The sequence below is a fragment of the Mucilaginibacter sp. SG538B genome (genome assembly GCF_013376065.1).
Classification (GTDB): Bacteria; Bacteroidota; Bacteroidia; order Sphingobacteriales; family Sphingobacteriaceae; genus Mucilaginibacter; species Mucilaginibacter rubeus.
Genome location: NZ_JABMJI010000001.1, coordinates 294,687 through 352,357, shown reverse-complemented (window position 1 = coordinate 352,357; position 57,671 = coordinate 294,687). Strand labels below are relative to the sequence as shown.

The 57,671-nt window shown below is 42.8% G+C and carries 47 protein-coding genes (1 of these 47 only partly in view); 21 read left to right on the top strand and 26 right to left on the bottom strand.

All coding sequences use genetic code 11. The features are described 5' to 3' along the window. Nucleotides 1-8: 8 nt before the first annotated feature. From FHW88_RS01375 to FHW88_RS01335, 9 genes are all read right to left on the bottom strand, one after another. Nucleotides 9-515, bottom strand: a complete 507-nt coding sequence (locus FHW88_RS01375) for a hypothetical protein (protein ID WP_091172619.1) — start codon at nucleotides 513-515, stop codon at nucleotides 9-11. A 17-nt stretch (nucleotides 516-532) separates the two neighbouring features. Further along, nucleotides 533-1,579, bottom strand: coding sequence for a hypothetical protein (locus tag FHW88_RS01370; protein WP_176622543.1), 1,047 nt, complete (start codon nucleotides 1,577-1,579; stop codon nucleotides 533-535). 51 nt (nucleotides 1,580-1,630) lie between these two features. After that, the gene (locus FHW88_RS01365) at nucleotides 1,631-2,185 is read right to left on the bottom strand and encodes an RNA polymerase sigma factor (protein ID WP_090531966.1); all 555 of its coding nucleotides are present in this window, start codon (nucleotides 2,183-2,185) and stop codon (nucleotides 1,631-1,633) included. A 31-nt stretch (nucleotides 2,186-2,216) separates the two neighbouring features. After that, a complete protein-coding gene (locus FHW88_RS01360; RefSeq protein ID WP_090531969.1) occupies nucleotides 2,217-3,182 on the bottom strand; it encodes a transketolase family protein in 966 nt (321 codons plus the stop codon). Between the two features lie 92 nt (nucleotides 3,183-3,274). After that, entirely contained in the window at nucleotides 3,275-4,120 is an 846-nt protein-coding gene (locus tag FHW88_RS01355) for a transketolase (RefSeq protein WP_090531971.1), read from the bottom strand. A gap of 52 nt (nucleotides 4,121-4,172) precedes the next feature. After that, nucleotides 4,173-4,634, bottom strand: a complete 462-nt coding sequence (gene bcp / locus FHW88_RS01350; protein WP_090531973.1) for a thioredoxin-dependent thiol peroxidase — start codon at nucleotides 4,632-4,634, stop codon at nucleotides 4,173-4,175. Between the two features lie 15 nt (nucleotides 4,635-4,649). Continuing rightward, nucleotides 4,650-6,371: a M23 family metallopeptidase gene (locus FHW88_RS01345; protein ID WP_176622541.1), complete on the bottom strand. Its 1,722-nt coding sequence runs from the start codon at nucleotides 6,369-6,371 to the stop codon at nucleotides 4,650-4,652. Between the two features lie 2 nt (nucleotides 6,372-6,373). Then, nucleotides 6,374-6,985, bottom strand: a complete 612-nt coding sequence (locus tag FHW88_RS01340; protein WP_176622539.1) for a fumarylacetoacetate hydrolase family protein — start codon at nucleotides 6,983-6,985, stop codon at nucleotides 6,374-6,376. A gap of 212 nt (nucleotides 6,986-7,197) precedes the next feature. Next, nucleotides 7,198-7,713, bottom strand: a complete 516-nt coding sequence (locus FHW88_RS01335; RefSeq protein WP_090531979.1) for a T9SS type A sorting domain-containing protein — start codon at nucleotides 7,711-7,713, stop codon at nucleotides 7,198-7,200. Nucleotides 7,714-7,910: 197 nt separating this feature from the next. Between FHW88_RS01335 and FHW88_RS01330 the strand changes: the two genes are divergently transcribed. Next, nucleotides 7,911-9,860 carry a KUP/HAK/KT family potassium transporter gene (locus tag FHW88_RS01330; protein WP_090531981.1) on the top strand — a complete coding sequence of 650 codons (1,950 nt, stop codon included), beginning with the start codon at nucleotides 7,911-7,913 and terminating at the stop codon, nucleotides 9,858-9,860. 113 nt (nucleotides 9,861-9,973) lie between these two features. Here FHW88_RS01330 and FHW88_RS01325 read toward each other — a convergent pair whose 3' ends face one another. From FHW88_RS01325 to FHW88_RS01305, 5 genes are all read right to left on the bottom strand, one after another. After that, nucleotides 9,974-10,441: a hypothetical protein gene (locus tag FHW88_RS01325; RefSeq protein ID WP_176622537.1), complete on the bottom strand. Its 468-nt coding sequence runs from the start codon at nucleotides 10,439-10,441 to the stop codon at nucleotides 9,974-9,976. Next, entirely contained in the window at nucleotides 10,413-10,832 is a 420-nt protein-coding gene (locus tag FHW88_RS01320; protein ID WP_176622535.1) for a helix-turn-helix domain-containing protein, read from the bottom strand. The genes FHW88_RS01325 and FHW88_RS01320 overlap by 29 nt, the downstream gene beginning before the upstream one ends. 2 nt (nucleotides 10,833-10,834) lie before the next feature. Next, a complete protein-coding gene (locus FHW88_RS01315) occupies nucleotides 10,835-11,221 on the bottom strand; it encodes a hypothetical protein (RefSeq protein WP_176622533.1) in 387 nt (128 codons plus the stop codon). A gap of 338 nt (nucleotides 11,222-11,559) precedes the next feature. Continuing rightward, a complete protein-coding gene (locus FHW88_RS01310; RefSeq protein WP_255485192.1) occupies nucleotides 11,560-11,973 on the bottom strand; it encodes a DUF5655 domain-containing protein in 414 nt (137 codons plus the stop codon). A gap of 5 nt (nucleotides 11,974-11,978) precedes the next feature. Then, entirely contained in the window at nucleotides 11,979-13,913 is a 1,935-nt protein-coding gene (locus tag FHW88_RS01305) for an amino acid permease (RefSeq protein WP_176622531.1), read from the bottom strand. 80 nt (nucleotides 13,914-13,993) lie between these two features. On the opposite strand from FHW88_RS01305, the gene FHW88_RS01300 reads away from it, so the two are divergent. Further along, nucleotides 13,994-14,677, top strand: coding sequence for a phosphatase PAP2 family protein (locus tag FHW88_RS01300; RefSeq protein ID WP_176622529.1), 684 nt, complete (start codon nucleotides 13,994-13,996; stop codon nucleotides 14,675-14,677). Here FHW88_RS01300 and FHW88_RS01295 read toward each other — a convergent pair. Continuing rightward, a complete protein-coding gene (locus tag FHW88_RS01295; RefSeq protein ID WP_176622527.1) occupies nucleotides 14,674-15,342 on the bottom strand; it encodes a hypothetical protein in 669 nt (222 codons plus the stop codon). The two genes, FHW88_RS01300 and FHW88_RS01295, sit on opposite strands and share 4 nt — an antisense overlap. A gap of 171 nt (nucleotides 15,343-15,513) precedes the next feature. Then, on the bottom strand, nucleotides 15,514-16,971 hold the full coding sequence (locus FHW88_RS01290) for a glycoside hydrolase family 130 protein (protein ID WP_176622525.1): 1,458 nt from the start codon (nucleotides 16,969-16,971) through the stop codon (nucleotides 15,514-15,516). 212 nt (nucleotides 16,972-17,183) lie between these two features. Here FHW88_RS01290 and FHW88_RS01285 point away from each other — a divergent pair, with 212 nt between their 5' ends. Next, nucleotides 17,184-17,861 (top strand): response regulator transcription factor, encoded by a 678-nt coding sequence (locus FHW88_RS01285; protein ID WP_091172639.1) that lies wholly within the window; start codon nucleotides 17,184-17,186, stop codon nucleotides 17,859-17,861. Between the two features lie 13 nt (nucleotides 17,862-17,874). Continuing rightward, entirely contained in the window at nucleotides 17,875-19,194 is a 1,320-nt protein-coding gene (locus FHW88_RS01280; RefSeq protein ID WP_090531994.1) for a sensor histidine kinase, read from the top strand. Between the two features lie 202 nt (nucleotides 19,195-19,396). Here the strand turns inward: FHW88_RS01280 and FHW88_RS01275 are convergent, their stop codons facing one another. Together FHW88_RS01275 and trxA are read right to left on the bottom strand one after the other, a co-directional pair. Further along, nucleotides 19,397-20,317 carry a DUF58 domain-containing protein gene (locus FHW88_RS01275; RefSeq protein WP_176622523.1) on the bottom strand — a complete coding sequence of 307 codons (921 nt, stop codon included), beginning with the start codon at nucleotides 20,315-20,317 and terminating at the stop codon, nucleotides 19,397-19,399. A gap of 104 nt (nucleotides 20,318-20,421) precedes the next feature. Next, entirely contained in the window at nucleotides 20,422-20,742 is a 321-nt protein-coding gene (gene trxA, locus FHW88_RS01270; protein WP_090531998.1) for a thioredoxin, read from the bottom strand. 265 nt (nucleotides 20,743-21,007) lie between these two features. Between trxA and FHW88_RS01265 the strand changes: the two genes are divergently transcribed. Beyond that, the gene (locus FHW88_RS01265; RefSeq protein WP_176622521.1) at nucleotides 21,008-21,337 is read left to right on the top strand and encodes a hypothetical protein; all 330 of its coding nucleotides are present in this window, start codon (nucleotides 21,008-21,010) and stop codon (nucleotides 21,335-21,337) included. Nucleotides 21,338-21,387: 50 nt separating this feature from the next. On the opposite strand, the gene FHW88_RS01260 is transcribed toward FHW88_RS01265, so the two are convergent. Together FHW88_RS01260 and FHW88_RS01255 are read right to left on the bottom strand one after the other, a co-directional pair. Continuing rightward, complete coding sequence (locus FHW88_RS01260; RefSeq protein ID WP_176622519.1) at nucleotides 21,388-21,531, bottom strand: hypothetical protein; 144 nt, start codon at nucleotides 21,529-21,531, stop codon at nucleotides 21,388-21,390. A gap of 326 nt (nucleotides 21,532-21,857) precedes the next feature. Next, nucleotides 21,858-22,622 carry an SDR family oxidoreductase gene (locus FHW88_RS01255; RefSeq protein WP_176622517.1) on the bottom strand — a complete coding sequence of 255 codons (765 nt, stop codon included), beginning with the start codon at nucleotides 22,620-22,622 and terminating at the stop codon, nucleotides 21,858-21,860. Between the two features lie 131 nt (nucleotides 22,623-22,753). Here FHW88_RS01255 and FHW88_RS01250 point away from each other — a divergent pair, with 131 nt between their 5' ends. Beyond that, entirely contained in the window at nucleotides 22,754-23,164 is a 411-nt protein-coding gene (locus FHW88_RS01250; protein ID WP_176622515.1) for a winged helix-turn-helix transcriptional regulator, read from the top strand. Nucleotides 23,165-23,375: 211 nt separating this feature from the next. Beyond that, nucleotides 23,376-23,693, top strand: a complete 318-nt coding sequence (locus FHW88_RS01245; protein WP_176622513.1) for a hypothetical protein — start codon at nucleotides 23,376-23,378, stop codon at nucleotides 23,691-23,693. Nucleotides 23,694-23,862: 169 nt separating this feature from the next. On the opposite strand, the gene FHW88_RS01240 is transcribed toward FHW88_RS01245, so the two are convergent. Next, nucleotides 23,863-24,036, bottom strand: coding sequence for a hypothetical protein (locus tag FHW88_RS01240; protein WP_176622511.1), 174 nt, complete (start codon nucleotides 24,034-24,036; stop codon nucleotides 23,863-23,865). A 13-nt stretch (nucleotides 24,037-24,049) separates the two neighbouring features. Beyond that, a complete protein-coding gene (dnaE, locus tag FHW88_RS01235) occupies nucleotides 24,050-27,634 on the bottom strand; it encodes a DNA polymerase III subunit alpha (protein ID WP_176622509.1) in 3,585 nt (1,194 codons plus the stop codon). A gap of 206 nt (nucleotides 27,635-27,840) precedes the next feature. Between dnaE and FHW88_RS01230 the strand changes: the two genes are divergently transcribed. The 7 genes from FHW88_RS01230 to FHW88_RS01200 all read left to right on the top strand — a co-directional run bounded on the left by FHW88_RS01230 (nucleotide 27,841) and on the right by FHW88_RS01200 (nucleotide 43,863). Then, entirely contained in the window at nucleotides 27,841-33,012 is a 5,172-nt protein-coding gene (locus FHW88_RS01230) for a translocation/assembly module TamB (RefSeq protein WP_176622507.1), read from the top strand. A gap of 4 nt (nucleotides 33,013-33,016) precedes the next feature. After that, complete coding sequence (locus FHW88_RS01225) at nucleotides 33,017-35,299, top strand: BamA/TamA family outer membrane protein (protein ID WP_176622505.1); 2,283 nt, start codon at nucleotides 33,017-33,019, stop codon at nucleotides 35,297-35,299. Between the two features lie 279 nt (nucleotides 35,300-35,578). Beyond that, complete coding sequence (locus tag FHW88_RS01220) at nucleotides 35,579-38,440, top strand: two-component regulator propeller domain-containing protein (protein WP_176622504.1); 2,862 nt, start codon at nucleotides 35,579-35,581, stop codon at nucleotides 38,438-38,440. A 73-nt stretch (nucleotides 38,441-38,513) separates the two neighbouring features. Beyond that, nucleotides 38,514-39,143 (top strand): response regulator, encoded by a 630-nt coding sequence (locus tag FHW88_RS01215; RefSeq protein WP_176622502.1) that lies wholly within the window; start codon nucleotides 38,514-38,516, stop codon nucleotides 39,141-39,143. Nucleotides 39,144-39,392: 249 nt separating this feature from the next. Further along, complete coding sequence (locus FHW88_RS01210) at nucleotides 39,393-39,866, top strand: aspartyl protease family protein (RefSeq protein WP_218117110.1); 474 nt, start codon at nucleotides 39,393-39,395, stop codon at nucleotides 39,864-39,866. A gap of 258 nt (nucleotides 39,867-40,124) precedes the next feature. Further along, the gene (locus FHW88_RS01205) at nucleotides 40,125-40,955 is read left to right on the top strand and encodes a M57 family metalloprotease (RefSeq protein WP_090533853.1); all 831 of its coding nucleotides are present in this window, start codon (nucleotides 40,125-40,127) and stop codon (nucleotides 40,953-40,955) included. A gap of 97 nt (nucleotides 40,956-41,052) precedes the next feature. Continuing rightward, a complete protein-coding gene (locus FHW88_RS01200; RefSeq protein ID WP_176622500.1) occupies nucleotides 41,053-43,863 on the top strand; it encodes a S8 family peptidase in 2,811 nt (936 codons plus the stop codon). Between the two features lie 32 nt (nucleotides 43,864-43,895). On the opposite strand, the gene typA is transcribed toward FHW88_RS01200, so the two are convergent. Together typA and FHW88_RS01190 are read right to left on the bottom strand one after the other, a co-directional pair. After that, nucleotides 43,896-45,707 carry a translational GTPase TypA gene (gene typA, locus FHW88_RS01195; protein WP_176622498.1) on the bottom strand — a complete coding sequence of 604 codons (1,812 nt, stop codon included), beginning with the start codon at nucleotides 45,705-45,707 and terminating at the stop codon, nucleotides 43,896-43,898. A gap of 115 nt (nucleotides 45,708-45,822) precedes the next feature. Next, nucleotides 45,823-46,611: an alpha/beta hydrolase gene (locus FHW88_RS01190; protein ID WP_255485191.1), complete on the bottom strand. Its 789-nt coding sequence runs from the start codon at nucleotides 46,609-46,611 to the stop codon at nucleotides 45,823-45,825. Between the two features lie 164 nt (nucleotides 46,612-46,775). On the opposite strand from FHW88_RS01190, the gene FHW88_RS01185 reads away from it, so the two are divergent. The 7 genes from FHW88_RS01185 to FHW88_RS01155 all read left to right on the top strand — a co-directional run bounded on the left by FHW88_RS01185 (nucleotide 46,776) and on the right by FHW88_RS01155 (nucleotide 56,136). After that, the gene (locus FHW88_RS01185) at nucleotides 46,776-47,483 is read left to right on the top strand and encodes an esterase family protein (RefSeq protein WP_176622494.1); all 708 of its coding nucleotides are present in this window, start codon (nucleotides 46,776-46,778) and stop codon (nucleotides 47,481-47,483) included. A 138-nt stretch (nucleotides 47,484-47,621) separates the two neighbouring features. Next, on the top strand, nucleotides 47,622-48,800 hold the full coding sequence (locus tag FHW88_RS01180) for a RimK family alpha-L-glutamate ligase (protein ID WP_176622492.1): 1,179 nt from the start codon (nucleotides 47,622-47,624) through the stop codon (nucleotides 48,798-48,800). A gap of 257 nt (nucleotides 48,801-49,057) precedes the next feature. Further along, nucleotides 49,058-50,155, top strand: coding sequence for a carboxylate-amine ligase (locus FHW88_RS01175; RefSeq protein WP_176622490.1), 1,098 nt, complete (start codon nucleotides 49,058-49,060; stop codon nucleotides 50,153-50,155). Between the two features lie 120 nt (nucleotides 50,156-50,275). Continuing rightward, nucleotides 50,276-51,136 carry a type 1 glutamine amidotransferase gene (locus tag FHW88_RS01170; RefSeq protein WP_176622488.1) on the top strand — a complete coding sequence of 287 codons (861 nt, stop codon included), beginning with the start codon at nucleotides 50,276-50,278 and terminating at the stop codon, nucleotides 51,134-51,136. Nucleotides 51,137-51,199: 63 nt separating this feature from the next. Continuing rightward, nucleotides 51,200-52,393 carry a hypothetical protein gene (locus tag FHW88_RS01165; protein WP_176622486.1) on the top strand — a complete coding sequence of 398 codons (1,194 nt, stop codon included), beginning with the start codon at nucleotides 51,200-51,202 and terminating at the stop codon, nucleotides 52,391-52,393. Nucleotides 52,394-52,434: 41 nt separating this feature from the next. Further along, the gene (locus FHW88_RS01160) at nucleotides 52,435-52,614 is read left to right on the top strand and encodes a FeoB-associated Cys-rich membrane protein (protein WP_243770706.1); all 180 of its coding nucleotides are present in this window, start codon (nucleotides 52,435-52,437) and stop codon (nucleotides 52,612-52,614) included. Between the two features lie 66 nt (nucleotides 52,615-52,680). Continuing rightward, on the top strand, nucleotides 52,681-56,136 hold the full coding sequence (locus FHW88_RS01155) for a glycosyltransferase (protein WP_176622484.1): 3,456 nt from the start codon (nucleotides 52,681-52,683) through the stop codon (nucleotides 56,134-56,136). A gap of 139 nt (nucleotides 56,137-56,275) precedes the next feature. On the opposite strand, the gene ispF is transcribed toward FHW88_RS01155, so the two are convergent. Then, nucleotides 56,276-56,758: a 2-C-methyl-D-erythritol 2,4-cyclodiphosphate synthase gene (gene ispF, locus FHW88_RS01150; protein ID WP_090533876.1), complete on the bottom strand. Its 483-nt coding sequence runs from the start codon at nucleotides 56,756-56,758 to the stop codon at nucleotides 56,276-56,278. Next, a protein-coding gene (gene porV, locus FHW88_RS01145; RefSeq protein ID WP_090533878.1) for a type IX secretion system outer membrane channel protein PorV crosses the window boundary here: on the bottom strand, nucleotides 56,758-57,671 show its 3' portion. 256 nt of this gene lie beyond the right edge of the window; 914 of the gene's 1,170 nt are visible here — the last part of the coding sequence; its start codon lies beyond the right edge, outside the window — the gene reads right to left on this strand; its stop codon occupies nucleotides 56,758-56,760. The genes ispF and porV overlap by 1 nt, the downstream gene beginning before the upstream one ends.

Here is a 57,671-nt window from a genome sequence, read left to right as displayed (position 1 = left end):
CACTACCCCTAATTCCCTGCTCTCTCGCTGCGTTCGCTGAGTTGTTTGATGAGCTCATCGTTAAATTCCTGTTCGCTTTTGTACAGGACACTCACCTTTTCGGGCGGAAGGATCTTGGCAAAGGAATCGCGGTAGCGTTTACGGATCCCAACCAGCTGGCTTTCGTAATAGATTTCCTTATCTATTTGCTCGGTGCCGTTGGTTGATGAAGTGGAGTTATTTAAACGCTTCAGAATGCGTACAGCAGTAAGCTCCTGCTGGTACTGATTATAAAGCGGCCAAAATTTATTAGCCTCTTCATCAGTAAGATCAAGCTGGCGGCTGATATACCTGTTACGGGCAGCCTCAAGTCTTTTACCCATAGCGCCCTTTTTGTTGCCATTAGGGCGTACCGGATTAAGTTGGGGCCTTGAAGGTGTTTGAGCCGGAACAAAGCGGTTAACCTGTCCCACAGCTTCATAGCCTATTGCCATAACAAATAACACAATACAAATATGCCTGATCAATTTACTCATTAAATTTTTTCCTCTGTTTAATTATCTATATAATCCGACAGATCTTCGTCTGCATTACTTGTGTTGCTTTTTTGGTTTGCATCTATCAGTGTACGGGTATCGCTTGCGTCCATGTGTAACTGAAGATAGCTTTTTATTTCATCAACCGGCACCGATGATACCTGCTCATGCAAGTAAGAATGGTTATGATCCGGCGCCTGGATATCCCCCCTGAAAATAACACCCACACCTAATATTAAAGCAAAGCAGGCCGCTGTAGCATACCTGATGGTTGGCGACAACCAAAGCCTCCTCACTATTCCTTTTTTCTGTACAGGTTTTGCTTTGTTAATGCTTATAACATTATCAATTTCCTGCTCCTCTTCAACGTCTGCATTAACTGTTTTATCCAGGATACGCTGGTTAAGTTGATCAAAGTAATCTATCGGTACAACAAAACCTTCGTGCCCGGCATTTATTGCTTCCTCAACTGCTATGCGGCTTTGAATATTGGCACTTAGCTCCTCAAAATAATTTTCAGGAACAGTAAACCCTTCTTCATTGCCCATGGCTTCTTCAACCGCTATACGGCTTTGGATGTTGCTGCTCAGTTCATCAAAGTAATTTTCAGGTACAGTAAAGCCTTCATCAGCCAGGTTCATGGCCTCCTCCACCGCTATACGGCCTTGGATATTGCTGCTTAACTCGTCAAAATAGTTTTCGGGCACCGTGAAGCCCTCTCCCGCATTCATGGCTTCATCAACCACAATCCGGCTTTGAATATTGCTGCTCAGCTCATCAAAATAATTTTCGGGAACGGTAAACCCCGAATCACCGGCGCTTAAAGCACGCTCAATATTTATACGGCTCCGGATGTTGCTGCTTAGCTCGTCAAAGTAGTTTTCGGGTATGGTATACCCTGCAGATGGATAATTTTTTAATCCCTCAAGCCTTATACGTGTTGTAATGTGCTGCGCTAACTCATGGAAATAGCCTTCAGGCACTGTGAACGGGTTAGTTTTGCTAACCTGTTTCAGCGCGATGAAATCATCCAGCCATTCCCTATTGTCCATATCGCTTTTCATACACAACTATAGATTGGTATAGTGCTAAAAGGTTTAACGTAAATTAAAAAATTAATCCCTGCCAAGCAAATGAGCTTCTATCTTCTTGACCGCCAGGTGAAACGAAGCCTTTAAAGCCCCCACGCTGGTACCCAAAACCTGCGACATTTCTTCATACTTCATGTCTTCATAATATTTCATATTGAAAACAAGCCGTTGTTTTTCGGGCAGGGTAAGCAGTGCTTCCTGTAGCTTACGCTGCGCAGCATCGCCGTTAAAGTAGGTTGAGTCGGCCAGCGTATCGGCCAGCTCATAAGCAACATCATCCAACGAAACATTATTTTTTTGTTTTTTCTTATTCAAAAAAGTAATGCATTCGTTGGATGCTATCCTGTACATCCAGGTGTACAGTTGCGCGTCGTTTCTGAAACCGGCCAGGTTTTTCCAAACCTTTACAAAAACATCCTGAACCAGATCATCAGCATCGTCATGATCAACAACCATGCGCCTGATGTGCCAGTATATTTTTTGCTGGTATTTTTTTAACAACAGGTTAAATGCTTCATTCCGGGTCTTTTCGTCCTGAAACTTGCTTAATATCTCTGAATCTTCAACCTGTACCGACATTTTTAGAATTTTATTAATGTTAAAGGTTTAATTAACCTTTTTTGTTTTTTCTTTCTATCACCTTTTTCACCGCTGCCACAATATGATCTGCATCCAGACCGTATTTGGTCATCAGCTGTTCAGGTGTACCGCTTTCACCAAAGCTGTCATTTACAGCTACGTACTCCTGTGGTGATGGATTGTGCACTGCAAGCACCTGTGCAACGCTATCGCCTAAGCCACCCAAACGGTTGTGTTCTTCGGCAGTAACTACGCAGCCTGTTTTAGCAACCGATTTCAAAATAGCCTCTTCATCCAACGGTTTAATGGTGTGGATGTTGATGATCTCGGCATCAATGCCCTGCTCAGCCAAAATTTCGCCGGCAAGGATAGCCTGCCATACCAGGTGACCTGTAGCAAAGATACTTACATCAGCGCCTTCGTTCACCATCCATGCTTTACCAATTTCAAATTTTTGATCGGGATCGGTAAAGATCGGAACAACCGGGCGGCCGAAACGTAAGTAAACCGGGCCATCATACTCAGCAATAGCAACAGTAGCGGCTTTAGTTTGGTTATAATCGCAGGTGTTGATAACAGTCATACCTGGTAACATTTTCATCAGGCCTATATCTTCCAAAATCTGGTGAGTGGCACCGTCTTCGCCCAAAGTTAAACCGGCATGTGAAGCGCAAATTTTAACGTTTTTGTTTGAGTAAGCTACTGATTGACGGATCTGGTCATAAACCCTGCCGGTTGAAAAGTTGGCGAAAGTACCGGTGAAAGGAATTTTACCGCCGATGGTCATACCGGCAGCAATACCGATCATGTTAGCTTCAGCAATACCTACCTGTACAAAACGTTCAGGGAATGCTTTAATAAAATCGTTCATTTTTAACGAACCAATAAGGTCGGCGCAAAGTGCAACAACCTGATCATTTTTCTGGCCTGCTTCCAGCAACCCGGCGCCAAAGCCCGAGCGGGTATCTTTTTTATCTGTGTAAGTGTATTTTTTCATTGTTCAAATTCCCCCTGCAATCGAGAGGGATTGGCATTAAATCGTAATAATTAAACTGATGTTTCTAAACTTCCCCTTCAGGGGGCCAGGGACTAATAATCGCCCAGTGTTTCCTCTAACTGATCTAAAGCCAGTTTAAGCTGCTCATCATTTGGCGCAACACCGTGCCATTTGTGGCTGCCCACCATAAAGTCAACACCGTAACCCATTTCGGTATGCATCAGGATCATGATCGGTTTGCCCTGACCTGTACGGCTTTTTGCTTCTTCAAGCACTCTAACCACATCGGCCATGTCGTTACCTTTCATATCCAATACATCCCAGCCAAAAGCTTCCCATTTAGCGCGAAGATCGCCTAATGAAAGTACCTGTTTGGTTGGACCATCAATTTGCTGACCGTTAACATCGATAGTTGAGATCAGGTTATCAACATGATTGTGCGGGGCAAACATCGCAGCTTCCCAAATCTGGCCTTCCTGGATCTCGCCATCGCCATGTAGGGTAAACACCAATGATTTATCACCGTTTAATTTTTTTGCCAATGCAGCGCCGATAGCTACCGATAAACCCTGTCCCAATGAACCCGAAGCAATACGGATACCCGGAAGGTGCTCATGTGTGGTTGGGTGACCTTGTAAACGCGCGTTCAGTTTACGGAAAGTTGCCAGTTCGGCTTTATCAAAATAACCGGCATGCGCCAATGTGCTGTAAAACACGGGGGAAATATGGCCGTTTGACAAGAAGAAAATATCTTCGCCAACTGCATCCATATTAAATTTAGGATCGTGGTTCATTACCGAAAAATACAATGCGGTAAAGAAATCGGTACAGCCCAATGAGCCGCCCGGGTGGCCTGATTGACAGCCATGTACCATGCGTACAATGTCGCGCCTGATTTGTGACGCGGTTTTTTCTAATGTTTGTAAGTCTGCTTTCATTAATGGAATTTAGGAACTGCTAAAGTAGCTATTTTGATTGTGTTTTTAACACTTATTTTATAAGATCGAGCACCTGTTGTGACGAGGCCTTAGTATCAACCTTACTGATCACATGCGTAATAACCCCTTCTGCATCAATTATAAATGTGGTACGGGCTGTACCCATATATTTTTTGCCGTACATGTTTTTTTCAACCCATACGCCGTAAGCTTCTACAATTTTAAGCTCATTATCCGCTATCAGGGTAAATGGCAGGCTATATTTGGTTTCAAATTTTTTGTGCGATTTTTCGTCGTCGGTACTTACCCCTATCACCTCAAAACCTTTGCTTAAAAGTGATTGATAGTTATCCCTGAAATCGCATGATTCGGCAGTACAGCCGGGGGTATCATCTTTAGGATAAAAGTAAAGGATCACATTTTTGCCTTTATAATCGGCAAGGGATACTTCTTTGCCGTTTTGGTCTTTAGCGGTAAAAGCAGGAGCTTTATCGCCTTCTTTTAATGTTGTCATGGCTTATTTAGGTACTTATCTGGAAAAATCGGCGGAAAATTCCGAAAAATTATTCTTGTTATCAACTAAAGTCAACTTAAACACGTGTTTACCGGGCGCAATATCGTTATTAAAGGTATAACTTAATATTTTAGTTTTATAATCATGCTCCATTAGCACCCATTTACCATCAATTGTGCCTGTATAACTCTTAATTCCTGATAAATTATCGCTCATTCTGAAATTAATACTGCGGGCAGCCTTCATGTTGCTGCCATTTTTGATGTTTAAAGGATGAATTACCGGGGCCACCGTATCTACCTTGACATAATAGTCGCCGAAGGCACTCACCTGCGATATCACATAGCCATCTTTAAAGTAACCGCCCTGGCAGCCGCCCCAAGAACTTACAATAACCGCCTTATCAGTGTAATTACCCAGGTCAACATCGGGCTTAATCCAGATCTCATAGCTATCATGAATGGGTGTAAGCCGGTTATGGATATGGTGCATGGCCGAATAAGCCCCCACGGGTTTGGCTGATGCTGAATATTGGAAATCAAGGTCATCATAAAGGTTACCAGGCATAATGACCACTTTCACTTTGTCGTTGCTAAACTCGCTCCGCTTGTCATAGTAAAACATAGTACCGGTAGGTTTTACAGGCTGTGGGTTTGTAAACGGAGATGATTTAACCTTCAGGTTAAGCGTTGCTATATTGCCAGCCACATCCTTTACAACATACTCCACATCATGCGTCGCGTTATCATCAAATGTAATGATGCCGTTATTTACCGATTGCGGATACAATGAAATCCGGCTGCCGGGCAAAATGAAACATTTTTGCATCCACCTGCGGGATGATACAAATGCAGGGTAATCTATATAGGCATTAATAGCATGGGTTTGATCGAACGCGAAACGTTCAACAGCAAAGGTATATACGGTTTTGCCATCCAGTTTTAGCTCTATTGAATAAACACCGTTATGATTAAGCGACGTGCTGTTCATATCGCTGGTATTAATCCCGAATCCGATGTTACCGCTTAGTTCCAGCGTTTGTGGTTTAAGGAGATGATAATTACCTGCTGAGCCCGTAACGCCTAAAAACTCCCTGGGTGTTTTTTCGCTGAAAGGGTTTCCGTTAAGATGATAAATGCCGATGGAGGTAATTGTAGGCGGCACTTTATCCGGAATAGTTAAACCAAACAGCTGCGCATTGATAGTTTCCTCTGTTTTGCTGTCCCTGATCTCAAAGTGCACATGCGGCCCCGCCGATGCACCGGCGTTCCCTGAAATGGCTACCACCTCATCCTTTTTTACCGGCACTTGTGTTGGTGTAAGTTTAAAATCGGCTTCGTAGGTTTGGTGTTCATATTGATATTTCTTTACCAGCTCAATAACCGCCGGACTAAAACTTTGCAGGTGACCATAAACCGTAGTATACCCATTGGGATGGGTGATGTAAATAGCCCTCCCAAACCCACCAAACTGTACACGTACCCTTGATATGTAACCTTCGGCAGCAGCATGTACAGGGTAGCCGGTACGCTGGTTGGTTTTAAAATCGAGCCCCGAGTGGAAATGCGCGGGCCTCAATTCACCAAATGAACCGGCTGTAGTGGGCGGCGTAAGATCAAGCGGATACCTGAAATAGTTTTGCGGGTATTGCCTGCTTTGTATAATATTGTTCTGTGCAAATGTGTTTGAATAAAGCGCCAGACACATAGCACCTGTAACCAATAGTTTTTTAATCATGCTTATTTAACGTAAAAATCCAGCATTTTCTCATTTTCAAGGTATCCCTCAAGCCTGTCGCCGATTTTTACTTTTGATACACCCGGAGGGGTGCCGGTAAATATTAGGTCGCCCTTTTTTAGGGTGATGTATTTTGAAACAAAGGCGATGATGCTCTCAAACGAGAAAAGCAGATCGCGGGTGTTGCCCTGCTGGCGGGTTTCGCCGTTAATATCCAGCTTAAAGTTGATATCATAAACAGATTCAAACTTGGTCTTAGGCACAAAAGTGCTGATGGGCGCCGAGCCATCAAAGGCTTTAGCCAGTTCCCAGGGAAGGCCTTTTTCTTTATGACGTGCCTGAACATCACGGGCGGTAAAGTCAATACCTAAGCCAATTTCTTCGTAGTAATTAGCGGCAAATTTTTCGCTGATGTGCTTGCCCTCTTTGCTGATCTTCAAAACCAATTCAATTTCATGGTGAACATCTTCCGAAAAATCGGGATGGTAAAAAGGCTTGTTCTCTTTTAATAAGGCCGTATCGGGTTTCATGAAGATAACCGGCGTTGTGGGTACCGGGTTATTGAGTTCTTTGGCGTGTTCGGCGTAGTTGCGGCCAATGGCAATAATTTTCATAAATGAACGCTATAATCGCCAAAGCTAAAAAAATTGATGGGTTTGGGAGGAAGGTTTATAATGTTGTATTAATAATTTGACGTTCCCCTCAAGTAAAACTTACGCAGGCAAGTTGCGTACCTCTGGCACGCCCAAATGGGGTTCATTCAATTGCTACAAACCTTTTGCCCCGCTGGGGCAGTCAAAAATGAAAAAATTAATTTTAATCGAATTTAATTAATAACCGAAATCCTTTTGATAACAGATTCGGTGCCGGCAACAACGCGGACAAAGTAAAAACCACGGACCAGCTTATTGCTGATCGGGTAATTCAGATTATGATCGCCGGATTCAACCCTTTGCGAAAACAGGGTAGAAATATCATTGCCCAGCACATCCATTATTTTAATGGTTACGTTGGTATTGCGCGAAATGGAATATTTAAGATTGATCTGGTCGGTTACCGGGTTAGGGTACAATTGCACATCAGTTAGTAGTTTATCATCGGGCCGGGATACATTCAATTTTACACTTGAAGTAACAGCGGGTTTTAATGGAGGAAGCGAAAGGTGCAAGCCATTCTTTAAATAAGAGGTTTTGGCAGCTTTAGTTTTACCCCTAAGATACACGGTATCAGACTTTAGCGAATGACCATCGGCAACAAAGGCGAAGTTCACGAAAATTGCCATCGCAATTATCACGACCCATGTATAGGTATAAACATAAGAATATGTAAAATTTCGCCTCATTATTTAGTATGATTCTACAAAAGTATAAATAATGCCCTCATCCCATTAAATATTAGTGTTTTTGTAAAACTTTTTAACAAATTTTAACAAAATGCACAGCCTTATTGTATAATAGACACATAATTTCCTTATACGTTTAATCATTCTAATGGTTTAACCAAAAAAATTAATATTTTTGCCATCTCTAAATCATAAAAGTGTCAAATCATAAAGATCTGCATAAACTGTCGGCCGCGGGCTTTCTAATCAGTTTAGGAATAATTTACGGTGATATTGGTACCTCCCCATTATACGTATTCAAGGCTATAGTTGGCCAGCGTCAAATTTCAGAAACATTAATTCTTGGAGGTGTTTCGCTCATTTTTTGGACATTAACCCTGCAAACCACTTTAAAGTATGTGGTGATAACCCTAAGGGCCGATAACAAGGGTGAGGGCGGCATTTTCTCGCTGTTTTCATTAGTACGGCGTAAAGCAAAATGGCTTATTATACCGGCGGTTGTAGGGGGCTGCGCCCTTTTGGCCGATGGCATTATTACCCCGCCAATTACCATATCATCGGCCATTGAAGGTTTGCAAACCTATTACCCTAATTTGCCTACTGTATATGTGGTAATGGCCATTATTACCGCTTTATTTATCATACAGCAATTCGGCACATCACTGGTAGGTAAGGCATTCGGGCCTATCATGTTCGTCTGGTTTACGATGATGGGCTTTTTAGGTGTTACCTATATCGTACATGATCCATGGGTTATCCGCTCGTTAAACCCGTACTATGCCATTAAATTGCTTACCTCAAGCTCAAGCGATGGCGCCTTCATTATATTAGGTGCCGTGTTTCTGTGTACCACGGGTGCCGAAGCATTGTACTCCGATCTTGGTCATTGCGGTAAAGCCAATATCCGCGTAAGCTGGGTTTATGTTAAGATTTGCCTTATCCTAAACTATTTAGGCCAGGCAGTTTGGCTGCTACAACGTAACGGGCACGTTATGGACCTTAACGCTCAAAACCCTTTTTATCAAATCATGCCAACATGGTTCCTGATATATGGTATCGGCATAGCTACAGTAGCGGCCATCATTGCCAGCCAGGCGCTGATATCAGGTTCGTTTACGCTCATTGCCGAAGCGGTAAGGCTTAATCTTTGGCCAAAAGTTAGGATCAACTACCCATCAGAGCAAAAAGGACAGTTATATGTGCCCAGCGTTAACTGGCTGCTTTGGGCCGGTTGTTTAGGTGTGGTGCTGATATTCAAACACTCGGATAAAATGGAGGCTGCTTACGGTTTAAGTATCACCGTAGCCATGCTTATGACTACCATACTGGTATCCAAATTCCTGAAACGCAAAAAAGTACCCAATTATATCATCAATACGTTTTTGGCGGTTTACCTGCTTATTGAAGGAACCTTCCTTACCGGTAACCTGCATAAGTTCTTAGATGGCGGTTGGTTTACACTGTCGATAGGTTTTGTGCTGTTTACTGTAATGTGGACCTGGCATACCGCCCGCAAGATTAGGAACCGCTATGTGAAGTTTGTTGAGATAGAAGACTATTTTGACATTATAAAGGAGTTAAGCTCCGACGAAAGTGTGCCTAAATATGCTTCGCAGTTGGTTTATTTAACCAGTGCCAACTTCAATTCAGAAATTGAATCAAAAATTGTTTATTCCATACTTCAAAAGCAGCCTAAACGTGCCGATGTTTATTGGCTGGTACACGTTGACGTAGTGGACGAACCTTACAAACGCGAATACGAAGTTGACCATTTAGTGCCAAACAAACTCATCCGGATTGACTTTAAGCTCGGTTTCCGCGTTGAGCAGCAAATAAACCTGCTATTCAGGAAAGTAGTAGAAGACCTAGTTAAAAAAGGCGAGGTTGATATTACCAGCACCTACAAGTCCCTGAACAGGCATAAAATTGTCGGCGATTTCCGTTTTGTGGTGATCGAAAAGATCTTCTCACGCTCACACAACCTGTCATTCATCGAAAGATTTATAATGGATTACTACAAGCAGCTTAAAAAAGTGAGCTTATCCGAAGAGCGCGGTTTCGGCCTCGACCTGAGTTTTGTAACAGTAGAGAAAGTACCGCTGGTACTTGCTATACCTGAGGCGATAGAGATCCACCGGGTTAATTAACAGAAGCCTTTTAAATATTGAAAGCCTTCCGGAAAACGGAGGGCTTTTTGGGCTCGAACTCTGGCTGTTAAGTCCTAGTCCCATTGCCTTGTATTTAGTCTTTTACCCTTTCCCTATTTTGATTCTTCATTGGCTTTCATTATATTTTGATACAAAGCAACCGGATCTGCTAATGGAATGATATAAGAAGAGTACTCAGTCCCTGCAATGTTTTTCGCCAAAACTGCACGTGTATGAGAAAGAGCTATACCGAACATTGATTCCATTGTACTCCCAGGAAAAACGTACGAATCATTTTTAAAATATTGCGCCATATCTTTTATAAAGAACCTGGTCTTTACATGTGTTGTGAGAAATTCATTTTCTTCTCCATTTGTAATACTGGCGAAACGTACACTCACTGTTATAGCCATAGTATTTTCTTCTCCTTTAAACGAATAGCTTAAACCATAACCTATATGAACGTTTGCGGGCATAACAGGCTCTATTGGAATTGAAAAACCTAAATCCTGTATTTCACGCACACCAAATTCGAACACCTTGGTGTCTTGATCAGACTGCAATTTCTTCTTTGTTGGCATCTATATAGTTGATTTTTATATTGGGTTTGATTTCTGTATTATCTCTTGCGATAGTACCATTGTAAAATGGCATCGGTAAGGATTCATAGCTTTTAGACATCAGGATTTTTGACTTCTCATCTCTTGAGATAATTTCATCGATATCTTGATAAGATACAACAGGCACTTTTCCGATTTTGACTGATAAATCAATCAGCTTTTTAATCGAATGATTGAAATGGCCATTTAATATTTGAGAAATGTAACCTTTTGAATACCCCAATACTTTTGCCAATTCTGTTTGATTAAGTTCTTCGGCTTCCATATACAGAGCAACCTGTTCATATAAATCGTTTTGAATTGCTTCAAACCAATATTCCGGCCTTTTTAAGACTTCTGCTCTTGTTTCCATAATTATTTAATTGAGTTTAGGTAATCTAATTTTATAGTTCTGAATCTCGCCATATCAATTGACTGGCTCCCTTTTTTACCAGCATAGACAATAATATTTCCTACTGCATCTTTTAGTGCATATATACGTACGCTACCTTTCTTAAACTCATATTCCTTATTTTTTGACTTTTTTGGCGTGATATCTCGAAATTTTGTCTTTGGCAACATATGAAGATTTGCCTGGGAGTTCATAATACTGTAAATAGAAGCTAATTCACTCGTTAGATTACCGTCCCTTTGAATGTCCTGGCAAAATTCATCAAATTGACACCGACCATCGATTTCAAGTTTAAAATATTTAATCTTTCCATTAACTTGCTCTACTTCTTTTAACGAATATTTTGCCATAAGGTTTAGCTATAACTAAACTTCGCACAAATATATACATGAAAACGGATTTTTATATATCTGCAAAAAGTAATTTTCCAATTATAATCACTTTACTTCATCTTTCACTTCAATAAATCATTTTTTTACAACATCACTTAGCATCGAAATAAGCACTCAATAAGGAAGTCTTACTGCCAACTCAATTAATAACAAGCATGTAAAAAATTGCACGTCGAAACACTCTGTAAATGAAATGTTAATTATTTGCTAAAACATTTCAAACTAATCGAATCTATATCAAATTTAAATTAATCTTCCTTATTTCTATGTGCTTTCAGCTCTCGGCAGTTAAATAGTCACATACTTTTCTCCCAAGCCATCCGCATATACTTCCGCACCTCATCATTAACATCTTCCTTAAAATACATCCTGAAGTAGTGATTATACTGATCGGTGCCGGGCACTTGTTTTATTTTACTGAAGCACAGGTTATCGTCATAAACCTGTTTAAAGGGAAATACCACATCAATAAAGTTTTTACCTAATTGGGTAACATAAGCAAAATTTATCCTTGCTCCCAATGCTATCATGCTTTTGGTAGGATAAACTTTAATTTCGGCAATTTGCAGGTACTCATCAATCAAATGATCAAACAGCGCTATGGTATGGGGCGTTTTGCTGCTTAGCGCTTCCGATAGCTCCCTGTCGCGGCATGAATGCACCTGGTTGGTGGCGGTAAATTCACGTTCGCATAAAGGGCAGGTCCACATGATATTTATGCTGTTTTAGCTTCCTTGCCCAGCACACTGTTTTTATAGCTGTAGGTGGCATAAATTACCAGACCTATCACCAGCCATATCAAAAACCTGAGCCAGTTGGTATAGCCAAGCTCGGTCATCAGATAAAAACAGCTCATCAGCCCCAAAACAGGAATGAGCGAGAAGTTTTTAATAAAGCTGTAAACCGCTATAATAATGATCAGGATAAAGAAAAGATAGTTAGGGAAATTATACAGGAAGCCGTCAAAACCTAAATAATACTTCTTAGCATCGCTGATATCGTTCGTTTGCCTTAGCGCGGTATTGAATTTATCCTCTTCTATATCCTTAAAATATTTTTTAGCCGAGTCGGGCTGGGCAGTTACATTAGCGTTATAAAGCTGATTGGTAGTTTTAAGCAGGCTCAGCTTGTCATTGTTATCCATATTATCAATGATGTCGCTACGGTCTTTTAGTTTCTTAAACTGCATCATCTCAACTTGCGCGGCCGGTTTAAACCAGGCGACCGAACCCAAAATCACCAGTGTGATAATTGGTATAATAAATTTACCATTCACGTATGGTAAATGGAATTTGCCTTTAACAGCCTCTTCACGCGGCAGCAACAGCACACCGCCGCAAACCAGTACAAATGCAAACAGGGTACCAATACTGGTCAAATCAGTTACTTCGGTAAGGTTCATGAACAGGGCCGGTATAGCCACCACAAAACCGGTTACTACCGTGGCAAAGGCAGGTGTTTGATATTTTGGATGGATACGTGAAAATGCTTTGGGCAATAAGCCATCGCGGCTCATGCTCATCCAGATCCTGGGCTGGCCTAACTGGAATATCAGCAATACACTCGCTGTAGCAACAACCGCACTAATGGAGATCACATAGCTAATCTTATTTAAGCCCACCTTTGCAAAAACAAAGGCCAGTGGGTCACCAACCTGCAGGTCTTTATAACTTACCATGCCGGTAAGCACCAATGCTATCAGGATATACAATACTGTACAAATCACCAGCGAATAGATCATGCCGCGGGGCAGATCGCGCTGGGGCCTTTCACATTCTTCGGCTGTGGTTGAGATGGCGTCAAAGCCGATATAAGCAAAAAACACCCCCGATACGCCTTTCATAACGCCACTGAAACCGTTAGGCATAAATGGGTGCCAGTTGGCAGGTGTTACATAAAAAAAGCCGACTACTATAACTGCTATAACAATCACTATCTTCAAAACCACCATAGCATTGGTGGCCTTTTTTGTTTCGCGGATGCCCACATAAACCAGGTAAGTGATGATGATAACAATTAAAAGGGCGGGTAAATTGGCAATGAGCTTAAAACCACCTATGCCCGGCGCCTGATCCCAGGCCAGTGCTTCTGCTTTTACTTTATCACCGATATCAGCCAGGTTTGCACCTGCTGCCTGAACCTGCTCATGCCCGCGCAGGGCCGAAACATAGTCCATAGTCAGAAACTTGGGCATATGTATATGAAAGCCTTCCAGCAGGTTTACAAAGTATTCGCTCCAGGAAATGGCTACCGCGATGTTGCCAATGGCGTATTCCATTAACAGGTCCCAGCCAATGATCCATGCTATCAATTCACCAAAAGAGGCATAAGCGTAGGTATACGCACTGCCCGCAACCGGGATACGCGAGGCAAACTCGGCATAACAAAGAGCCGAAAAGCCGCAGGTAACAGCGGTTAAAATAAACAGGATGGAAACCGCGGGGCCGCCGTGGAAAGAGGCTTCGCCAATTGTGGAAAATATACCTGCCCCCACAACGGCGGCTATCCCCATGAGGGTGAGGTCTTTTACGTTAAGTTCTTTTTTGAGTTGGGATGACGTTGTACCGGGATGCTCACTATCACTAAAACCACATTCAACATCATTTAAAATTTTTGCTACCGACTTTTTACGAAAGATACTTTTCGACATGTAGTTTAATTAATAAGTGCTAACCAATCTCAAAATTAATCATTTTTTTGCATTGAATAAGTATATGCTTACTTTGCAACATGAAGATAGGAATAAAAGACGTGTTGCACAGGATCCGCCCTTTTTTTATCCTTTACCTTATCGTCTTAGCAACCTGCCTGACTATCAAACTGCTATTTACCCGTGAAGCTATTTTTTTTACCGTAAATGGTTGGCACCACCCCTGGCTTGATACCATTGAGCCTTATGTTACAGATATCGGCGACGGCACCACAGCCGTGATAGTATCACTTGCTATGCTTTTATTCAGCTACCGCAGCTGGCTGTTAATGGCCTCTAGCTATGCGATAACATCCATCGCCGCACAAATCCTTAAATACATTTATATCGCTCCCCGGCCAAAGCTATACTTTGCAAGCCAGTGGAGCAGGGTACATACCGTAGAAGGTGTTTATATACTGGAGAAATACAGTTTTCCGTCCGGACATACGGTGAGTGCTTTTTCTGCCGCACTGGTCATAACATACCTCTGTAAAAACAAAGGCTGGGGAATCCCAGCCTTGTTTGTTGCCATAATGGTTGGCTATTCAAGAATTTATTTAACCGAGCACTTTTATGAAGACGTGCTTGCCGGCTCGGCTATTGGTGTGTTTGTTACTATATTTTGGTTAACATGGCTTGATGGTAAGCAGTTCATCAATTCGGCCAAATGGAACAGGGGCCTGCTCGATAACGTATTCAAAAAAGCCCCTGTCGCCAATTAAACTCCAGCTTCCAGTTGACTGTTTTTACGTTTGATCACGGTTAACACGATAATCAGTATTATAACTGCGCCGCCGCCATAAATACCTATTTTGGCCGGGGCAGACATGCCTTTTGCGTCAGACAAATACTGATCGCGGCGGTCTAAAGTAGGTGCTATTTTGATAGAACCCGAAAATTGTTTCAGTTCGGCCTTTGCCAGATCAAGTCTTTGCTCCGGATAGTTATATTCAAAAGTATAGGTTACGTCCTGGGTATATAACAGAATAAAATTTCTTAACTCCGGAGATTCGCCGGTTGAGCCGCTGTTATCAATCCGAAGGGTGAATACCTTTCCTTCCAGTTTACCGATAGTGGTATCACGCGGATACATTACACTGCCATTAACAGATTGTTTTTGAATACCATTGATGTAGGTTTTAAATACATCCTTCAAATCGCTCTCTTTATTTAAAGGTTTTGTATTAGCGTTTGGCACGCGTAAAACAAGAATATTACCTAATGATGCACTACCCTGGTATATCTGCTGGCCTAATGTATCCTTTTTAGTAAAGCCTGCGGGTAGCGAAACCGTGACAAGGCTATCTATCTTTACAGGTTTAAGTGCCTGGCTAAAACCTGTAAGCGAAAACAGTATTATGCTTAAGCTTAAAATTATCTTTTTCATATTTATTTAACTTGAAAAAGAAGAATAAGTTTTAACTAATAATACATTATGAGATTTACATTAAAGTTAAATAACTTATAATCAACAATATAAATACAAGCTGAAAGCTCAAGGCTGAAAGCTTTTCAAACACAACGCTTTTCGCTTTCAGCTTTCAGCATTAAGCTCTTTTCAGGCTTTAAGCTTATTCAAAAGTGCATCTAAACATACTTCGGCAAAGGCAGTTGATGAGTCTGAAACACCGTACGGAATAATGAGTTTATTGTTGTGTACAATTACCCCGCATGAATAAAGCACGTTAGGTACATAGCCTTCCCGCTCATCACTGTTGGGGATCAGCAAAGGCTCGTGCAGGCGGCCAATCTCAACCGTTGGGTCATCCAGTTTAAGCAGGCTTGCACCCAGCACATAACGGCGCATGGGGCCAACGCCATGTGTTATCATGATCCATCCATCGGGTGTTTCAATGGGCGAGCCGCAATTACCTATCTGCACAAACTCCCAGCTAAATTTAGGCTGTTGCAGCATCACCGGCTTTTCCCAGATATTGATCTTATCCGAATACATGATATAGTTATTGCAGCCGTCTATCCGCGATATCATCACATACTTGCCGTTCACCTTGCGCGGAAATAAGGCCAGGTTTTTATTCTGTGCGCCCGCACCGTACAAAGGCATGATCTTAAAGTTATAAAAATCAGTTGTTTGCAGCAGCTTAGGCATAATCAGCGAGCCATCATAAGCTGTATAGGTAGCGTAATATAGTTTACTGCCGTCATCGTTGGTAAACTGTACAAAACGGGCATCCTCAATACCCTTACGTTCATATTCAGATATCGGGAAGATCACCCTGTCGGAAATATCGGTATCCAATGAAAAAACAATTTCATAATAGGAATCGGCGAGCCAAAGCACTTTATCATACTCCAGCCGCTTCATATCGTCTTCCTGTAATTTTTGCGAATCCATAATGATCCGGCGCAGGTTGGCGTACTCAAAATGATGATCGAGTTTTGATTCCAGTTCGCTTATAACATCAATATTAATTTGGGTGATGGCTGCTTTTTCAAAAAAAAGCTTTTTATTATAAACGGCATTCCTCACAATTTCGGCTTCATCAATATAACTGCCCGCAGGTTGTATGCTGATGTTGTTGTCCTTATCTATCCAGGCCCGGCGAAAAGTTATGGAAGAGATATGCCCCTCGCCTACCGCCCGGAAGCTGATGATCACCCTGCGCTGGCCGTCTTCAAGCTCGGTTTGGTCGGGATCTTCAACTATCGAGGGATTAAAGAAGGCGGCCGATTCTATTGAATACTCATGCGTAAAATAAGAGCCGATGAGCAGCTTGCGGTAAACGGTAAGCGTATCAAAATCAATATTGAGCTCTAAAAACAAGGGCTTAAGCTTGCTGCAATGCCTGTTGAGCACCCGGGTTATATTACGGTGCCTTTTGGAATATTCCTGCAGCAAGGGAGATACAATGCCAAAAGCATCATCTTCGCTGATCAGCATTACACGCTCAATAACCTCTTTAGCACGGTCGTTACCATTAAAAAAAAATCTTGCTATTACACGTTTCGGATCTGGATTTACCCGGATGGGTTTGCGTTCGATAGAAAGTCTCATACAATGAAGTGGTAGCTTTTAGTTTGTAACACCAATCGGCGCAAATTGATTTGCGCTTTTTTAATTTAAACGCAAGATTTAAAAAATGACACTTTACAGGCCGCTATAAAAGCCTATCTTCATACTTTATTAATTTTCGGTACGGTACTTTGCCTGCCGTGAATAATCTTGATCCTGTAACCCTTATTGATAGTTCCTGTAAATACACAATTATGAACGTACTAATTGTTGAAGACGAAAAAGGCCTTGCGCTTGAGGTTGATGAATTTTTAAGCCACGAAGGTTTTACGGTTGAACATGCCCGCACCAAAAAATCGGCATCTGAAAAAATCTTCGTAAACAATTATGACTTTATCTTGCTCGACCTGGGCTTGCCCGACGGTGACGGCTTTGACCTGCTTAAAATGCTGAAAGGCATGAACGAGCGCGAAGACGCTGTAATTATCCTCACCGCCCGCGGCGCTGTTGACGACCGGGTATCGGGCCTTGAACAGGGTGCCGACGATTACCTGGCAAAGCCGTTTTCATTAAACGAGCTATTAGCCCGCATGCACGCCATCACCCGCCGCAAACACCGCCTGGAGAGTAATGACATTAATGTAAAAGGGTTAAAGATCAACATACAAAACCGTACCGTTACCTACAATGATGAGCGTATAACCCTCACCAAAAAAGAGTTTGAAATTTTCAACTACCTGGTGCTAAACAAAAACAGGGTAATATCACGCACCAACCTCACCGAACATGTTTGGGGCGATGTATTGGAAATAAATTCCGACTCTAACTTTGTGGATGTGCACGTTAAAAACCTCCGTAAAAAGCTGTCGGCATATATTCCCATCGATTGGTTTGAAACAGTAAGGAGCATCGGCTACCGCATCAACATTTGAAATTAACAGCCTCATGAAATTACAGGTAAAACTGGCCCTTTATAATACGTTAACCAAATTAGCCATTATACTTTTCACTGGCCTGCTTATCCTGCTTTCTATCGAGAAGATCTCGTATAATCATGTAGAGCTCAGGCTTGAGGAAAATGAAAGAGAAACGCTTAAAAACCTCAGTTCAAAAGAGATTAGCAGCAAGCTTGCTAATCAAAAGCCTTATACCGATTATAATATTTTAAAAGAGGAGTTCATTATTATAACCCCTGTTAAATTTGAACCCACCGAAACGAAAGCTGTAAAGTTCACAACCGAAACCCGTACCAGTGACCTGGTTACGCAAACTTATCGCATCCTGACTCACCAGTTTAATTTTAACAACCATACCTATCTGCTTGAAATTGGCGTGTCAGTTACCTCCATTGAGGAATTAAAATCCATCATTAAAAGGTTTACCCTTTTGACATTGATAATAGCACTCGCCCTCACACTGGTAAGCGACCTGGTGTTTACCAAATTTTTGCTTGCGCCCTTTTATAAGATCATCGACCGCAAGCTGATCAAAGTAAATGATCCTATGAACTTTGATTATGAAAAGATCCAGACCACCACACAGGATTTTGAACTGCTTGATGACAGTATCAGCACACTCATGAAAAAGATCAGTAACCTGTTTGCGCTGGAAAAACAGTTCATTGCCAATGTATCGCATGAGTTACTTACGCCCATATCAATTATCAGTTCCCGGCTGGAGAATATTTTATTGCAGGAAGAACTCAGCGAAGCCAGCGAAAACAAGATGCACGCTTCGCTGAAAACATTAAACCGGCTTAAATCTATTATTAACAGCCTGCTGCTCATCTCAAAAGTTGAAAATAATCAATATGACAAAGCCGAAGTGGTGATGATAGCAGGTGTAATTATGGAGATACAGGAAGAACTGGAAGACCGTTTGGAAGAAAAACATCTCACCTTCAACAATAACATTAAATACATCTACTCCATTATGGGTAACCGCCCCCTAATGCATACCCTATTGTTCAATTTGATAAACAATGCTATTAAATACAATAAGCCCAAAGGCAGTATCACCGTTGCCGATGAATTGAAGGAAGATGTGTATGCACTGGAAATTACAGACACAGGTGCGGGGATGGATCAACAACAAATAGAAAACGCTTTTAACCGCTTTGAAAAATTTGAGACCGAAGAAAAGGAAAGCTACGGCCTTGGCTTAGCTATTGTGAAAAGTATTACCGCTTTTCATGGCATCAGGGTAAAAATAGATTCGGTAAAAGACAGGGGAACGAGCATATTCCTCATATTTAACCGTGAGTAACGACTTCACTTAATCTTCACATTGCATCAATACCTTTACAAAGGTTATTTTATAAGTAGATCCCCTATTTAACTATAGAGGCTGTTTCCGGTGGTAACAGCCTTTTTTTATTCCGTAGAGAGGCATCACATGTGTCTTACTATTGAATTACAGCATTGCATATTCCGAAACGCTCATGATCCGTTTTAATAATTAAAATACTTTATATCATCTTATTCCGCTTAACCAGGTACGTGTTCAGGATATGATGATAGCCTTCATGAATATTGGCGTCAACCAAATCAATATGATACTGTGCACATTTTAACTCCAACTGATGGCGGTACTCTTTTAACGATGCCCTGTAGGCGTCGCGGATGCGGGCCGGGTTCACCTTCAGCTCGTCACCACTTTCGATATCAACAAAATGATGGGGACGGTTATCAAAATTAAACTCAAGTTCTTTTTGCTTATCGGTAACATTGAAAATTACCACCTCATGCTTATTAAACTTTAAATGCTGAATTGCCGCAAATAAAGCTTGCTGCTTTTCGGCATTCAGATTATTCTCCAGCATATCGCTAAAAATGATCACCAGCGAACGCTGATGAATTTCCTGCGCAATATGATGCAGCACATTGGTGATATTGGTTTGCGTGTTTACTTTAGGACTGGCATACATTTTTTCCAGCTCGGCATATAAATAAAACAGGTGCGTAGTGGTTGATTTTGCCGCGCTGATCCAGTCTATCTTATCCGAAAATAAACAAAGCCCAAAAGCGTCGCGCTGTTTTTTGAACAGGTACATCAGCGATGCTATGGCATAAACAGAAAACTGAAGTTTATTAGTACTCGTTTCAGGAAAGTTCATGGATGATGAAGTATCCAGCAGCAAAAAACAGCGAAGATTAGTTTCCTCTTCAAATTGCTTTACAAACAATTTATCGGTACGGGCCAGCAGCTTCCAGTCGATATTTTTTACCGATTCACCGTTGTTATACAAGCGATGTTCGGCGAACTCAACCGAAAAACCATGAAAGGGGCTTTGGTGCAAACCGGTAATAAAACCTTCAACCACCTGCCGGGCCAGCAATTCGAGATTGGCCAGTTGCCTTATTTGCTGATCATCGTTTAATTTGGTCATAGGCTAATATAGGCATAAAAAAAGCGCTGCAAAATTGCAACGCTCTTTCAAAAAATATGTTGTGTTAATGCTACAGTGTGTAGCATTAAATAAGCCTCTTTGGGTTATGCTAACTGTTTTACCAGTTTATCAGTTAATACTGATTTTGGCACAGCACCGATTTGTTTATCCACAATTTCGCCATTTTTGAAGAACAATAAGGCAGGGATGTTACGGATACCGTATTTTACAGATATGCCTGGGTTGTTGTCAACATCTACTTTACCAACAACAGCTTTGCCTTCATATTCTTTTGCAATATCTTCAACTACCGGACCTACCATCCTACAAGGACCACACCATTCTGCCCAAAAGTCAATTAATACCGGTTTGTCTGATTTCAGGACAAGCTCGTCAAAGTTTGCATCAGTTATTTCTAAAGCCATGATTTCTATTTTTTAAATTTTGTATTTACAAATATATGCTATTCAAATTGCTTGCCACAAGTGCGTTACTGACAATGTGACAATTATATTATTATAGCCCACGCCCTTAACGCAGGCATGACCATTTGTCGCATTTACACCCTCAAATACAGCTTTGCGACATGACGTATTAACACAAATAACCTGTTTACAAAGTACATATACAACTGTACAAGCGGGTTACTTTTTAACATTGGTGGTATTAATTAACATTATAAGTATTATTATGCTTCTGGTAATCATCTCGCTTTTGCTAATTATAGCTGCACCGGTGTTGCAGATTATCTTTTCGATATTAAGGATAATGCGTAAAACCAGTTTGCCACTCATCGTTACAATGGCCTTATCAATAATAGTCGGGATAGGATTTTCTATCATAGCAACAAATATTAGCGTTCTATCTCATGAGACCAGTCGTACGCACTGCTTCACTCCCGAAACTGCGTTGTTTTTAGGCGGCGTTTTACTTATCACCATAATGGCCCCGGTTACTTTTATTATCAGCTATGTAATTTACATTGTTAAACAAAAACGACAGCAACCCACTATTAATTAAGCCTTTAATTAGGGTTACTTTTTAACAAGTAGCGTATTAAGAGATAAGTATCAACCTACAGCAATGCAAATTATTCCCTTATTGATGCTCCTTATAGCACCGACTTTGCAAAAATTTCTTTCATCAAAAATAGCCGATAATTCGCTGTCTTTATCATTGGCATTTATCGCTTTTCTTACATTTATTTTAGGCATGATAATCTCGGTAGGAGCGGCTATTATTTCAATGTTATTGCTTCCCCCGGATATAAAATGCGCTATAGGTTGTGTTGGCCTGGTTCCATTAGGGTTTCTGTTATTGATGTTTACCACGCCTACAATTTATACCATTTACGTAGTTAAACTTAAAAAAAAACGACCGGCAGCTAACCCGCCGGTCGTTTAATATATCACTCCGATTCACATTATCTCACCCAATTTATTCCGGGAGTAATTTTTTAAAGTCTCCCCCCTTCAGGGGAGATTATTCGCAGTTAATTTGCTTTTAGTGCTCATGAGGGCTACGCCGTTTAGAAGGAAGCTTATGCACCTTTTAAAGTAGCCATACCACCGTCAGCAATAAGCTCGGCACCGGTAATAAATGTTGAATCGTCGGAAGCGAAGAAAGTAACTGTTTTGGCAATTTCTTCCGCCAAACCAAAACGGCCCATTGGGATCTGTTTTACAAGCTCAGAACCCATGCCTTCCAATTGTTCCTGGGTTAAGCCTAATTTATCGGCAGTGTGTAAAGGTGTTACAACCGGACCAGGGCTTACAGAGTTAACCCTGATACGACGTGGCAACAACTCGGCCGAAATGTTTTTAGCTAATGAAAGCAATGCTGCTTTACTTGCTGCATAAACAGTTGCGCCGGCCATACCGATATGTGCGTTTATAGAAGTATTAAGTATGATAGAGCCGCCATCATTAATTAAAGGCAACAATTGCTGAATACTGAAGTAAGCACCCTTAAAGTTGATGTTCATGATATCATCAAACATCTGCTCGCTCATCTGCTCAGTTGAATTGAACTGGCCAATACCTGCATTAACAAATACGATGTCAATTTTCTCGGCAATGGCTTTTACTTTGTCGCCTAATTGTTTTACCTGGTTCATGTCGCCGCTGTCGGCAATTACGCCTTTTGCATCAGCACCAAGTGTTTCAAGCGCTTCGTTAATTGATTTTTGGTTCCTGCCGGTGATGATCACTTTTGCACCTTGTGCAATGAACTCCTGTGCTGTGGCCAGGCCTATACCACTGTTGCCGCCTGTTATTACTGCTGTTTTTCCTTGTAACTTTTTCATTATCTTTGTTATTGATACATCAAAGATACAGCGGGTTACATCGTTCCACAAGAATGCACCATTTTGTGTGCAACATACTTTTTGGTAGGTTATGAGCCGGTTTGATGCAATCAACATATCCCTTTTTTATTATGACAAAAAACAGACATTCCAATCACTCCTGCACTATGGCGGCAGCCTTAAGCGTGATCAGTGGTAAGTGGAAACTGAGTATAATAAACCAATTATTAAGTGGTCAGAAACGTTACAGCGAGATAAACCGGGCTATTCCCGGCATGACCGAAAAGATGCTTTCGCAACAGATCCGCGAATTGGAAGAGGACGGTATCGTATCACGACATATTTTCCCCGAAGTACCACCAAGGGTCGAATATTCCCTCACCCCCATTGGTGAGGAACTATCATCTATATTTTACACCCTCGAAACCTGGGGCAGCCATTACATGACCGTCACCAACGATAACGGTGAAGTCATTAAGCCTGATTATACTTGTTATACTTTGGTAAAACAAGATGATGAGGTGGTGAAGGCGGAAGTGTAGTACTACTGACTTGTTATATAAAAATGCTTGTCATTCTGTGATAGCGAGGGACCTCAGGCATCTCTAACAATACAAACCAAAATAGTTATCCACATTTTATACTATAAACAATCAAAAAACCATTAAATTGTGGGAAACTTTCATTAAAATCCTTGATGTAAAATACTATTTGTTTAGTTTTGCATGATTAAAACTTAATCCTAACCTCTCAATGTCAGCCAACACACCAAATCAACCACCACTTGAGGAAGTTGTTAACAGCCTCTCAAAGGCTGTTGTTTATTTAATAAAAGATATTACTGCTACCCGGAAAACCCTTTCAGATGGGCTCAATAAAATAGATGATAATTTTAAGGAGATAAATAAAAAGATCGATGCTTTATCTAAGGATACAGGTGAAAACTTTGTAGATGTTCATATGAATTTAAAAAGCATTAAGACTGAAATTTCTAAAATCAACAAGGTTACTGGTTATGATGAAACCATGAAAAATCTTTCGCTTATTCATGGTAAAGCAAGTGCTAAATAATCACTTGTTTTTTTAATTTATCTTGGGTTGGGCAATGATTGTATTAGTAGATTAAAATCAATGCCTAACCTCAAATTTTGCGCAGGTTGCGTTGTAAATGCGAAAACCTATACGCCTCGGCGAAAATGAAGCGAGGGTAATTAAGCGTACAACAATCACGGTAGTAATGTTAACTATTAGAAGACTCATCTTTCGAACGGTTTCTCATTTTGACTTTTACCTCTTCCCAAGAGATACCTTTCTCCCTCCCACTTTCATAATCATCAACGCGCAATTGCATTTCATTTACAAAATCTTCATCATCCCAATGATCTTGTGGTTCGTTTTGATTCTTTTCTTCCATGGTAGAAAACTTTTTAACTCAGTACCGGCTCTTCATTAGTTAAACTATGTATCCCGGCCATAAAATCATCGCTGGGGTTTACTTTAAATGACTTGGATGATAGCTCAACCAGCATAACTTCTTCCCTGTCCTTGATCTGGAAACGGAGCTTACAGTTTTTCACCGGGTACTTTTGATTATTATCATCTATCATATGCTGGATATCATCCAACAACTTACTGTTAAGCATCTGCACATCAATGCAAACCGTTAATGATTTGGTAAGCTTATCGCGCATTTCTGATAGCAGGTCCATCACCATGATGCGCAGGTCCCAGTTATCTTTTTGACGGAACTTTTCTTCGATGGTTCCTTTAATATGCAGGAAATAGCCTTCCATCATCATATTACGGAACTTCACGTAGTCATCGCCAAACAGTGCAAACTCGTACGATTCATTATAATCCTCAAACACAAAAGTGCCGAATGGCTTACCCGTTTTGGTCATTTTATGCTGAACGCTTGATACCAGGCCGCCAATCCGCAACTCACCACGACGGCGCAGTTCGTTAAAGGCCGCAGTTACGTCCTCACCGCCTTCGCCTGAACGAGCTTTCTGCATTAGCTTCAGATCGCTGATGGTAGCGTTACAGAAACGTTTAAGTTCAACCTTATAATTATCCAACGGGTGACCGGTCAAATAGATCCCGATAACCATTTTCTCGTACTTCAGCTTCTCTATCAGCGGCCATTCTTCAACATCGGGCATAGCAGGCTCTGGCACATATGATGCTACCGAACCACCAAATAATGATGATTGCGAGCTGCTCTGTACATTCTGATAATCGTTGGCATATTTGATCAGACGTTCAACACCTGTTAACGTACCCAACTCGGTTTTGGCAAAAAACTGGGCACGGGGAATCCCGAAGCCATCAAACGCGCCGCCATAAACCAGGTTTTCGTACGATTTACGGTTAACACTGCGGGTGTTTGAGCGCCGTGCAAAATCATATACCGTTTCAAACGGACCGTTGGCATTACGTTCTTCAATAATACTTTCGACTGCTTTATCGCCCACACCTTTTACGCCAGTTAGTCCGAAACGAACCTGCCCGCGTTTGTTAACCGCAAAGGCCATGTCCGACTCGTTGATATCCGGACCTAATACCTCAACGCCCATCCGGCGGCACTCCTCCATAAAGAAGGTAATTTTTTCAATGTTATTCTGGTTATTTAAAACCGCCGCCATGTACTCTGACGGGTAATGCGCTTTTAAATAAGCCGTTTGGTATGCAACGAAAGCGTAGCATGTAGAGTGCGATTTGTTGAACGCATACTGAGCAAATGCCTTCCAGTCGGTCCAGATTTTGGTAAGCTTATCTTTTGGATGGCCTTTAGCTACCGCCCCGTCCATAAACTGGGCTTCCATTTTATTCAATACCTCAATCTGCTTTTTACCCATCGCCTTACGCAAAACGTCGGCATCTCCTTTACTAAAGCCCGCCAATTTTTGCGACAGAAGCATCACCTGTTCCTGGTATACGGTAATACCGTAGGTTTCTCCCAGGTATTCCTCCATATCTGGCAAGTCGAACACTATCGGTTCGCGGCCGTGCTTACGGGCGATAAAGTTTGGAATGTACTCTATCGGGCCCGGGCGGTAAAGGGCGTTCATGGCAATTAAGTCTTCAAACTTATCGGGCTTAAGCTCGCGCAGGTACATTTGCATACCATCACTTTCAAACTGGAAAGTACCATTGGTATCACCACGCTGGTAAAGCTCATAAGTTTTTAGGTCATCGAGCGGAATGTAGTCGATATCTATTACCACGCCGTGATTTTGCCTGATCATGCGCAGTGCGTCCTTTATAATGGTAAGGGTTTTTAAACCCAAAAAGTCCATCTTAATTACACCGGCATCCTCAATCACACGGCCATCATATTGGGTAACCAGCAAGTCCGAATCTTTCGCTGTTGCTACCGGTACAATCTCGGTAAGGTCATAAGGGGCAATGATGATACCTGCGGCGTGTACACCTGTATTACGTACCGATCCCTCCAGTTTTTCAGCTTCACGCAGTACCTGTGCTTTTAGGTCGTTACCGTTCAGGATCTCTTTTAATTCCGGCACCTGTTCAATGGCATCTTTGAGGGTGATACCCAGGGTTTCGGGCACCAGCTTTTTCATGGCACTTACATCGGCCAGCGGCATATCCAATACACGGCCCACATCCTGGATACTGGTACGGGCAGCCATCGAACCATAGGTAATGATCTGCGCTACCTGGTTTTTGCCATATTTATCAACCACATAGTCAATAACCCGCTGGCGACCGGCATCGTCAAAGTCCGTATCAATATCGGGCATCGATTTACGGTCGGGGTTCAGGAACCTCTCAAACAGCAGGTTGTACTTCATCGGATCAATATTGGTGATCCCGGTGCAATAAGCCACTACCGATCCCGCCGCCGAACCACGGCCCGGACCAATGAACACGCCCATATCACGGCCAGCCTTTATAAAGTCTGCCACGATGAGGAAGTACCCTGCAAAACCCATAGTACGGATGGTGAACAACTCAAAATTGATGCGTTCTTCGGTTTCCGGACTAATATCACGATAGCGCTCCTTGGCACCCATAAAGGTAAGGTGCTTCAGGTATTCCCATTGATTTAAAGTATCGGCATCGGGTGTTTTGTGGATCTTAAACTCTTCAGGAATTACGTAGTTGGGCAGCAGGATATCGCGTTTTAGCTTTAACACCTCCACCTTGTCAACAATTTCATTGGTATTATCCAGTGACTCGGGCAGGTCATGGAACAGCTTGCCCATTTCCTCCTGTGTTTTAAAGTAAAACTGATCGTTAGGGAAACCGAAACGATAACCTTTACCACCTTCCTCGTCGGTAGCTATCGGGGTGCTTTGCATATCGCCTGTGTTTACGCAAAGCAAAATATCGTGCGCGTTTGAGTCTTGCTGATCTACGTAATGCGAATCGTTTGAACAGATCACTTTTACGTTATACTTTTTAGCATAAGTGAGCAGCACATTATTGATAATTTGCTGCTCCGGAATTTCGTGACGCTGTAACTCGATATAAAAGTCCTCACCAAACAAATCCAGCCACCATTTAAACTCCTTTTCGGCATTTTCGGGCGTATCCCTTAAAATAGCTTGTGGTACCGAAGCCCCAATACAACAGGTAGTAGCAATGATACCTTCGTGGTATTTTAAAATAAGTTCTTTATCAATACGCGGCCATTTACTGTACAGGCCTTCCATATACCCCAATGAGCATAGCTTCACCAGGTTTTTGTAGCCCGTAGGATTTTTGGCCAGCATCAGCTGGTGGCGGCGCACGTCCTTATTCTCCTTGGTGAACTGCTTTTTATGCCTGTCTTCAACCACATAAAACTCGCAGCCTACAATGGGTTTTACATTGTGTTTACCGGCTTCGGCTACAAACTTAAATACGCCAAACATGTTGCCATGATCAGTAATCGCGAGGGCCTTCATTCCGTCCTTGGCGGCTTTTTTATACAGCTTGGAAATATCGGCGGCACCGTCGAGCAGGGAGAACTGGGTATGTACGTGGAGGTGAGAAAAATCAGGCATAGTTAATCCGTTTCAACAAAATCTTTATGAGTTACAAAGTTAAAACAAGTTAGGGATGTAGACTGTTAAAAAGTAACACTGTGGAAATTTAATTAAAGCCGGCCCCATTTTGTAAATTATACAAAACACACAGCTAACTGCTATCCTTAGCATGCTATTTGTTTATATTAAGCATCGCTATCTTAACCTTTGAAATACGTATACAATTGAAAAAAACACTACGAATAGCCCTTAAAACAATACTCTGGATACTGGTTAGTTTAGTTCTGCTGGTTATCCTTGTAGTAATTTTAATACAGGTTCCTGCTGTTCAAAACTTTGCGAAAGACAAAGCGGTAACTTTTTTACAAAATAAGATCCATACCAAGGTTAAGATTGGCCATATTAGTCTCGGTCTGCCCAAGCTGCTGGTTTTGGAAGATGTATACTTTGAAGACCAGAAAAAAGACACCCTTATAGCCGGCGAAAAACTAAAGGTTGATATCAGCATGCTCAAGCTGCTACATAGCCAGGTTGAAGTGAACGAGATAAACCTGCAAGGCATCACTGCCAATGTAAACCGGGGTGCCGATAGCGTTTTCAACTTCGATTACATCATCAAAGCTTTTGTTGGCGAACAAAAGAAAGAAGTAAAACCTACCGATACTACATCAACCATGAAGTTTTCTGTTGATAAGATCATCCTCGATAAGATCAACGTAAAATATAAGGATGCTATTACCGGCAACGATGTGAAATTTTTATTAGGCCATTTTGACACCCGCGTTAAGGATTTTGATATGGATAAAATGAAGTTTACCATACCCAAAATTACCCTGAGCGATGTAAACGCGAAGATCATCCAAACACCAACCAAAGCTATCCCACCACCTGATACCGCCACCACTCCACTAAATATGGATTTGAATTTAGGCGTGATCGATATCTCCAAAATCAAAGTCGATTACCAAAGCGCCGAAATGGGTGCAAAGGTAGACCTAAGCAAATTTTTGGTGGAGATGGATAAGATCGATCTGAAAAATCAAAAAGTAGGAATTAAAAATATTGAGCTAAGCAATACCAAAGCCGGATTGACCCTCGCCAAACCTAAAACTGTAGTTAAAGAAGTTGTTAAAACAATAAAAAAACTGGATACGCTGGTATCATCACCAACCAAATCGGCCTGGAGGGCTACCATTGGTAAGGTTACCTTTACTAACGATAATATTAAGTTCGATAATGAAGCACAGAAGGTGATCCCCAAAGGCCTTGATTTTGGACACATGGATATACGCAGCCTGAACGCCGAAGCCGAAAATATTTCCTATAGCCCTGATACCATTTCGGGCAAGATCAATACCTTTACTTTTGCTGAAAAAAGCGGTTTAAAGATCAACAAATTTCATACGTCATTCCTGTACGGGCCAACTAATGCTTATATGAATGACCTGTTACTGGAAACGCCGAATACCACATTGCAAAAGTCGGTACAGGTACGTTACCCTTCTATTGATGCCATCACCAAAAACATTGGCGCGCTCGGTATCAATGCCAATTTAGATGGTAGCCGTTTGGGCCTAAAGGATGTTTTATTGCTGATGCCAACCATGGCCAATATGGAACCGTTCAAATCTTCGCCGGGTACGGTGTTTAAGATCAACGGCCGGGTAAGCGGACAAGTGAACAACCTCGAGATCCCCAACCTGGAAGTTACCGGCTTAAGCAGCACGCATATCAAGGCTTCAGCTAAAATGAAAGGGTTGCCCGACGTAAACAAGGCCACCTTTGATGTAAACATTGCCGATTTCAGCACCAGTCGCAGTGATATTGCCAAATTGGCCCCCGCCGGCAGCATCCCGCCAAATGTGAGCATTCCCGAAAAAATGAACCTGAAAGGTACTTTTAAAGGCAGCATGTACAGCTTTAATACCAAAATGGGCTTGCGCTCGAGTTATGGCGCAGTTGATCTGGTAGCTGCTTTAAAAAACGGGAAAAACAAAAACGCGGCCACTTATACCGCCAACATTAAGGCGAATGAACTTAATGTGGGCGCGCTTACCAAACAGCCGCAAATGGTTGGCCGCATAACCATGAGCGCCAACGTGAAAGGCACAAGCCTCGATCCTAAAAAAGCCAGCATCGCTTTTAATGGCAATATTGCAAAGGCTTATGTTAAAGGCTATACGTACAAAAACCTGGTAATGAAAGGTACATCGAGCAACGGGGCTTATACCGCTGTTGCTACCATGAAAGATCCTAACATTAATTTTAGCCTAAATGCGAAGGCTGATCTCAATAAAAAATATCCGGCAGTGAAGGCCACTCTGAATGTGGATAGCATCAACCTTAAAAACCTGAATTTTGTGAAGGACGATATGCGTTTCCATGGCAAGATCGTGGCCGATGTACCAACCGCCGATCCGGATTATCTGAATGCCGATATTAAAGCTACCGATCTATTGGTGGTGAACAAAGGTCAACGGATCCAGATGGATACCATCAGCCTCATCTCTACAGCCAGTGCCGACAGCAGTACACTTCGCTTAAAAACTGCTGTCATGAGCGCCCATATGGCCGGTAAGTACAAGTTTACCCAAATTGCCCCGGCCTTGCAGGATGTGATCAATAAATATTTTAACACTGCTATCGCCGGTGGTCAACAAGTGGCGGTAAAAACCAAAGGCGGTAAACCCGTCAAAACCAAGCCAGCACCTGCAGTTAAATATTCTCCGCAGCAGTTTACGTTTGAAGCCAAACTGGTTAAAACGCCATTGCTTACCCAGTTTGCCCCCGACCTAAAACAGCTTGACCCTGTTTTACTGAACGGCAGCTTCAACAGCCAAACCGGTGAACTTGTTGTTAAAGGCTCCATACCCAAAGTGGTTTACGGCACTAATACCATTAATAAAGCGTCGCTTAACATTAACACCGCTAACAACGCGCTTAACTATAATCTTTCAGTTGATGAGGTTAAAGTTGGATCGTCTGTCGACCTGTTGTATGCCAGCATTTCCGGAGCTGCGCAGGACAACAAAGCAGGCTTAAACATTCAAATCCGCGATGCGGCAAAAAAAGAACGCTTCCGTATAGCTGGTACCTTCAGCATATTACCTAACGAATACCAGTTCAGCTTTAATAAAGATGGCCTATTGCTGGATTATTTGCCATGGGCCGTTAGTGACGATAACTTTTTACAATATGGGCCAAAAGGGATCCTGGCGCATAACTTCACCATCAGCAACAACAACCAGATCCTTAGTGTTAACAGCAGTACGCAGGAATTTAACAGTCCGCTGAATATCAAATTCGATAACTTCCATATTGAAGCCCTTACCAAAATGGCTAAGCAGGATTCCTTACAGGTAGGTGGCGTTATTAATGGAGATGCCACGGTAAGTAACTTCCAGGCCTCACCAGTATTTACAGCTGCTATCAACGTTAATGATTTTAACTTTAAGGGCGATACTGTGGGCAACATTGCCCTCAAAGTAAATAACCAAACCGAGAATGCGTATGCAGCACAAATGAGTATAACCGGCAAAGGCAACCAGGTTGACCTGAACGGCACTTACTACACCTCGCCCGAAAGCCGTTTTGATCTCGACCTGAATATCGTGAACCTGAGCATGAAGAGCATCGAGGGATTTAGCTTTGGTAACCTGCGTAATGCCACGGGTAATATTACCGGAGCACTTAAAATATCAGGCACTACAGATGCGCCTTCGGTACGGGGAGATATCAACTTTAGCAAAGTAGGCTTCAACGTGGCTATGCTTAACTCCTACTTCCGCATGCCGCAGGAAAGCATTACGTTTAACAACGAAGGCATCCGCTTTAATGATTTTACGTTGGTTGATTCGACCGGCAACAAGGCTGTGGTAAGCGGCAGTATCTACACCAAAACTTACACCGATTTTGCCTTCGGCATGGATATTAACGCCGATAACTTCAGGGTGACCAACTCCACCCAGGTCGATAACAAACTTTACTACGGTAAACTGTACGTGGATACCCGCATCAAGATCCGCGGCAATATGACTAAGCCGGTGGTTGATGCCAACCTTACTGTTAATGACAAAACCGACATGACCTTTGTGCTGCCCACCAACGACCCGGCGCTGGAAGACCGGAAGGGAGTTGTCGACTTTATTGATAAAGATGCTCCTAAAATGGATTCCATCCTGCTGGCCAGGCAACTGGATTCGCTCAAGAAATCGGATGTTACGGGTTTGGATGTTTCTGCAACTATCAACGTAAACAAAAATGCAGCGTTTACTATTGTAGTTGATGAGCGAAATGGCGATATCGTACATCTTAAAGGCGAGGCCAGCCTGAATGGCGGCATTGATCCAAGCGGCAAAATAAACCTTACCGGTACTTATGTGGTTAACTCGGGCTCGTACAACCTGGCCTATGCAACTGTCAAGCGCACTTTTAACTTTAAAAAAGGCAGCACCATTGTTTGGACCGGCGACCCAACCAGTGCCAATATTGATCTTACCGCTATTTACGTAGCCAATGTACCACCTATTGACCTGGTTTCAAACCAGCTTTCGGATGCGCAAAATAGTACGATGTACAAGCAAAAACTACCTTTCAATGTTAACCTTAACCTGAAAGATCAGTTGCTCACACCAACTATCAGCTTTGACATTGTATTGCCCGATAGCTCGTATTCCGTATCATCAGATGTGGTAAGCACTGTAAATACCCGCCTTACCCAGATACGCCAGGATCCTAACGAGCTTAATAAACAGGTTTTGGGGGTATTGGTATTGGGCCACTTTATAGGCGATAACCCGCTGCAAAGCCAGGGTGCTGGTACTACCGTTGAAGGCACCATCCGTAACAGCGTAAGCAGTTTACTATCCGATCAGTTGAACCGGCTGGCAGGCAGCCTGATCTCGGGCGTTGACCTTAATTTCGGTCTTACATCCGGCGAGGATTATTCGTCGGGAACGGCTACAAACCGGACAGATCTGAATGTTGGCCTGTCTAAACGGTTCCTGAACGACAGGCTTACCGTAAGTGTGGGCAATAACTTTAACCTGGAAGGCAATCAACCCGGTCAAAAAGCGTCGAACATCGCAGGTGACGTATCCATAGCCTATAAACTAAGCAAGGACGGTCGCTATACCCTGCGTGCTTATCGCCGCGACGAGTTTATTGTGATCCAGGGACAGATCATTGAAACAGGCGTAGGTTTTACTTTGACGGTTGATTATAACCGCTTCCGCGAGATCTTCCGCAAACGTACCCCTGAAGAACGCAGGTTGCGCCGCCAGTACCAGCAGGAACAAAAGGAGAAAAAAGAAAAACAGGACGAGGCAGATAAAGCATTGGAGCAAAAGAACATGCAGCAGCAACAGGAAAACAAACCGCAAACTACTTCAAACTAAGCCCATGACCAAACATTTAAAATATATACTGCTTTCATCATGTGTTTTACTGAGTGCCTGCAGTACCACTAAATTCCTGGCGCCCGGCCAAAAACTGTACACCGGCGGCGAGGTTGTGATCAAAGATTCGGTGTTGAAAAAGAGCGAGAAAAAAGCTTTAAGTGAAGAGCTTGGGGCTTTACTAAGGCCGGTGCCTAACAGTACCATATTAGGTTTGAGATTTAAACTGTGGCTGTACTTTAAAACAAAAACCAATAAAACCAAAGGCCTTGCCCACTGGCTTAACAAAAAAGGTGAGCCTCCTGTGCTTATTAGTTCTGTTAACCTTGATCAAAACAGCAAAATCCTGCAAAACAGGCTACAAAATGAAAGCTATTTTCAGGCGCAGGTTAGCGGCGATACGGTAAGCAAAAAACCAACGTCAAAAGTTGCCAAAGCGGTTTATACAGCAGTAACCGGGCCGGGCTATAAAATCAGGAAGGTAGTATTTCCGCAGGGTAACCGCACTATCGATACCGCAGTAGCCGGAACGTCGGCAAAAACGCTGCTAAAAGTTGGCGATAAATACAACCTTGATGTTATTAAAACCGAACGGCTGCGCATTGACGCTAAACTTAAAGAAGAAGGTTTTTACTATTTCTCACCCGAAAACCTCATCATGCATGTCGATAGCACTATAGCCGGGCACCAGGTTGATATTTTTGTGGCTGTTAAAAATGAAACACCTGGTCGCGCCCAAAACATTTATACCATCAACAATATTTATGTGTATCCGAGTTACTCGTTAAGGGATACTTCGCTGATGAAGGACAAAGCCATTTTTTATAAATGGTATAACATTGTTGAGCGTCGCAACACAGTGCATACTTACACTTTTGCCAATACCGTGCTGATGCGACCCGGCCAGGTTTATAACCGTACCGCTCATAACAATTCGCTTAACCGCTTCATTAACCTCGGCCCTTACAAGTTTGTAAAAAACAGATTTGAGGATGTATCAGCCGATTCATCAAAACTCGACGTTTATTATTTTTTAACCCAATACAAAAAGAAATCACTATCGCTTGATGTTTTAGGGCGCACCACGTCAGCCAATTACACCGGTACACAGGTAAACTTAAACTGGCTCAACCGCAATGCCTTTAAAGGTGCCGAAGCTTTAAAAGTAACCTTATTTGGAAGTACGGATGTGCAGGCAGGTGGGCAAAATGCCGGCTATAATGTGTACCAGGCCGGTATTCAAACCACGTTGTCGTGGCCGCGCTTTATCGGGCCTATCTATCCAAAAGCGGCTGATGCCTACATTCCGCATACAAATCTGAGCCTCGGATATTCTATTGTAAACCGCCAAAAACTATACAACTTAAATTCATTTAACCTATCATTTGGTTACCAGTGGCGCGAAACAGAGCACCGTTCGCATGAGCTTAACCTTATCAATTTTCAGTTTGTAAATCCATTAAGTGTATCTGACGAATATAAGGCAAGTATCAATCCGGCTAATGGCCCTGTTAATCCGGCCTTAAAGCATGTAATTGATAAGCAGTTTATATTGGGCCCAAGCTACAGCTATACCTTCACCAATACCAACGAAGATTACCGCACCAATACGTTTTATTACAATGGCAAAGTAACCCTCTCAAATAACATATATGGTTTGGTAACCGGTGCCGATAGTGCCCGTGGAAAACCTAAAAAACTTTTCGGCGCGATATTTAACCAGTTTGTAAAGTTCGAAAACGAGATCAGGTATTTCCATAAAACCGCACCCAACAGCACTATTGCCACAAGGTTCATAGTGGGTGTTGGTTTACCTTATGGCAACTCAACCCAATTACCATATAGTCAGCAGTTTTTTATAGGCGGACCAAACAGCCTGCGGGGATTCAGGGCGAGGGCCATCGGGCCGGGTTCATTTGACCCACAAACCGGCTTAGGTACCGGAGGTTTCCTGGCAGATGAATCGGGCGATATCAAAATAGAAGCTAATATCGAATACCGCCCAAAATTGTTCAGTATTGTACGCGGAGCTTTATTTGTTGACGCAGGTAATATCTGGCTGCTGCACTCCAACAGCCTACAACCGGGAGCAGTGTTCAGCAAGAAATTTTATAACGATTTTGCCGTTGATGCCGGCTTTGGTTTAAGGTTTGATTTAACGGTGCTGGTACTTCGTACCGATTTGGGCATCCCGTTACGAACACCTTATGTTCGTGCTAACGAGCCTCGTTGGGATTTCAACTTTAACCGGAGTGTATTTAACCTCGCAATCGGGTATCCGTTTTAATTTTACAGTCTAAATATAACAAAAGTTAAGCTTGGCATATAGCATAGCGCCAAACAGCACAATTAGCCAAAAGCTATTGTGCTGTTTGCTTTAATAGGCAATCAATCATACACATACGCGTCTGTTTTACACTGGATCGGCTCCCTCGCCGTTTTCAAACTGTATTCAATACAAATCATTTCTTTTTAAATTTATCGGTGATACAACAAAACAAAGCGATACACCGTATCATTGCATATTGATAAAAAGCAGCGATGTTAAATTGATACAAATTATAGAATGCCGCTAAAAAGCCCTTTTTTTAAACTTTTAATATTAACGCTGTTTCTATTCCCGGGCCGGGTATATGCCGGCATTCCATATCAGTTAGTTTACCTGAAAAATTATAGCGCCCCTGATGGCCTGCCCAGTTCAAGGGTTAACTATTTAATGCAGGACAGCAGGGGTTTTATCTGGCTGGCCACCGATAAAGGCGTAAGCAGGTTTGACGGCCAGCATTTTAAAAACTTCACATCGGCCGATGGGCTGGAAAACAATGAGTGTTTCCGGATTGCCGAGGATAATTATCACCGGATCTTTTTTTACTGTAATAACTACCGGGTTTGTTATTATGAAAACGGGCTTATACATAAGCTTAATTCATCTCAAAAAGTAATCGTTTCACCCTTCGCCAATTTCTTTTTTAACCGCTATAATGAGCTCTGTGTAAATTACAGGCTTAGTACCAAAGTTTACCATTTTGAGGAATTGAAATCGGAAAGACATGCTATCCGGTATTTGAACGGGTACATTTATGGTTCTGACGGAGAAGAGATCACCCTATCTGAAAACGACCTTGACATCCTCGAAGAAGAGCTTAAGGCCGGCCAGCTAAGTTTTCAAACCGCCAATACCAATATCAAACCTTACCGGTTGGCTTTACAGCAAAATTATTTGTTATTGATAACTAAAGACTGGGTACATGTTTATCGGTATCAAAAAACCGGGATCATCCCGCTCAGTAAAATCTTTTTTACCGGGAATGTGACTTCGGTGTACCTTACCGGCAAAAATACGTTTGCCGTTACAACGGTAAAACAGGGCACCTACATTATTAACTATCTTACCGGCGAGCGGAAAAATTACCTTAATAATAACATCACTACCGCCACGGTTATTGACCGGGAAAATAATTTATGGTTTGGCAGTTATGACAAAGGGTTTTTTCTGTGCACCAATCCCGAAATAAAAATCATTAACAAAGAAAGCGGGCTGGCCAATGAAGATGTTTTAAAACTGGCCATTGCAGGAGGCTACCTTTTTACCGGGCATGTTTTAAGCACACTGAGTTATATGAAACTTGGCGCAAATCAAACGCCGCCGATTGGTACTATAACTATAAATCAAGACAGGTCTGACTTTAACCGGATAACCAATCTGCTTACAATTCCGGGCAACAGGCTCATGATTGGTACCGATAATGGTATATTCAGGTTAGATATTTCGAATAAGAACCCGTTATCATGGCATTCTGTAAAAATTTTTTATGGCCCGATAAAAGGAATTGCTTCACGACCCGACACAGTGTATTTCCTTGCACAAAATGCAGTTGGCGTTTTGACAGATGAGTTCAAACATCAAAAGGGGTACAATTTTAAGCCCATACGTATGACATCTCTTACCTGGTATAAAGACAAACTGCTGATAGGTTCACTTTATGGGTTATACCAGTTAATGCCCACTACTAATGATATCACCTATGTGCGGATATTAGCCAATAAAGGAATAAATGTTGTTAAAAGCCTGGCATCAAATAATGAAGTATGTGCGATAGGCACCGAAGCTCAGGGGGTGTTTTTGCTGGCCGGCGAAAAAATTGTTCAATTTAGATCTCCTGCTATTTTTTCAGGCGATATCCGTAAACTGGTATGGACAGATGACAATACACTATGGGTCTGCACCGCAAACGGTGTAAGCATTATCAGCTTCTATAATCATTATCAAAATTACCGGATAAGTTTACTCAATACCAGTAACGGGCTCCCCTCGGATAACGTTGCCGATGTGGTACAGAACGGTCATGATTATTATATAGCTACAGATCAGGGCATAGCCGTTACTCAAAATTTAGGGAACACCGCCCTGCCTAAACCGGTGTTGATTAATGACGGGATATCCGGAACTCAAAACAGCTTTACTTACGGCCGGCCTGTTGTATTTAACTGCGTTGCCCTATCCTACAAAAGCATGGGCAAAATACAATACCGCTTCAGGCTTAAGGGGGTTGATAAAAATTGGAGCGTCGCGCCTTCCGGCGAAAAACGGTTCGACCTGTTGCCCCCCGGAAACTATGAGTTAGAAGCCCTGGCTGCCGACCGTTTTAACCAGTTAAGCCAGCCGCTCGTTTTTAAATTTGACGTTATGCCTTTATGGTACCAACAGCTGTGGCTGCAGGTGGTGGCTGTATTAAGTGCCATAATCATCGCTTTCCTGTTGGTACGGAAATATTATCAATCCATCATCGGCTTACAAAAAAAGGACTATGAAAATGCCCTTGCCCTGCAGCGCGAACGACAGCGCATCAGCAGTGAGGTGCATGATGATTTAGGGGCAAGCATCTCCGGCATTAAGCTCAGGACCGAATTGCTCAGCCGCAAAACGGCCGATCAGCCGGCTTTTAAGGAGATTGACGCTATTCATGAAGCCATTACCGATATATCTACCCAGGTAAGGTTAATTATCTGGAGCCTTGATGCCGAAAACGACGAAGTAAGCAACCTGGCCGGCTTTATTCATAAACAAGCCATTAAAATATTTGAATACAGCAATATTGACCTCCATGTAAATGCCTCCGTCAGTGAAACCCCGGTTACCATCAGCGGCGAAAAAAGGCGCCAGGTATACCTCCTTGTTAAGGAAGTATTAAACAATATTGTCAAACATTCGGAGGCACAAAACGCGTTTCTGGAAATCAACCTTTACAAAAACCGGCTGCAGATCAGCATCCGTGATGACGGGCGCGGATTTGACCCCGATGTGCGCAAGCACGAAACCATGGGCATCCGGAATATTCACACGCGGGCAAAAAGATTGAACGCCGAACTGAAAATTGATACCGCCCACGGTAAAGGCACATCCATCGGCCTTAAACTAAACCTTTAGCGTATACCCCATAATAGGTATAAAGAAAGCCGGGATAATTTAGGAAATTAGCATTTTATATTTACCGAAAAGCATGCTCCAGATAGTTTTGTTAGAGGATAATTTACATTACCGGCGCGGGCTGGAACAGATTATTCATGATATGAGCGGTGTAACTTTAATTGGTTCTTATTCCAATGCCGAAGCCGTATTAAAAAAAATTGACCAGCTTAAACCGGATATCTTTATCGTGGATATAAACCTCGAAGGCATGTCGGGCATTGAATTTATACGGCGGGCCAAGCCCTTTGTCCCGCATGCCGAATTTTTGATGTGCACCATCAACGATGACAACACCAATATTTTTGAATCCTTAAAAAGCGGCGCAACCGGCTATATGCTCAAAGAATCTTCGGCCGATGAGATTAGGAACGCCATTACCGAAATCGCTGCAGGCGGTTCGCCCATGAGCGCCTATATCTCGCGAAGGGTCATCGCATCATTCAATGCCGACACCGATAAACTGCCTGCCCCTGCTGCCGAAAGCCTCACCGAACGCGAGGTTGAAGTACTTAACCACCTGGCCCGCGGCCTCCAGTACAAAGAAATCGCCGATCGCCTCGATATCTCTACCGGAACCGTTAAAAAACACATCCGCAATACCTACATCAAACTGCAGGTACAAAATAAAGTAGAAGCTATTAATAAATTCCGCGCATTCTGATATACCACTTTTTCAGTATTGCAGGACTTAATGGTTAACGCTAATTTAGCGTTATAAAGAAACTAAAAGGCGTTGTTAAAATTAACTCCCTGTTGGTGATCTTTAAAGCCTAAACCTTATCACAATTGAAAGATCACACCGTGAAAGATGCCATCTAATTAAATCCTAAAACTACTGCCGGATTTTTTTTCTAACAGGATCAATAATAATCACTGCTTTAATCTGCACATTTGCACATCTGTAATTGGCATGCCTGCAATGATTATATCTGTCCCGCTCCGTATTATCGACCTGCATGACGATGGTTTCCACCCGCTGGTTGAAGTTATGCTGTTTGAAAAAACTTTTATTATGGTGCTGGATACCGGCGCGTCAAAAACCGCTTTTGATCAAACGGTGCTTTCAGAAGCCAATGAAACCATGAACATCTTAGCCAGCGATAAACTCTCCACTGGCCTCGGCACTAATACCATGGAATCTTTTACAGCAACAGTCAGCGACCTGCACATCGGCGACTTACCTATCGCCGAATTTGAAGTAGCTGTGCTTGATCTTTCCACCATTAATGTCGCCTACGGCCAAATGGGGCACCCGCAGGTACTGGGTGTTTTGGGCGGAGATATTTTAATGAAGTATAAAGCCGTTATTGATTATGGGAAACAGGTACTGAAACTAAAAAAGCCGTTGTCAAGCATACGCGGGGCTTTGTATATCCGAAGATAATGTTAACTAACCAACAAGCTGTGCTCCTAAAAACACTCATCCAGTTAAACAAAGCTATAATTGGCATAATAGTCAAAATGACAATTATAATTTCGATATCAATCGGATAAAAAGACAATAATTCCTAAAAAGAATATTTTTTTGTTATTTTCTATTAATAAATTCATAACATTTTATTTATATATTGCGTATAAGTTAATAGCGCTGGCCGGCTGCTGAAATTAATTCTACTTTTACATCTAAAACGTAACGAAAACAATGAAAAGAAAACTATTATTAGGGATCGGACTAAGCGTGCTTGTCGGAGTCTCTGTACTATTCTCCTGTTCAAAAGACAAGGCTGCAAAAACTACAACCACCAGCCCAACCGCTATTCCGGATGATGTACTGAAAAGTATTACAAACTTAGGCTTCAGCACCGATGAAGTGCGCAGGCAGGGCGATGGCTATCTTGTTGAAGGAGATATCCTGCTCACTAAAGCTAATTTAGCCGAAGCAAGCACCAGCCCTACCTTAAGAATTGCCGATGTTGAGCAGTACCGTACCACAAACCTGGTTAAAAATCTGCCCAGGACAGTAACCGTATCAGTTACAAACCTGCCTACTGTTTACCTTAACGCGGCTACCGCGGCGGTTGCACGTTACAATGCTTTAAACCTCACGCTTAAATTTCAAATGGTTAGCAGTGGCGGCACAATCGATATCATCGGCTTTAACGAGGGCCCAAGCGGCGGTTATATCACTTTAGGTTCATCAGGCTTCCCTACTTCATCGGGCGACCCGTATAGCCAAATCCAGATGAACACCAACGAACAGGCTTATGGCACTAACCCTGATCTGGGTTATGTAACATCAGTTATTCAGCACGAGTTGGGCCATTGTATCGGTTTCCGTCATACCGACTATATGAACCGCGCGTTCAGCTGCGGCGGCCGACATGTAAACGAAGGTTCGGCAGGCATAGGCGCTATCAACATTCCGGGCACACCAACCAAGGCAGATGCCGGCTCATGGATGTTAGCCTGCTCAAGCGGTACCGACCGTACGTTTAATGCCAACGATCAGATAGCGTTAAATTATTTATACTAATAACGCCTATAGTTGTTTTTTACATTTCAACTAAATAGCTTTATCAATAAAGGGGATGCTGCAGCTCCCCTTTATTGGTTTGATCACATTACCGCCTATGACAAAAAGACTACCTGTTACCATATTGCTCCTTTTTTTAAGCTTTAAAGTGTCATGGTCACAAAAACACATGAGCGACGAGGCAATTGTCTCACTTTATAAGGCAACATCTTTATCTCCGCAAAAAAATCCCAACCAGTATTACCTTGTAAAATTTAAAGATCCGGCACATATCGATAACCAGAAATACAATATCATCAAACGGGTTTCCTATAACTATTATGTAGTATCATCAGCCTCGGCTATCAAAAGCGATGCTAATATTATAAATAACAGCGCCGCTTCCCCCATCTGGAAAGCTTCGGATAACCTTGCGAAGAACTGGAAGCAGCATCCGGCACGCACACAAGCCGTTGAGGTTGCCGTTACCGCTGTCAATGACACGGTTATCAACCACATCCAACAGTCCGGAGCCATTACAGGCCAAACCGGCAACCTAATACGTCTTAACATCAAATTAGAAAACCTGCCTGCCTTACTTCAGCAGGACTATATATTATTTGCCAATGAGGTGCGCCAACCTCATGCAGAACTTGCCATTAGCGATATTGATCTTGGTTTAAATACCATGTCGGCCATAGGGGCTAATTTTCCGGGCATAACCGGATCCGGCATTAATGTTTCTGTAAAGGAAGACCGCTACGATAATGATCTCGACCTGTTAGGCCGCAGCTTCACATCCTTTAAAGCCTCTGATATCACATCGGGCCATGCTACCACCATGGCAACCCTCATAGGCGGCAACGGCAACTCTTATATCAAAGGCCTGGGAGTTTCACCCAAAGTAAATTTCACGTCATCATCTTTTGCACAATTAATGCCCGATAGCGCCGCCATTTTTAAATCATTCAGGATTTCGGTGCAAAACCACTCGTACGGTACCGGCATTGAAAATTATTACGGGGCCGAAAGTGCCGCTTATGATCAGCAGATTTTTGAAAATGATTCGCTGGTGCATGTATTTTCATCGGGCAATATCGGCACTTCTGCACCTGAAAGCGGGGTTTACAACGGTATAAGCGGGGTAGCCAACCTCTCGGGCGACTTTAAGCAGGCTAAAAATGTATTGGTGGTTGGCGGCACCGGCAGAACGGGTGCCCCCGAACCCTTAAGCTCGGCAGGACCCGCATATGATGGCCGCATCAAGCCCGAATTGATCGCGGATGGTGAGGATGGTACGTCTGGCGCTGCAGCCCTCGTATCAGGCACGGTAGCTTTGCTGCAGCAAGCTTATAAAACACAATATAAACAACTGCCATCTGCCGCGCTTATAAAAAGTGTACTCATTAACTCGGCCGATGAAACAGGCTCATCAGGTCCCAGCCATAAAACAGGCTATGGTTTATTGAATGCATTGGAAGCATTACGCACCATCAATGAAAAACGCATTTTTACCGGCTCGGTTAGCAATGCTACACAAACAGACTATTCCATAACGGTCCCCGCGAATTGCAGGGAGCTTAAAGTTTCATTGGCCTGGAATGACCCCGCGGCGGCCGTTAACGCACCATGGGCATTGGTAAATGATCTCGATCTTACTGTTACCACACCATCCGGGCAGCAAATTTTACCATGGGTGCTCAGCAGCTTCCCCTCTGCCGATTCGTTATCCGCCCCGGCAGAAAGACGAGTGGATACATTAAACAACACAGAACAGGTAAGCTTACAAAACCCGGCAGCAGGCATCTACATGGTGCATGTTAAGGGCAGAAAGGTTACTGCCGGTACACAAAAATTTCATGTTGCCCACCAGGAGACCATATCAAACCGATTTGAATGGATCTGCCCATCGGCCGGCGACCAGCTTTTTGCCGGCGAGGATAATTACCTGCGATGGCAAAGCTCATTCAATACCACATCGGGTACAATAAGCGTTAGCTATGATCACGGCCAAACCTGGCAGGCCATCAATAATGCCACCCTTAAAAACCGCTATTATACCTGGACAGCGCCCGATGTTTTTACCAAAACCATGCTTAAAATGGATATAGGCGGTCAAACTTTTACAAGCGCGGAGTTCAGCATTTCAAAACCTCTAACACTTGATATAGGATATAATTGCGCCGCCGGTACGCTTCTGCAATGGAAACCTCAGCCGGGCAGCACAGGCTATAGCGTTTATACTATTAAAGATAACCTGCTTCAAAAATTTGCATCAACCGCCGATACCAGCATCATTATACCGGCGCAGCAGCAAACTTCAACTTATTTTGCGGTGAGCGCCACAGGTAGTGGTTTTGAGGGGCTAAAAAGTTATACTATTAATGCTACCACGCAGGGGGTTGGCTGCTATGTAAAAACATTATTGGCAAATGTAGTTAACAATACCACTGTGCTCAACCTGCAGTTGGGCAGTGTTTATAATCTTAAATCCATCACATGGGAAAAAACTACAACTGCCGGCCAATACGTTACTTTAAATACCATCCCGGTTAGTACGACGGTGGATTATATATATACAGACAATAATCCCCGACAAGGCAAACAATATTACCGGGCAAAACTCACCACAATCAACGGCGATATCATCTACTCCAACATAGCCGATGCTGTTTATTTACAGCCCAACCAATTTGTTATATACCCCAACCCTGTTGCCGGCCAGATCAATATAATCAGCGGCGATATCAATAATTACGAATTTAAACTATACAGCATCGATGGTAAGTTAACCCTGGTTAAAAGCATCAATGAATTACAAAACACCATCCCCGTAAACCTCGTGGCAGGCATGTATGTTTATACCATCGAACTAAATGGCAAAGTAGTTTACAATGGTAAACTGATAACAAAAAAGCCCTCCGGTTAACCGAAGGGCTTCATATACTTGTTTATTGAAAATTATTGACTAACAAATTTCTTAGCGTTGATCTTACGTTCGTTTTCGTTAAGATAGATCTTACGCAAGCGGATGCTTTGCGGCGTAACCTCAATATACTCATCGGCCTGGATATATTCCATTGATTCCTCCAACGAGAATTTGATAGCCGGAGCAATCCTTACGTTGGTATCACTACCTGATGCACGCATGTTGGTTAACTGCTTGCCTTTGGTTAGGTTGATAACCAAATCGTTATCGCGAATGTGCTCACCTAAAATCTGGCCCTCATAAATATCAACTCCGGGATCAACGTGAAACCTGCCACGATCCTGTAATTTATCAATTGCGAAAGCAGTAGTTTTACCGGTATCCATTGATACCAATACACCATTTAAACGGCCCGGGATCTGACCTTTCCATGGTTCGTATGCTTTGAAACGGTGTGCCATGATAGCCTCGCCGCCTGTTGCAGTTAACACGTTGTTACGTAAACCGATGATGCCACGTGCAGGGATATCAAATTCAAGGTGTTGCAAATCGCCTTTAGGCTCCATGATCAACAAATCGCCTTTACGTTGAGTTACAAGTTCAATTACTTTACCTGCAACATCACCCGGTACGTCAACAATCAGGGTTTCAACCGGCTCACATTTAACACCGTTGATCTCTTTAATAATAACCTGCGGCTGACCAACCTGCAATTCATAACCTTCACGGCGCATAGTTTCGATCAATACTGATAAGTGAAGGATACCACGACCATAAACCAGGTATGAATCAGGCGATTCGGTTTCAACAACCTTAAGCGCCAGGTTTTTTTCCATCTCTTTGTACAAACGATCGCGCAGGTGGCGTGAAGTAACAAATTTACCTTCTTTACCAAAGAAAGGTGAAGTATTGATGGTGAACAACATGTTCATTGTTGGCTCATCAATTTTAATTACTTCCAGTTGTTCCGGGTTTTCAAAATCGGCAATGGTGTCACCAATATCAAAACCTTCAATACCAACTACGGCACAGATATCGCCCGAGCTAACTTCAGTAGCACGTACTTTACCCAAGCCTTCAAATGTATAAAGCTCTTTTATTCTTGATTTTTGGATGGTGCCGTCGCGTTTTACCAAAGATACCGGTTGGTTTTCCTTAATAGTACCACGTGCCACACGACCGATAGCGATACGACCTACGAAAGATGAATAATCTAACGAAGTGATCTGCATTTGTAAAGTACCTTCAGCAATAGGCGCCGGAGGAATGTTTTCCAAAATAGCATCCATTAACGGGAAAATATCCGTTGTTGGTTTTTTATAATCGGTGCTCATCCAGCCTTGTTTTGATGAACCGTAGATAACCGGGAAATCCAGCTGCTCTTCAGTAGCTTCAAGGTTGAAGAATAATTCAAAAATTTGTTCGTAAACTTCTTCGGGGCGGCAGTTCTCTTTATCAACTTTATTTACAACTACAATTGGCTTAAGGCCTAAAGCCAAAGCTTTTTGAGTTACGAAACGAGTTTGAGGCATAGCGCCTTCAAAAGCGTCGCAAAGTAATAATACACCATCGGCCATTTTCAATACACGCTCAACCTCGCCGCCAAAATCGGCGTGACCAGGGGTATCAATAATGTTGATCTTAACATCCTTATACCTTACAGATACGTTTTTTGAAACGATGGTGATACCACGCTCACGTTCAAGGTCATTGTTGTCAAGGATTAACTCTCCGGTTTGCTCATTGTCCCTGAAAATGGCACAGCTGTGCAGAATTTTATCAACCAAAGTAGTTTTACCGTGGTCAACGTGCGCTATAATCGCGATATTTCTTATTTTTTGCATGAAAATGCTCCCTAAAATTTGGCGCAAAGGTACGCTTAATATATGAGATTATAAAGCGTTTAGAAGTTATAGGTAATAATTAATGTAATCAAAGTATCAAAAGGCAGTTAATACCTTATCTCCCAAAAGCCCAAACCAAAAACCTGGCCATCGCCTTGCCCCAGGTAGCAGTGTCATGGGTACCTCCTACTACTTCAACATATTGAATTTCTTCCGGGCGTTTGAAACCTTTGGCTTCCATTTCCCTGATCAGATCTATTGTATCGTCAATGGCATCAATAATGCCGTTTTTATTACGGTCGCTGGTTTCATCTTTGGTACCGGTTTGCAGCCAGGCATTGATAGCCGGTTTGATTTTGGTTTCCCTGATCACCTGGTGCATTAATCTGTCGGCATCGGTATAGCCTTTAGCAAGGTCTTTTCCCCGCCACCAAAACGAACCTGAAAAAACGCCCGCTTTATCAAATAACACCGGGTTATTCCAAACAATATCAAAAGCAGATAAACCGCCGAGCGAAAAGCCTGCAAAAGCCGTTGTATCAAATTCGTTAAAACCGGTTAGCTGTTGTAGCTGCGGCAGCAATTCTTCTTTTATAAATTGAGTACATAGACCAGCCTTGGCACCCCGGCCTTTAAAATCGGGTTTACCGGCAATGCCATATTCATCCAGGCGGCTATCTCCGGCATGGATAGCTACGATCAGCACTGGCTTAAGGCGATTGGTATTATATAATGTTTCGAGCGTGGTTTTTAATCCGAGGTTTTCAAGCTCCTGTCCGTCATTAAGCAGCAGCAGGTTTAGCGGTTCGGCAATATCACTATCTTCCGGCTTCAGGATGGTTAAGGTCACTTCCCGCTCGAGTAGTGCCGAGGTTATATTTATTTCTTGTTCGGTTATTGTCATTTCAGTATCAAGCCAGGCCGGGTACATCTCTTTCTAAATTAAAATTAAGGGCGCAAAAATAAGCTATACTTTTTACTTTTTGGCGGCTAAGGATTAATATTATCAGGCTGTTGCCTTTTTCAAACAAACCTCCTAACTTACAATCATTATAAAAACTACAAGCTTTGACCGAAAAATTTCACCGCTGGCACTCACCCAACACCAACACCGACCTTGAAATGCTGGTTTTCGGCGACCGCGGTTATCCTGTGATCGTTTTCCCTACTACCAAAGGCCGCTATTATCAAAACAAAGATTTCGGCCTGATCGAGAGTGTAAAATGGTTTATTGATAATGGACTGGTGAAAATCTACTGCCCCGATACTATCGACGACCGCAGCTGGTACAATAAAGGCATCCACCCGGCCGACAGGGCCAAAACCTATGCAGGATACGATCGCATGTTGATAAACGAGCTCATCCCCTGGGCCATGCATGAAACAGGCGTTGGCAAGGTAGCTCTCGCCGGCTGTAGTTTTGGGGGCTATCATGCCGCCAATTTCGCGTTCAAACATCCTGAAAAGGTGAGGCATTTGTTTACCATGGGCGGGGCCTTTGATATTAAAATGTTTACCGATGGTTATTATGATGATAACATTTTTTATAATAACCCGGTCGATTTTTTGCCGGGCAGTAACCATCATGACCTTTGGCAAATGAACATTGTACTTGGTACATCCGAGTATGACATATGTAAAGGGTATAATATCCAGCTCTCAAATATTTTAAAACAAAAAAACATTAAACACTGGCTGGATATCCGCCCTTTTGCCAATCACGACTGGCCCATCTGGCGCGAAATGTTCCCACATTATTTATCAACGATTAAATAGAAACAAGAGATCAGGATTCAAGAAACAAGAAAATAAAAAGCAAGAGTTTAAGAGACAGGAAAAAAATGAAAAAATAAAGAGCAAGATTTACATCAACCTGAAACCCAAAGAAAAACAAACATAAAAACACCTACTACCATGAAAAAAATCGGTATCTTATTCGGACAGGAAGATTCGTTTCCGCAGGCATTTGTTGACCGCGTGAACCAAAAAGCAGAAAAAGGCATCAGTGCCGAGTTTGTGCGGCTCGATAAGGTAATGCAGGCCGAACCGCTTGACTATGCCGTGATCATCGATCGCATTTCGCAGGATGTGCCTTACTATCGCGCGGCCCTAAAAAACGCGGCTATTTGCGGTACAGCGGTAATCAACAACCCTTTTTGGTGGAGTGCCGACGAAAAGTTTTTTAACAACGCACTTGCGGTAAAAATTGGAGTGCCTGTACCTAAAACCGTAATTCTGCCATCAAAAGAATTGCCGGATGATACCACCAGCAAATCATTCCGTAACCTGGCTTACCCGCTTGATTGGAATGGCATTTTCAACTATGTAGGTTTCCCTGCCTATATGAAACCTTTTGACGGCGGCGGTTGGAAAGAAGTTTATAAGCTGGAAAATGAGAAAGATTTTTTCAGCAAATACGATAAAACCAAACAGTATGTAATGATGCTGCAGGAAGAGGTTATTTTTGACGATTACTTTCGCTGCTATTGCATTGGCGGCAAGCATGTGCGCATTATGCAGTATGAGCCGCGTAACCCGCACCACCTGCGCTATGAGCATGGTAAAGCACCTGCATCTAAAAAGCTATTGGACACCATTAAAGATTATGTGATAAAACTAAACCAATATTTAGGTTACGATTTTAATACAGTGGAGTTTGCTCTACGCGACGGCATCCCATACGCAATTGATTTTTGTAACCCCGCCCCCGATGCCGAAGTTACCAGCGTTGGCCAGGAAAACTTTGACTGGGTGGTTGAAACCGCCGCCGATTATGCCATTGAACGCGCAAAAAAACAAAAAGACGGCCTGGACAACCTTACCTGGGGCGAATTTGTAAAAACAGCAGCATCGAAAACACCTCTGGTGCCGGCCGTTAAAAAAGCCCCGGTTAAAGCTGAGGTTTCGGTAGCTAAAGTTGACCATGCTATTGAAGCAGAAGGAAAAGTAAAGAAAGCTAAAGCACCGGTTGCAAAAGTCGCTGTTACAAAAGAGCCGGTATCAAAAGCAGCCGCTGTAAAAGAACCGGTTGTGAAAGCCGCTGCCGTAAAAGAAAAAGCAGCGCCTAAGCCTAAAAAGGCAGCTAAAAAATAATATTAAGTCATGCCGAACTTGTTTCGGCACCTCACCTGCTAAGTTAAACTTGCAAAGTCTATAACTGCATTGGGGTGCTGAAACAAGTTCAGCATGACATAATTAAAAGGGTGTCATACTGAGCTTGTCGAAGTATGGCAGGCAGGGCCTCCACGCGCGAGTCTTCGACAGGCTCAGACTCACAGGCTTCCTTTTTTCTGAGTCTGCCTGATTTAAACACTCAGTATGACGTTTTTTAATACTAACCCTAACCAATAATGAACGAATTTACCTTAGGTGTTGAAGAAGAATTTATGGTGATTGATCCCGTATCACGGGAACTCAAATCGCATGAGCAAAGAATTGTGGATGCCGCCCAAAAGATCCATGAAGACCAGGTAAAAGCCGAAATGCACCAGGCTGTGGTTGAGGTGGGTACCCATATTTGCCGCAATACCCAGGAAGCCCGCAAAGAGGTAAGTAAGCTTCGTACCACGGTAGCGCAACTGGCGGGTGATATTGGTCTGCGGATTGGCGCCGCGGGTACACACCCGTTTTCGCACTGGCAGCATCAATTAATTACCGATAACCCCAGGTATTTTGAAATTGTGGATGAGATGCAGGAGGCGGCCCGCTCCAACCTCATTTTTGGTTTACATGTGCATGTTGGCATCCAGTCGCGCGATATGGCTATTCATATTGCCAACCAGGTACGCTATTTTTTACCGCATGTGTATGCCCTTTCAACCAATTCGCCGTTTTGGGAGGGGCGAAACACGGGCTTCAAATCATTCCGTACCAAGGTTTTTGATAAGTTTCCTCGTACCGGCATCCCCGATTATTTCAGCAGCATTGAGGAGTACGACCGCTACATTAAACTGCTGGTAAAAACCAATTGCATTGATAACGCCAAAAAAATCTGGTGGGATATCCGGGTACATCCTTTCTTTGAGACTATTGAGTTCCGCATTTGCGACTGCCCTATGCTGGTTGATGAAACCATTGCGTTTACCGCTTTATTCCAGGCTTTATGTGCCAAGTTGTACAAGCTCAGGGCGCAAAACATGAAGTTCATTAATTATTCGCGGGCGCTTATTAATGAAAATAAATGGCGCGCCGCCCGTTACGGTATCGACGGTAAAATGATTGATTTTGGTAAGGAAATGGAGGTAAATACCCGATCGTTAATATTGGAACTACTTGATTTTGTAGACGATGTAGTTGATGAGCTTGGCTCACGCGATGACCTGCAATATGTACACAATATCCTGGAGCATGGCACCGGAGCCGACAGGCAGCTGGCTATTTATCAGCAAAACAATAACTTTGCCGACGTGGTGGATTATATCACCTCACAAACATTGAAGGGGTTGTAAGGCCCACTCAAACCCTCCCCGGAAGGGAGGGCTTAAAACAGTTTGGGATATATAAAAGGTAAATTATTTTAACACTAAAACAAAAAAGTCTCCCCTACCGGGGGAGATTTAGAGGGGCTTATGAAACCGGAAATAAAAGTAGCCATACTTGACTTGTATGATGGGATAGCGAACGAGGGGATGCGCGGTTTCCAGGACATTTTAAAACGTTACAGGGCTGAACACAACTTGAATTTAAGTTACCAGATCTTTGATGTACGCCGTAAATGCGAAATGCCGGGCACCAGTTTTGATATCTATATTTCAAGTGGAGGCCCGGGTAACCCGTTAGAAACTGAAGGTACCGAGTGGGAAAAGAAATACTTTAACCTGGTTAATAAACTGGAAGATCATAACCTGTCCAACAACAGCAACAAAAAACATGTGTTCTTTGTGTGCCACTCGTTTCAGTTAATGTGCCGCCATTACAAGCTGGGCGATATCAATATGCGGCGTTCGCCGTCGTTTGGCGTACTGCCGGTAAATAAAACCGGGCTTGGGTTAAATGAGCCATTATTTGAAGGTTTAGCCGAACCATTTTACGCTGTTGATTCGCGCAGCTGGCAGGTGATCAACCCTGATGAAAAACGCTTTAAAGAGCTGGGCATGCAACTGGTTGCGATAGAAAAAGAACGGCCGCATGTTGATTTGCCAAGGGCGATGATGGCGATCAGATATAACGATTACTTCTTTGCCACACAATTTCACCCCGAGGCCGATGCCGGAGGAATGAAGGGGATGCTGCTTCGCGAAGAAAAAAAGGACGAAGTCATCAGCGAACATGGCGAGGTTAAATACCATGAGATGCTGGAACGCCTCGACGATCCGGATAAAATAACGTATACTCAGCGTACACTGATCCCTAATTTTTTGGATATGGCGGTTAGCCCCACCCAACCCTCCACTAAAAGTAGCGGGCTCTTAGAGGTTAAAGAAGAATAAATAGTTTATTATAAATCATAATAAGAAAATCTCCCATGAAAGGGAGATTTAGAGGGGCTAATCATGAATCCATCAATCAGAAAAGTATTCAACGAAAAGTTTAGCACAGAAAAGTACAGCCAGTTTCTTGACAAACTCAATAGTGACTTAAAAGAACCCGTTCCTTTCCGTGTTGCGGAACCCCCCGTTTTTTTAACTGCTGATTTCCGTGATAAGCTTATCTCCGCCGGCAATGATATTGTTGATACTATCCTCAAGCCCAATTTCAAAGAACTTACAGAGCGGGCCATACCTGATTTTTGGCGGGTATCCAATGAAAATGATCATCCTCATTTTATCGCACTTGATTTTGGGATCTGTAAAGATGAGCAGGGTAATATAGTGCCAAAACTTATTGAATTGCAGGGATTTCCTTCACTTTACAGTTTCCAGGTGCATCTGGGAGATACTTATCAGGAGGTTTATGATATCCCCGCGGATGAAACCATCTTTTTTGGGGGACTGAAGGAGGACAGTTACCTCGATCTGCTCAAAAAAACTATTCTTGGCCCTTACCAGCCCGATGAAGTTGTATTAATGGACGTAAACGCCCCGGAGCAAAAAACAGCAGTTGATTTTTATCTCACACAAAAATACATTGGTACGCCGGTGGTATCGTTGAGCGATCTGATCCAGGATGGCAAAAAGCTTTATTACATGGCAGGCGATCAAAAGAAACCAATTAAGCGTATCTACAATCGTCTTATTTTTGATGAAATAGCCGGTGATCCGGATATTTTTACCAAAGTGGCCGATATCAGGCAGCCCCTTGAGGTTGAATGGATCACTCATCCCAACTGGTTTTATCGGGTCAGTAAATTCACCATGCCTTTTTTAACAGGCAATTACATTCCCAAAACTCAGTTTTTGCACCAGTTAGAACAAATCCCTGCCAATTTGGAAAACTATGTGCTTAAACCGTTGTTCTCCTTTGCGGGTCAGGGTGTAATTATCGATATTAGTAAGGAAGACATAACAACTATTACAGATCCTGAAAACTGGATTTTACAGGAAAAGGTAAATTACGAACCTGTTGTACAATCGCCGGAAGGCGGCGTAAAGGCCGAGATCAGGTTGCTTTATCTCTGGCCCGATGGGGATAAAAAACCCACACTTGCCATAAACCTTGCGCGGTTAAGCCGTGGAAAAATGATAGGCGTACGTTATAATAAAGATTACAACTGGGTTGGCGGCACGGTTGCTTTTATGCCCCGTTAAACTTTGTACTAATTACCCTGTCTGTACGTATATATTAAATAATGCTTAATTTTGTCTTTATGAATATGCAGATCATCATTATCGCGATACTTTTTGCAGGCGCTGTTTTTTACATTGGCCGTATGATGTACAGGGCGCTTACTACTAAAAAAAGCTGCGGCGGCAATTGCAAATGCGGTGTTGATTTTTCAGGTATCGAACCCGGAAAAACCACCAAATAATGCCCAATTCTTATTTCATACAATCTTCATAAGTAACCCATACTTTTAATAAAGTAATTTTTCTTAATGTCATCAAGCAAGCAAGTTTTTCAGGCTGATAATCCCGGTAGGTGGAACCGTTTTAAATGGTTGAGCCGTGTACTACTGGCTGCATTGATTATTGGTATAATAGCCGTTATTGTTACTATCCGCTCAACCTATTACCCCGAGCTTCCCAACCTTAACCCTGCTCCCAAAAAAATGACCAGGGAGGAACTCGAGCAATTAAAAAAGTCAACGAAGTTCAAATCGTTCAAAATTCAAAAATCTGAAATAGAAGCACTTGAGAGGGCAAAAAAATTACACCAGCTTAAACAACCTAACAATAAAGACCGTATAAACGCCGCTTTTTATCGTGCGTGGGAACCCCAGGCTTATAACTCGCTGGTGGTGAATATTGGCCACCTGGATATGGTAGTGAGCGAAGGCTTTTCTATATTACCTAAAACTGATACCGTTGTAACCAAGCTCGATACCGGGCTGATGAACCTCAATAAAAAATACAACAAGCCGATTATTGTATCACTGTCAAACTACGTAAACTACAACAACACACATGGCGGCTATGATACTAAAGATGTAGACCGTATTGTTAACAATAAAACACTTCGTAGTAATTTTATTAACAGCATAGCTAACTCGCTCACCAAAAACAAGTTGAAGGGAGTCAATGTTGATTTTGATGAGCTAAGGGACCGCAACAGTAAAAATTACATAGCCTTTCAAAATGAGCTCTACACAACCTTGCATACCAAAGGTTTCCTGGTTACTCAAAACGTAGTGCCGGAGGATGAAAGCTTTGATATCACAAAGCTCCAGCATGTAAACGATTTCCTGTTCATCATGGCTATTGATGAACATTATGAAGCAACTAATGCCGGCGATCTTTCAAATCAGCGCTGGGTTGAGCAAATCCTCGATGATGTATGTTCGAAAGTTCCGTCAGAAAAAATAATTTTAACATTCGCAGGCGGCGCCTATGACTGGCCCGAAGGCAGTGTAGGTAAAACTATCGGTTATCAGCAGGCTATCAGTACCGCCGAAGAGCAAAAAAGCAAAATCACGTTTGATCCTAATTCGGCCAACCTGCACTTTACTTACATGGACAAGGACAGCCTTGACCATACCATTTACTTTACAGACGCGGCAACAAACTTTAATGTAATCCGCATGGCCGACGACTGGGCCACCGGCGGCGTGGCTTTATGGCGTTTAGGTGCCGAAGATCCGCGTTTGTGGACATTTTTCCAGAAAAACCTGTCGATAGACTCATTGAAAAAAACAGGTGTGGATATGCGGAAACTTACATCTGTAGGGTTAAACAACCGTGTAAATGTTGACTACGATGGTGATGGCGAGGTGCTTGACCTCATTACCACGCCTACCACCGGGGTAATTAATGTAAAAATGGATACCTCTACGTTTACCATTCTCGATCAGCATTATATAAAACTTCCCACTAAATATGTGATCCGCAGGTATGGTTATGCTCCTAAGAAAGTAGTTTTAACTTTTGATGATGGCCCCGACCCCGATTTTACCCCACGTATTTTAGATATCCTTAAAGCCGAAAAGGTACCGGCAGCATTCTTTGTTGTGGGTTCCATGGCCGAAAAAAACATACAGTTGCTGCGGCGCGAATACGAAGAAGGCTATGAAATAGGCAATCACACGTTTTTCCACCCCGATATTTCAACCATCAGCTTAAAAAGGGTGATCCTGGAGCTTAACTCCACGCGTAAACTTATTGAATCGGTAACCGGCCGAAGCACTATCCTGTTCCGCCCGCCATTTAATGCCGATGCCGAGCCGCAAACCCTTGCCGAGGTTATTCCGGTTGCAGAAAGCCGTCGTCAAAGTTATATCACCATCGGCGAATCTATCGATCCCTGGGATTGGCAGCCCGGCGTAACTGCCGATAGTATTATTGCCCGCACCATAAGGCAAAAAGATAACGGATCGATGATATTACTGCATGATGCAGGAGGTGATACCCGTGAAGAGACCGTTAAAGCCCTTCCTGCAATCATTCATTACTTTAAATCGCAAGGATACCAGTTTACCACCATTGCCGATGTACTGGGCAAAACTAAGGATGATCTGATGCCGCCGATTAAACCAGATCCAAGCACAGGCATTTTCGGGCCCGCCTATGATGTTTTTATTCATGGTTATTACTATATAAACTGGGCGCTGATCTATATATTCCTGTCGGCTATATTCCTGGCTATTGGCCGCATTGTGCTTATTGGCATTTTGGCTGTAAGGCAGCGAAGCGTGGATAAAAAATCCAAAAAGCTTGATCGCAATACCGATGTGATGCCTGCGGTGAGCATCATTGTTCCTGCTTACAACGAGGAAGTTAACGCAGTAGCAACAATACAAAGCTTGCTTAAAACCGATTATCCATCGTTCGAGATCATTTTTGTTGATGACGGATCAAAAGATAAAACATTTGAGGTTGTAGAATCCGCCTATAAAGGTAATCCGCTCATCAAGATCCTAACCAAACCAAACGGAGGTAAGGCATCAGCATTAAACTTTGGTATCACCCATGCCCAAAATGATTTTGTGGTTTGTATTGATGCTGATACCCAACTCAAAACTGATGCTGTTTATCAGCTCATGACCTACTTTACCGATGAGGAAATAGGTGCTGTGGCCGGAACGGTTAAAGTTGGCAACGAAACCAATATCATCACCCGCTGGCAGTCGATAGAGTATATTACTGCGCAAAATATGGACCGCCGCGCGTTTGATCTCATCAATAGTATTACGGTTGTACCGGGGGCTATTGGTGCGTTCCGTAAATCGGCTATTTTCCGTGCAGGCGGGTTCACCTATGATACTCTTGCCGAGGATTGTGATCTTACCATGCGTATCCTGAAACAAGGCTACGTAGTGCGTAACTGCGCCGAAGCCATTGCTTATACCGAAGCGCCGGAGACGATAAACATGTTGCTTAAACAGCGTTTTCGTTGGAGTTTTGGTGTGATGCAAAGTTTCTGGAAAAACCGCGACGCGCTGTTTAACAAAAAGTACAAGTTCTTCGGGATGGTGGGGATGCCAAACATCCTTATCTTCCAGATCATATTGCCGCTGTTTTCCCCTCTGGCAGATTTGATGATGCTATTCGCCCTGTTCGGTGAAAAACCCGAAAAGATGCTGCTTTATTACGTAGCATTTGTGGTGGTTGATTTTATAGTAGGTATCATCGCTTTCCGGATGGAAAAGGAAGACTACAAGAAACTCATCTATATCATTCCGCAGCGTTTTATGTGGCGGCAGTTAATGTATTACGTGCTGTTTAAATCGCTACGAAAAGCATTGAAAGGCGAATTGAGCGGATGGGGAGTGCTTAAGCGTACGGGTAATGTGAAAGTTGATGGTTCGGGAAGCAAAAAAGCGCAGCCGATATATATGATAATTGGCGTGGCGATAGTTGCGGCAATTGTGTATTTGTTGTATAAACATTATAGTTAGAATTAAAAGAGCCTGTAGTTACAAACTACAACAGATTCGACGTCAGAGACTTCGAATAGCATTTTCTTTTCAATTCCGCTGTCCGAAGTCGGAGACTTCGGACGACTATGCCCTTAGTTTGTAACTACAGATTGCTTCCTTACTCCCTTTCAATCAAACAAACCGCATAAGCCACAACGCCCTCCTCCCTACCGATAAAACCCATTTGCTCGTTGGTAGTAGCTTTAATGGAAATATCTTCTTCGCTAATAGCCGCAGCTTCGGCTATGTAGGTTTTCATTGCCGGGATATGCGGGTTGATCTTCGGAGCCTCAAGACATACCATGGCATCGATATTGCCAATAACAAACCCTTTTTCTTTGATCAGGGCAACTACATGCTGCAAAAGGACCAGGCTGCTGATGCCTTTCCAACGGTCGTCTTTATTTGAAAAGTGAAAACCTATATCGCGCAGGTTTGCTGCACCCAGCAGGGCATCACAAATTGCGTGTAACAATACATCGGCATCTGAGTGGCCATAAGCACCGGCATGGTGCTCAAGTTTAACCCCGCCTAAAACAAATGGGTGATTTTCCTTTAACTGGTGTACATCAAACCCAAAACCTACCTTAATTTTACCCATTATCTTTTAGAAGCATTTGTTGTACCGCCAAAATTTGCCGACAAGGTGAAGCGCAAAGTATTGGCCAGGGCACTATTTTGCTGGCTGGCTGCCAGGTACGAAAAATCAAAATCAAAAACACTGTACTTAAACCCAATACCCATGGTAACATAATGCCTGTCGCCTTTGTTGGGGTTTTCATAAAAATAGCCTGCCCGTACAGCAAACTGTTTGTTGTACCAATATTCAACACCCGGCGAAAAGCTGATCTCTTTCAACTCTTCACTGAAACCACCCGGTGCATCGCCAAACGACTGAAAAAGACCCGCCGGCACCGATACATTATCATCCTTGCCTTTAATGATCTTACCATCTTTGTCGCGCAGGGGCGGGGTTGGTACCAGCAGTTTGTTGATGTCAAAGGTTGCTGTAAACTCATTAACATCATCTAACTGCCAGGTGTTAGCCACCCCTAATTTCAAATTGGCCGGCAAAAAATACTTGTTGCCCACATCGCTGTAGCTGATTTTTGTACCAATATTTGAAATGTGTGTTCCAAAAGCAAAAGTGTTGCCGTCACCATAAGGCGCCGTGTAGTATAGTGAAACATCTGCGGCAAAAGCATTGCCGGCTTTTGCCGCCTGGCTTGAGCCGGTGGCAAACGAAATACTTGATATATTGGAATGAATATACCGGGCAGTCAGCCCCAGTGAAAAATTATCGCCAAACTTGCGGGCAAATGAAACATCTAACGAATACTCGTTTGGCGTGTAAGTACCCTGGTCGTTTGTATTATCGTCGGTAAGCTGAATGGAACCATAATTAAAATAGCGGAGCGAAGCACCTATTGTATTCCGCTCATCAATTTTATGGGCATAGCTCAGGTATGATAAGCTGATATCAGGCACAAGATGCCTTAACCAGGGGCTATATG

Bases quoted from the DNA above. Each gene is read 5' to 3' on its own strand.
- FHW88_RS01300 (WP_176622529.1), top strand. From the start codon at position 13,994: ATGAAGATAGGAATAAAAGACGTGTTGCACAGGATCCGCCCTTTTTTT.
- FHW88_RS01155 (WP_176622484.1), top strand. From the start codon at position 52,681: ATGTCATCAAGCAAGCAAGTTTTTCAGGCTGATAATCCCGGTAGGTGG.
- FHW88_RS01240 (WP_176622511.1), bottom strand. From the start codon at position 24,036: ATGGAAGAAAAGAATCAAAACGAACCACAAGATCATTGGGATGATGAA.
- FHW88_RS01250 (WP_176622515.1), top strand. From the start codon at position 22,754: ATGACAAAAAACAGACATTCCAATCACTCCTGCACTATGGCGGCAGCC.
- FHW88_RS01245 (WP_176622513.1), top strand. From the start codon at position 23,376: ATGTCAGCCAACACACCAAATCAACCACCACTTGAGGAAGTTGTTAAC.
- FHW88_RS01160 (WP_243770706.1), top strand. From the start codon at position 52,435: ATGCTTAATTTTGTCTTTATGAATATGCAGATCATCATTATCGCGATA.
- FHW88_RS01210 (WP_218117110.1), top strand. From the start codon at position 39,393: ATGCCTGCAATGATTATATCTGTCCCGCTCCGTATTATCGACCTGCAT.
- FHW88_RS01345 (WP_176622541.1), bottom strand. From the start codon at position 6,371: ATGATTAAAAAACTATTGGTTACAGGTGCTATGTGTCTGGCGCTTTAT.
- FHW88_RS01295 (WP_176622527.1), bottom strand. From the start codon at position 15,342: ATGAAAAAGATAATTTTAAGCTTAAGCATAATACTGTTTTCGCTTACA.
- FHW88_RS01375 (WP_091172619.1), bottom strand. From the start codon at position 515: ATGAGTAAATTGATCAGGCATATTTGTATTGTGTTATTTGTTATGGCA.
- FHW88_RS01355 (WP_090531971.1), bottom strand. From the start codon at position 4,120: ATGAAAGCAGACTTACAAACATTAGAAAAAACCGCGTCACAAATCAGG.
- typA (WP_176622498.1), bottom strand. From the start codon at position 45,707: ATGCAAAAAATAAGAAATATCGCGATTATAGCGCACGTTGACCACGGT.
- FHW88_RS01165 (WP_176622486.1), top strand. From the start codon at position 51,200: ATGAATCCATCAATCAGAAAAGTATTCAACGAAAAGTTTAGCACAGAA.
- FHW88_RS01260 (WP_176622519.1), bottom strand. From the start codon at position 21,531: ATGCCTAAAATAAATGTAAGAAAAGCGATAAATGCCAATGATAAAGAC.
- dnaE (WP_176622509.1), bottom strand. From the start codon at position 27,634: ATGCCTGATTTTTCTCACCTCCACGTACATACCCAGTTCTCCCTGCTC.
- FHW88_RS01325 (WP_176622537.1), bottom strand. From the start codon at position 10,441: ATGCCAACAAAGAAGAAATTGCAGTCTGATCAAGACACCAAGGTGTTC.
- FHW88_RS01265 (WP_176622521.1), top strand. From the start codon at position 21,008: ATGCTTCTGGTAATCATCTCGCTTTTGCTAATTATAGCTGCACCGGTG.
- FHW88_RS01290 (WP_176622525.1), bottom strand. From the start codon at position 16,971: ATGAGACTTTCTATCGAACGCAAACCCATCCGGGTAAATCCAGATCCG.
- FHW88_RS01335 (WP_090531979.1), bottom strand. From the start codon at position 7,713: ATGAGGCGAAATTTTACATATTCTTATGTTTATACCTATACATGGGTC.
- FHW88_RS01275 (WP_176622523.1), bottom strand. From the start codon at position 20,317: ATGACCAAATTAAACGATGATCAGCAAATAAGGCAACTGGCCAATCTC.
- FHW88_RS01340 (WP_176622539.1), bottom strand. From the start codon at position 6,985: ATGAAAATTATTGCCATTGGCCGCAACTACGCCGAACACGCCAAAGAA.
- FHW88_RS01200 (WP_176622500.1), top strand. From the start codon at position 41,053: ATGACAAAAAGACTACCTGTTACCATATTGCTCCTTTTTTTAAGCTTT.
- FHW88_RS01310 (WP_255485192.1), bottom strand. From the start codon at position 11,973: ATGTGGACCTGCCCTTTATGCGAACGTGAATTTACCGCCACCAACCAG.
- FHW88_RS01225 (WP_176622505.1), top strand. From the start codon at position 33,017: ATGACCAAACATTTAAAATATATACTGCTTTCATCATGTGTTTTACTG.
- FHW88_RS01320 (WP_176622535.1), bottom strand. From the start codon at position 10,832: ATGGAAACAAGAGCAGAAGTCTTAAAAAGGCCGGAATATTGGTTTGAA.
- FHW88_RS01360 (WP_090531969.1), bottom strand. From the start codon at position 3,182: ATGAAAAAATACACTTACACAGATAAAAAAGATACCCGCTCGGGCTTT.
- FHW88_RS01170 (WP_176622488.1), top strand. From the start codon at position 50,276: ATGAAACCGGAAATAAAAGTAGCCATACTTGACTTGTATGATGGGATA.
- FHW88_RS01180 (WP_176622492.1), top strand. From the start codon at position 47,622: ATGAAAAAAATCGGTATCTTATTCGGACAGGAAGATTCGTTTCCGCAG.
- FHW88_RS01255 (WP_176622517.1), bottom strand. From the start codon at position 22,622: ATGAAAAAGTTACAAGGAAAAACAGCAGTAATAACAGGCGGCAACAGT.
- ispF (WP_090533876.1), bottom strand. From the start codon at position 56,758: ATGGGTAAAATTAAGGTAGGTTTTGGGTTTGATGTACACCAGTTAAAG.
- trxA (WP_090531998.1), bottom strand. From the start codon at position 20,742: ATGGCTTTAGAAATAACTGATGCAAACTTTGACGAGCTTGTCCTGAAA.
- FHW88_RS01305 (WP_176622531.1), bottom strand. From the start codon at position 13,913: ATGTCGAAAAGTATCTTTCGTAAAAAGTCGGTAGCAAAAATTTTAAAT.
- FHW88_RS01190 (WP_255485191.1), bottom strand. From the start codon at position 46,611: ATGACAATAACCGAACAAGAAATAAATATAACCTCGGCACTACTCGAG.
- FHW88_RS01285 (WP_091172639.1), top strand. From the start codon at position 17,184: ATGAACGTACTAATTGTTGAAGACGAAAAAGGCCTTGCGCTTGAGGTT.
- FHW88_RS01175 (WP_176622490.1), top strand. From the start codon at position 49,058: ATGAACGAATTTACCTTAGGTGTTGAAGAAGAATTTATGGTGATTGAT.
- FHW88_RS01370 (WP_176622543.1), bottom strand. From the start codon at position 1,579: ATGAAAAGCGATATGGACAATAGGGAATGGCTGGATGATTTCATCGCG.
- FHW88_RS01315 (WP_176622533.1), bottom strand. From the start codon at position 11,221: ATGGCAAAATATTCGTTAAAAGAAGTAGAGCAAGTTAATGGAAAGATT.
- FHW88_RS01220 (WP_176622504.1), top strand. From the start codon at position 35,579: ATGCCGCTAAAAAGCCCTTTTTTTAAACTTTTAATATTAACGCTGTTT.
- FHW88_RS01280 (WP_090531994.1), top strand. From the start codon at position 17,875: ATGAAATTACAGGTAAAACTGGCCCTTTATAATACGTTAACCAAATTA.
- FHW88_RS01205 (WP_090533853.1), top strand. From the start codon at position 40,125: ATGAAAAGAAAACTATTATTAGGGATCGGACTAAGCGTGCTTGTCGGA.
- bcp (WP_090531973.1), bottom strand. From the start codon at position 4,634: ATGACAACATTAAAAGAAGGCGATAAAGCTCCTGCTTTTACCGCTAAA.
- FHW88_RS01365 (WP_090531966.1), bottom strand. From the start codon at position 2,185: ATGTCGGTACAGGTTGAAGATTCAGAGATATTAAGCAAGTTTCAGGAC.
- FHW88_RS01215 (WP_176622502.1), top strand. From the start codon at position 38,514: ATGCTCCAGATAGTTTTGTTAGAGGATAATTTACATTACCGGCGCGGG.